The 57671-nt window shown below is 36.7% G+C and carries 45 protein-coding genes (2 of these 45 only partly in view); 5 read left to right on the plus strand and 40 right to left on the minus strand.

What is annotated here, in order from left to right; all coding sequences use genetic code 11:
- From BUE24_RS18160 to BUE24_RS18210, 11 genes are all read right to left on the minus strand, one after another.
- A protein-coding gene (locus tag BUE24_RS18160) for an ATP-dependent DNA ligase (RefSeq protein ID WP_073319111.1) crosses the window boundary here: on the minus strand, positions 1 to 1068 show its 5' portion. Its footprint begins 549 nt before the window's first position; only the first 1068 of its 1617 coding nucleotides appear in the window; the start codon lies at positions 1066 to 1068; its stop codon lies off the left edge, out of view.
- Complete coding sequence (locus BUE24_RS18165; protein WP_073319114.1) at positions 1065 to 2090, minus strand: ligase-associated DNA damage response exonuclease; 1026 nt, start codon at positions 2088 to 2090, stop codon at positions 1065 to 1067. Before BUE24_RS18165 ends, BUE24_RS18160 begins: the two co-directional genes overlap by 4 nt.
- Positions 2091 to 2129: 39 nt before the next feature.
- Complete coding sequence (locus tag BUE24_RS18170) at positions 2130 to 2543, minus strand: hypothetical protein (RefSeq protein ID WP_073319115.1); 414 nt, start codon at positions 2541 to 2543, stop codon at positions 2130 to 2132.
- 1 nt (position 2544) lies between these two features.
- The gene (locus BUE24_RS18175; protein WP_073319117.1) at positions 2545 to 3342 is read right to left on the minus strand and encodes an SGNH/GDSL hydrolase family protein; all 798 of its coding nucleotides are present in this window, start codon (positions 3340 to 3342) and stop codon (positions 2545 to 2547) included.
- Positions 3343 to 3355: 13 nt separating this feature from the next.
- On the minus strand, positions 3356 to 3535 hold the full coding sequence (locus BUE24_RS18180; protein ID WP_073319120.1) for a Lacal_2735 family protein: 180 nt from the start codon (positions 3533 to 3535) through the stop codon (positions 3356 to 3358).
- Positions 3536 to 3563: 28 nt separating this feature from the next.
- Positions 3564 to 4262, minus strand: coding sequence for a GTP cyclohydrolase I FolE (folE, locus tag BUE24_RS18185; protein ID WP_073319123.1), 699 nt, complete (start codon positions 4260 to 4262; stop codon positions 3564 to 3566).
- A 279-nt stretch (positions 4263 to 4541) separates the two neighbouring features.
- The gene (locus BUE24_RS18190; protein ID WP_073319151.1) at positions 4542 to 4982 is read right to left on the minus strand and encodes a response regulator; all 441 of its coding nucleotides are present in this window, start codon (positions 4980 to 4982) and stop codon (positions 4542 to 4544) included.
- A 29-nt stretch (positions 4983 to 5011) separates the two neighbouring features.
- Positions 5012 to 5434, minus strand: coding sequence for a response regulator (locus BUE24_RS18195; protein WP_073319154.1), 423 nt, complete (start codon positions 5432 to 5434; stop codon positions 5012 to 5014).
- Positions 5435 to 5761: 327 nt separating this feature from the next.
- On the minus strand, positions 5762 to 6925 hold the full coding sequence (locus BUE24_RS18200) for a PepSY-associated TM helix domain-containing protein (RefSeq protein ID WP_073319158.1): 1164 nt from the start codon (positions 6923 to 6925) through the stop codon (positions 5762 to 5764).
- 70 nt (positions 6926 to 6995) lie between these two features.
- A complete protein-coding gene (locus tag BUE24_RS18205) occupies positions 6996 to 8270 on the minus strand; it encodes a DUF4374 domain-containing protein (RefSeq protein WP_073319161.1) in 1275 nt (424 codons plus the stop codon).
- A gap of 32 nt (positions 8271 to 8302) precedes the next feature.
- Positions 8303 to 10675, minus strand: coding sequence for a TonB-dependent receptor (locus BUE24_RS18210; RefSeq protein WP_073319164.1), 2373 nt, complete (start codon positions 10673 to 10675; stop codon positions 8303 to 8305).
- A gap of 113 nt (positions 10676 to 10788) precedes the next feature.
- On the opposite strand from BUE24_RS18210, the gene BUE24_RS18215 reads away from it, so the two are divergent.
- Positions 10789 to 11799, plus strand: a complete 1011-nt coding sequence (locus BUE24_RS18215; RefSeq protein WP_139242045.1) for a helix-turn-helix transcriptional regulator — start codon at positions 10789 to 10791, stop codon at positions 11797 to 11799.
- Here the strand turns inward: BUE24_RS18215 and BUE24_RS18220 are convergent.
- The 10 genes from BUE24_RS18220 to BUE24_RS18265 form a co-directional block, all read right to left on the minus strand.
- A complete protein-coding gene (locus BUE24_RS18220) occupies positions 11796 to 12632 on the minus strand; it encodes a crotonase/enoyl-CoA hydratase family protein (RefSeq protein WP_073319170.1) in 837 nt (278 codons plus the stop codon). The genes BUE24_RS18215 and BUE24_RS18220 overlap by 4 nt on opposite strands.
- Positions 12629 to 13726 (minus strand): heparan-alpha-glucosaminide N-acetyltransferase domain-containing protein, encoded by a 1098-nt coding sequence (locus tag BUE24_RS18225; protein WP_244548176.1) that lies wholly within the window; start codon positions 13724 to 13726, stop codon positions 12629 to 12631. Before BUE24_RS18225 ends, BUE24_RS18220 begins: the two co-directional genes overlap by 4 nt.
- On the minus strand, positions 13719 to 16148 hold the full coding sequence (locus BUE24_RS18230; protein WP_244548177.1) for a GNAT family N-acetyltransferase: 2430 nt from the start codon (positions 16146 to 16148) through the stop codon (positions 13719 to 13721). Before BUE24_RS18230 ends, BUE24_RS18225 begins: the two co-directional genes overlap by 8 nt.
- A gap of 1 nt (position 16149) precedes the next feature.
- Positions 16150 to 17319 (minus strand): MFS transporter, encoded by a 1170-nt coding sequence (locus BUE24_RS18235; RefSeq protein WP_244548178.1) that lies wholly within the window; start codon positions 17317 to 17319, stop codon positions 16150 to 16152.
- Positions 17316 to 18656, minus strand: a complete 1341-nt coding sequence (locus tag BUE24_RS18240) for a lysine N(6)-hydroxylase/L-ornithine N(5)-oxygenase family protein (protein ID WP_073319176.1) — start codon at positions 18654 to 18656, stop codon at positions 17316 to 17318. The genes BUE24_RS18235 and BUE24_RS18240 overlap by 4 nt, the downstream gene beginning before the upstream one ends.
- 1 nt (position 18657) lies before the next feature.
- A complete protein-coding gene (locus BUE24_RS18245; RefSeq protein WP_073319179.1) occupies positions 18658 to 20151 on the minus strand; it encodes a pyridoxal phosphate-dependent decarboxylase family protein in 1494 nt (497 codons plus the stop codon).
- Positions 20152 to 20406: 255 nt separating this feature from the next.
- On the minus strand, positions 20407 to 21582 hold the full coding sequence (locus tag BUE24_RS18250; RefSeq protein WP_073319182.1) for a cytochrome-c peroxidase: 1176 nt from the start codon (positions 21580 to 21582) through the stop codon (positions 20407 to 20409).
- Between the two features lie 243 nt (positions 21583 to 21825).
- On the minus strand, positions 21826 to 22074 hold the full coding sequence (locus BUE24_RS18255) for a hypothetical protein (protein WP_073319185.1): 249 nt from the start codon (positions 22072 to 22074) through the stop codon (positions 21826 to 21828).
- 301 nt (positions 22075 to 22375) lie between these two features.
- Positions 22376 to 22984 carry an HmuY family protein gene (locus tag BUE24_RS18260; RefSeq protein WP_073319188.1) on the minus strand — a complete coding sequence of 203 codons (609 nt, stop codon included), beginning with the start codon at positions 22982 to 22984 and terminating at the stop codon, positions 22376 to 22378.
- Between the two features lie 19 nt (positions 22985 to 23003).
- Positions 23004 to 25067, minus strand: a complete 2064-nt coding sequence (locus tag BUE24_RS18265) for a TonB-dependent receptor plug domain-containing protein (protein ID WP_244548179.1) — start codon at positions 25065 to 25067, stop codon at positions 23004 to 23006.
- 127 nt (positions 25068 to 25194) lie between these two features.
- On the opposite strand from BUE24_RS18265, the gene BUE24_RS18270 reads away from it, so the two are divergent.
- Genes BUE24_RS18270 through BUE24_RS18285 form a run of 4 tightly spaced genes read left to right on the plus strand, consistent with a single transcriptional unit; the run spans position 25195 to position 30213 of the window.
- On the plus strand, positions 25195 to 26097 hold the full coding sequence (locus BUE24_RS18270; protein ID WP_073319194.1) for a DUF6607 family protein: 903 nt from the start codon (positions 25195 to 25197) through the stop codon (positions 26095 to 26097).
- A 23-nt stretch (positions 26098 to 26120) separates the two neighbouring features.
- On the plus strand, positions 26121 to 27512 hold the full coding sequence (locus BUE24_RS18275) for an ankyrin repeat domain-containing protein (protein ID WP_073319197.1): 1392 nt from the start codon (positions 26121 to 26123) through the stop codon (positions 27510 to 27512).
- A gap of 9 nt (positions 27513 to 27521) precedes the next feature.
- Positions 27522 to 28016 carry a DUF2271 domain-containing protein gene (locus tag BUE24_RS18280; RefSeq protein WP_073319200.1) on the plus strand — a complete coding sequence of 165 codons (495 nt, stop codon included), beginning with the start codon at positions 27522 to 27524 and terminating at the stop codon, positions 28014 to 28016.
- A gap of 13 nt (positions 28017 to 28029) precedes the next feature.
- Positions 28030 to 30213: a PepSY domain-containing protein gene (locus BUE24_RS18285; protein WP_084549606.1), complete on the plus strand. Its 2184-nt coding sequence runs from the start codon at positions 28030 to 28032 to the stop codon at positions 30211 to 30213.
- Between the two features lie 524 nt (positions 30214 to 30737).
- On the opposite strand, the gene BUE24_RS18290 is transcribed toward BUE24_RS18285, so the two are convergent.
- The 19 genes from BUE24_RS18290 to BUE24_RS18380 form a co-directional block, all read right to left on the minus strand.
- Positions 30738 to 32399: an alpha/beta fold hydrolase gene (locus tag BUE24_RS18290; RefSeq protein WP_073319203.1), complete on the minus strand. Its 1662-nt coding sequence runs from the start codon at positions 32397 to 32399 to the stop codon at positions 30738 to 30740.
- A 186-nt stretch (positions 32400 to 32585) separates the two neighbouring features.
- A complete protein-coding gene (locus BUE24_RS18295; RefSeq protein ID WP_073319206.1) occupies positions 32586 to 34340 on the minus strand; it encodes a tetratricopeptide repeat protein in 1755 nt (584 codons plus the stop codon).
- A 175-nt stretch (positions 34341 to 34515) separates the two neighbouring features.
- Entirely contained in the window at positions 34516 to 35124 is a 609-nt protein-coding gene (locus BUE24_RS18300) for a hypothetical protein (RefSeq protein WP_073319208.1), read from the minus strand.
- Between the two features lie 4 nt (positions 35125 to 35128).
- Complete coding sequence (locus BUE24_RS18305) at positions 35129 to 35803, minus strand: hypothetical protein (protein ID WP_073319211.1); 675 nt, start codon at positions 35801 to 35803, stop codon at positions 35129 to 35131.
- A gap of 239 nt (positions 35804 to 36042) precedes the next feature.
- Complete coding sequence (locus BUE24_RS18310) at positions 36043 to 37320, minus strand: zinc-dependent metalloprotease family protein (RefSeq protein ID WP_073319214.1); 1278 nt, start codon at positions 37318 to 37320, stop codon at positions 36043 to 36045.
- 200 nt (positions 37321 to 37520) lie between these two features.
- The gene (locus tag BUE24_RS18315) at positions 37521 to 38327 is read right to left on the minus strand and encodes an MOSC domain-containing protein (protein ID WP_073319217.1); all 807 of its coding nucleotides are present in this window, start codon (positions 38325 to 38327) and stop codon (positions 37521 to 37523) included.
- Between the two features lie 41 nt (positions 38328 to 38368).
- On the minus strand, positions 38369 to 39010 hold the full coding sequence (locus BUE24_RS18320) for an NAD(P)-dependent oxidoreductase (protein ID WP_073319220.1): 642 nt from the start codon (positions 39008 to 39010) through the stop codon (positions 38369 to 38371).
- Between the two features lie 25 nt (positions 39011 to 39035).
- Positions 39036 to 39887: an alpha/beta fold hydrolase gene (locus tag BUE24_RS18325; protein WP_073319223.1), complete on the minus strand. Its 852-nt coding sequence runs from the start codon at positions 39885 to 39887 to the stop codon at positions 39036 to 39038.
- Between the two features lie 41 nt (positions 39888 to 39928).
- Positions 39929 to 40339 (minus strand): Rrf2 family transcriptional regulator, encoded by a 411-nt coding sequence (locus BUE24_RS18330; RefSeq protein ID WP_073319226.1) that lies wholly within the window; start codon positions 40337 to 40339, stop codon positions 39929 to 39931.
- A 154-nt stretch (positions 40340 to 40493) separates the two neighbouring features.
- Positions 40494 to 41378, minus strand: a complete 885-nt coding sequence (locus BUE24_RS24275) for a glycoside hydrolase family 17 protein (protein ID WP_073319229.1) — start codon at positions 41376 to 41378, stop codon at positions 40494 to 40496.
- Positions 41379 to 41402: 24 nt separating this feature from the next.
- A complete protein-coding gene (locus tag BUE24_RS24280; protein WP_073319231.1) occupies positions 41403 to 42839 on the minus strand; it encodes an MFS transporter in 1437 nt (478 codons plus the stop codon).
- A gap of 4 nt (positions 42840 to 42843) precedes the next feature.
- Positions 42844 to 44283, minus strand: a complete 1440-nt coding sequence (locus BUE24_RS18345) for a glycoside hydrolase family 30 protein (protein WP_425290169.1) — start codon at positions 44281 to 44283, stop codon at positions 42844 to 42846.
- A 45-nt stretch (positions 44284 to 44328) separates the two neighbouring features.
- A complete protein-coding gene (locus BUE24_RS18350; RefSeq protein ID WP_073319237.1) occupies positions 44329 to 45615 on the minus strand; it encodes a glycosyl hydrolase family 17 protein in 1287 nt (428 codons plus the stop codon).
- A gap of 6 nt (positions 45616 to 45621) precedes the next feature.
- Positions 45622 to 49083, minus strand: a complete 3462-nt coding sequence (locus tag BUE24_RS18355; RefSeq protein ID WP_073319268.1) for a hypothetical protein — start codon at positions 49081 to 49083, stop codon at positions 45622 to 45624.
- A gap of 89 nt (positions 49084 to 49172) precedes the next feature.
- Entirely contained in the window at positions 49173 to 51452 is a 2280-nt protein-coding gene (locus tag BUE24_RS18360; protein ID WP_073319270.1) for a PKD domain-containing protein, read from the minus strand.
- Between the two features lie 98 nt (positions 51453 to 51550).
- Entirely contained in the window at positions 51551 to 52417 is an 867-nt protein-coding gene (locus BUE24_RS18365; protein WP_073319273.1) for a glycoside hydrolase family 16 protein, read from the minus strand.
- Between the two features lie 11 nt (positions 52418 to 52428).
- Positions 52429 to 53886: a hypothetical protein gene (locus BUE24_RS18370; protein WP_073319589.1), complete on the minus strand. Its 1458-nt coding sequence runs from the start codon at positions 53884 to 53886 to the stop codon at positions 52429 to 52431.
- A gap of 10 nt (positions 53887 to 53896) precedes the next feature.
- Positions 53897 to 57082 (minus strand): glycoside hydrolase family 2 TIM barrel-domain containing protein, encoded by a 3186-nt coding sequence (locus BUE24_RS18375; RefSeq protein WP_073319276.1) that lies wholly within the window; start codon positions 57080 to 57082, stop codon positions 53897 to 53899.
- 356 nt (positions 57083 to 57438) lie between these two features.
- Positions 57439 to 57671, minus strand: partial view of a triple tyrosine motif-containing protein gene (locus tag BUE24_RS18380; RefSeq protein ID WP_073319279.1) — the 3' end only. It continues 2578 nt past the right edge of the window; only the last 233 of its 2811 coding nucleotides appear in the window; its start codon lies beyond the right edge, outside the window; it ends in the stop codon at positions 57439 to 57441.

Raw genomic sequence — 57671 nt, forward strand, 5'->3', positions numbered from 1 at the left:
AAAGGTAAGATTGTCGGTATTGCTGTAATTGGTGGTATACTCCTTGTACAGCGTTTCTAATATTTCTCTACGTTGATCATAAGATTGTTGTCGGATATCCTTTCCATTCCATTCTAATAGATCATATGCTCTTAAGACCACCGGAGTTTTGGTCAACAGTGCTTTAGACACCGTTTTTCTTCCAATTCGGGTTTGTAAGTCATTAAAACTTCCTATCCGACCATTTGGGAATGGCAAAATTTCTCCATCAATCACAGTCCCATTAGGAATCTGATCTATAAATTGATGAAACTCGGGATATTTGTCGGTAACGAGTTCTTCACCTCTACTCCATACAAATAGATGCCCATCTCGAATGATAAGCTGTGCTCGAATCCCATCCCATTTGTGCTCTACACTCCAATCCTGTACATTCCCCAATTCTGAAACTTCATTTTCTACGGCATAGGCTAGGTAAAACGGATAGGGTTTTGACAAATAATCCTGAGCCCGTTCTGCTATCACCAAATCATGGAAAGAAATGGTATTAGGATCCCAATTCCCCATTAATTTGTATGCCAAAATATCTTCGTCGATCTGCGTGGCTTTGGACAAGGCTCTGGTCATCAATTTTTGACTTACTCCTATTCTAAAGCCACCTGTGATCAATTTGGTGAACACGAAACGTTCATAATAATTGAGTTCTCTAAGGTTATCTTGTAAATACTCTTTTTTCTCAGGCTCTTCTTTCTTTTTAAGTGCTAAAATTTCTTGTAAAAACTGGGTCAGACTTTTCTCTGTATGTTGTTCTGAAGATGGAACGACCAGTGCTATGGTTTCTGCCAAATCTCCCACGATATGATAAGATTCTTCAAACAACCAAAGTGGAATATTCGATAATTCTGAAGCCCAGGAACGCAATAGTGTGGTGTTTACAGGTCTCGGCGGGCGTCTATGGGAGAGAATAGCAATGGTCCACACCTTATCTGGATCTTCTGCTTCTTTGAAATAAGAGGCAAGCGCATCCACCTTTACATTCGTTTTATTGGTACTATCTAGCTTTTTGATCAATTCGGCAAAACGTTTCATCCGTCCACCTCACTTTCTTTTTTCGTTTCCAGTTCATTGAGTTCTCCTTCATATTGCGTTCTTTCGGTTCTGGCATCGTATCCCAGCTCTCTCAAATACCTTGAAAAAATATCGGTATACCCATGGGTACTTATTATTTTTTGTGCACCCGTGGCCTTTACAGCATCTAACAATCCCTGCCAATCGCAATGATCAGAAAGTACAAAGCCTTTATCAATAGCTCTTCTACGGCGTGCTCCCCTAAAGGTCATCCAACCACTTGCCGAAGCGGTTTCATAAGGTACCATTTTTCGGATCCAGGTGCTCCCATGGGCACTTGGCGGAGCAACTACAATATTGCCTTTCAATTCTTCTTTGGAAACAGCTGCTGTAATTAATGTGGTTTCTGGTAAATCGGCCATGGGTCGGATCACGTTGGTCATATTTTCGACGGCACCATGAGTGTATATTTTACCAATCGAAGTGTCCAGATGTTTGAGTAACCGTTGTGCCTTACCCAAGGTGTACCCAAACAATACCGAGGTTTTCCCTTCAGATTGATTGGATGCCCACCAGCTATTGATATCCGAGAAAACTTCCTTTTGCGGAACCCATCGAAATGCGGGCAAACCAAAGGTACATTCTGTAATGAAGGTATGACATTGTACAGGCTCAAAAGGAGTAGAAATACCATCGTCTTCAATTTTGTAATCCCCGGTAAACACCCAAACCTCACCCTGGTGTTCTACCCGTACCTGCGAACTCCCAATAATATGACCTGCCGGGTGGAGCGAGAATTTCACATTATTAATCATAAAAGATTCTCCATATGCGATCCCGCTAACCGAAATATTTCCTAATCGATGTTTGATAATAGGAACATTATCATGATGCGTAATGTACTGTTTATGTCCCCAACGGTTATGATCGGCATGACCATGAGTAATAATTGCTTTATCTACTTTTCTCCAGGGATCAATATACACGTCTGCTGCTTCGCAATAAATACCATTTTCATTAAATATAAGCAGCGGTGTTTTCATTTGTTTTAGCAAAGATTACTCTGACACGGTGGTTTCATTTCAAAATACGATTTTTGATAAATGCACAAAAAACACAATGGTTAAAAGTGTAGTGCGCCACCAGTTTTTCTGTATTATTCGTGCGATCGAATACTCATCCACTTCACCAAAAGAAATCCTGTTATGCATCGGAACAAATTGAAAGAACGTCTGCATCCAGACCACAATAATGAGTATTAAGAGAAATAGGTGTATGATATCAAAATGAGTAATTACTTTTACAATTGCTAAACTTAACTGGCCAATCATAAGCGGCATTACGATATATGCAATTCTATTTACATATTGTTTATGCCATCGCATTAAATCTGGTCTTTGATAAAATGTAAGACCCGGGTAAATTACCAGCTGAACAATCCAGATTAAGACCAGCATCCCGAAATCAAAAACTAATCCTGCAATTTCTGTATTCATATTATTCTTGCATTAAGGAATCAAGTCGTGCCCTTATCGGTTCATGACTTACGATGAAGTTCGAAAAATCTTTAGCCCATGTTTGATAGGTTAATTTTGAAGGATGAACTCCATCGCTAAAAAAATCTTTAACGTCCTCATTAATATTCATTTTTTGCTTCCAGCTGTCGATAGTGACGATCTGTTCCTGATAATACACATTATCGAACTCTGATACTAATGCTGCCAATTCTTTTCCTAAAATCTCTACAAGATTTCCTATCGTAAATTTTATTGCAGGGGTAAACGCTGGAAACTCTTTGATAGGTGGCATATTAGTAAAGACAATGATACTATCTTTATATCTAGTTTGTAAGATATGAATTAATTCCTGAATGTGACGTTTCCATTTATTCGGACGATTAAGGGTAAATGCATCATTTCCTCCTAATCCTATAATAATTACGTCTGCATGCTGTTCTTTGATTTTGGGGATAAGTCTTTGGGAAACCATTTTGGCTGTGTATCCGCTTTTGGCATATACCTTCCAGGCGATATTTGCGTTCAAATGGGAGGCTAATTCACGAGCCAAGGCTCCAGAAAAACCTTCCTCATGGGTTGCGACTCCAACCCCGGCCATTGTACTTTCTCCGATAATAAGAATATCTAAATGTTTACTTGTAGGTAAGATAACTTTACCATGATTCCCTTTTGCTTCAGGTAATGAAGGAACTTCTTTTCTTATACGTTTCCCTTGAAAATACATGATCGGTAAAAGGGGGATTGATAAGATAACTCCTAATAGATATTTAAAATTCATCTACTCAGTTTTCTTATGCCGATTGACTGTTTTTGAGCACCTCTATTTTTTTCAGAATTTCTTCTGCCTCCGCATATTTTTTATCACTTTCTGCTCTATTAATGCTGGAAAGCTCATGCCATTGACTCATCAATTTCTCATACTTCTTTTGAAGCACATCTATTTCTGACTTCTTCTTAAATAATCCAAACATGTCTTCTATCTTAGATGTTACAGCGTGATTAATCCTTCAAATAGTTTTGTAATTCAGCAATTTTAGCTGGTGTATTAAACACACCTCCATAGTATGAAGTAACTGTGGCTGAAGTATCGTCTTTGATTCCTCTGGAAGATACACATAGATGTTTAGCGTCGATAATGACAGCAATATCTTCAGTATTTAAAATTTCCTTCAAATCCAAAGCTATCTGGTTGGTTAACCTTTCCTGTACTTGTGGACGTTTGGCATAATACTGTACAATTCGGTTTAGTTTGGATAAACCGATCACCTTTCCAGAAGAAATATAAGCCACATGTGCTTTCCCTATAATAGGAACAAAATGATGCTCACAATTGGAATAAAAAGAAATATTCTTTTCTACAAGCATCTGTTTATATTGATACTTGTTATCAAAAAGTGCAATCTTGGGTTTATTTTTAGGATCTAAACCAGAAAAGATTTCATCAATATACATTTTGGCAACTCGTTTTGGAGTTCCTTTTAGTGAATCATCAGTAAGATCTAATCCCATGACATCCATTATTTCACCAAATAGGGATGCTATACGCTCTTTCTTTTCTTCATCCGTAATCTCAAAAGCATCTGGTTTCATTGGAGTTTTAATACCTGTGTATAAATGGTCGTCTCCTATCTCTTCATGAGTGAATCCATTTAGCACATAACCGTTGGTGGGATCTAGTGTGGTATCTTCAAATTTCATAACAATTTTTAATGTTTATGGTTAGAGGGGAGCCACAAAAAATACTTACATTTTTTTGTAGTCATTCTCTAAGTTAAGTCATTAATCAACAAATCATTGATTTGTGCACTACTCAAAATTACAAAATTGTTTAACTAATAAACTAAAACATTAAACAATAATTAACATAGTACTATAAGATTTATTGATGATGCCTTACATCTTTATGGATTGAGAAAAGTGATTTGTAGAAGAGATTAATACTCTTATAAGAAGGAAAGCAGTTTATTGAACTATATTTCAACAACCTGATGTTGTATTATCTAGCCCTGTCAAAGTACTATCGTTTAACCGAGCAATCACATTTTGGATAATATCCCTAGTTAACATTTTACCTGTACAACCTTTTACATTGGGAATTGTATGAATTAGCACTTTCTTTTCTAACGGTAGTTCTACTCCTAGCATGATCATTATAGAAACATTTTTGAATCTGGTATCTAGCTTTTGAAATTCTTTCAAAAACTCCCATCCATCCATAACTGGCATATTAATATCCAAAAAAATCAAATCTGGAATATAAGGTAGATTCAAGATATTCAATGCATCTAAACCATTTACTGCTATTTTTAAATCTTTGGGTGTCGCCACTTTTTCTATCATTACTTTATTGAAAAAGTTCGTTGCCTTACTATCATCTATAAGTAAGAATTTTAGATTGTTTCTAAGTTGTGGCGCCATATGTTACAGAATTTAAATAGTACTCATACTCATGTTGCTATTCGATACGAAAAATGTTTTTGTAACATTCTATTAATATCAAATTGTGTTAATGGCTTATTAATGAAATCATTTACATACTTGTTTTCTCCTGCTCTCTCTAAATCTCGAGGATCACTAGAAGTAGACAGCATTATGATTTTTATATTTTCTTTTATTTCATTTCCTAATCTTGCGAATTCTCTTAAAAAATCCCAACCACTCATAAACGGCATATTGATATCCAAAAAAATAAGATCTGGTTTTATATTTAGTTTTTGATCCAGATTTTTTAAATAATCCAAAGCTTCCATCCCTCCTTGTAAGGTTTTCACATTTTTAAAAGCCCCGTGTTTTAACAGTAAGTATCTATTAAAAAAAGTGGTCGCCCTATCGTCATCAATTAATAAAGATGCATTAATAATATTGTTCATTAGTGTAACAGGTTTTAATAAAAAATAAATGTTCTGGGTATGTGATGTAATGGGGGGTGACATTACATTGAATTTGAGAAAATGATGTTTTAATCATTTGCCTTATCAATTCGAGCACAAAATTAGAACACTGCTTGAACAAGCTGATGTTATCAAGAAGAAATTAGAGTGTTTTTATCGATGAAATTCAATAAAAATCGATGAAAAGCAATTTTTATAACTTTTTTATTACCAATAAGTTACTTAGTATTTTCAATTTTACACAAATACCATAACCTAACAGCATTTTTATCATAAAATACAGTCATAAAATGAGACTATTCCATTTTATGCTATTTCCAGGTTGTATTTTTTGACCTTTGCTTTTTTGTATTTTCTACCGTACCAGAGCAAAATCCCACTTACTGGAAGCGAAGCACAAATCAAACTGGCTAAAAAAGCAATGATTTTTCCGACAATACCACCAATAGCTCCTATATGAATATCATAATTCATTCGTATCACTTTATCCGCAAAGCTGGTATTTTTATACTTTCCATAAATACTTGGGGTTTCAATTTCGGCAAGCGTATTTTGATCAAAAAAGAGATAATCCATATTGTAATATAACCCCTTGGAGTTACTTACTTCTACCAGAACCGAAGTAGAATCATTTTCCGGATAATGTAACTCAAAACTCTTTGCTTCCTTATAAACATCGTACAACATTGGGATTAATTGATCGTACTTTGGACCTGCATCCTTTTCCACAACAAGTCTTGTTTCGCTTTCTGGAATTACAAATCTCGGATCATTACTACCTCCAGTTGCCTTGTATGCAATAAAGTAAAACCAATTAAAGGCCATCACACATCCGGTAAAAGCGAAGATCAACCCAAAAGTAGAAACATAAAAACCTACTACGGTGTGTAGGTCAAAATTCTTACGTTTCCAACGGGTTTTTGCATTCCAATCGAACTTTAGGCGTTGTTTCCAGTTTTTATTGTTCCTAGGCCACCAAAGAAACAATCCACTTATTAAAATGAATAAAAACAATAGTATTGAATAAGAAACAATTCTAGATCCAATAGCATCAGGTAACCATAAACGTAAGTGTCCTTTTAGTACAAAACCAAAAAAACCAGCATCATTATCGATCTGCTTTATAAATGCTCCATTATATGGATTTAAATATACGCTATGATAAAAAACTTCGGGCTCAGCTTCGTAGAAAACTACTTCTATAGCTTCGTTAGGTTGACCATAGATCACTCCATGAATAGTCCTATTAGGTACAACCTGCTCTGCCAAGTGTTTGATTGTTGAGGCCGGAAGAAATGCCTGTTCTTGAGGAGTTACGTACTTATAATCATCATAGAAACTTTCAATTTCTTCCTTAAAAACCCATAAACAACCGGTTATAGATACTACGAACACTACCAAACCTGTTACCAAACCCAATATTCTATGGATTTTAAGAATGGTCTTACGTGTATTTTTCTTTTTTGGCATGATAAGCAGATATAAAAAAGACACTCTCCTTTGCAAAATGGCATCAGAGAGTGTTGGGGATATAATTGAGTTAGTTAGTTACTTTGAAAATTCCTTTAAGCCCTAATCCTAAAACTTTTGCTCCTTGCGCAGCTGTAGCTGTTTCGGGATCTACAATATATACATAGGTTTCTGTATCTGTTGAACTACTGATATATGCTTTACCATCCTCTACAAACATAGGCGAGGTATATCGATGCCCGTGCACTGGGATTCCGCTTACATCTGTCACTGTTTTTGCTTCAAGATCAATTACTACTAATTTAAATACATCCTTTTTGAAGAAAGCACCCCACTCTAAGGCACCATTGGTATCATCAACGATGATTCTTCCTATCGCCTTACCATCACCCACATAATCCATCCAGAACAACTTACCGCCATTGGTTGCTTCTTCGATATTAAAGAAATAATCTGTATCGAATTCTGTGGCTCCATTTCTAATTCTTAAAATTCCTGAAGGCTTGGTAGCTGCTGTAAATCCTGCACTTAGTGCAGAAGTAGAGAATGAATAAATATCACCATTCTCTGTCTTTTCTATACCCGTGCTATGTCCATTTACTCCGATTGGACTAGTTCGAGTATCTTCAATAATTTTTTCTAGCTCCATTGTGGGATAATTAAAAACGGCCAAATAAGCACGATCCACATCTGGAGTTACAAAAGATCCATCGGCCAACCATTTGTGATAAGACACAAACAATTTACCATCTCTAAGCACCATCCCGGTTACCCAAGGAATGGATCCCGGATTTTCGGCAGTACCATTACCCATATCGATATCAATAGGATGCTCTACAATTCTTTCTAACAATCCGGTTTCGGCATTGATAAAGTGGAAACGTTTATCCGAAAGCCCTCCGTAGGTTAACTCTACCGCAATTAAAGTTTCATCATCTACTGCTGCATAATTATCTAATGTGGATTGAAAAGCGAAGTTGCCTACTTCATTTAGCGCTCCATTTTCATCCAATTGGTAGGCGATACATTTATCATCATCTGCATAACCCGCAGTAAACACTGTGTTTCCTGCTCCGTGAAAAAAGCGCCATCCACGAAGTGGTGTTCCCTGTCCTTCTACAGAGATTTCTCCTGTGGTTAGTGATGCTAATGATGGCAACTCTAAAATATAGTCTACAGGACTTGCGTCTCCTACAGGAAATGCTTCAAATCCAACTACGTATTTAGCAACAGCAGTTGGTTCGGGTTCTACCGGATTTCCGTCATCGTCGCTTCCACATGAAATAGCAAACAGTGCTATTGCAACGAATACCATTACATTTTTTATCCTTTGTATTGTTTTCATTCTTGATATGATTTTAAATATTAGTGTTTATGTTAATTTGATATAAAGTATCTCAGTTTGATATAAAAAGCTCGACCGGGTTGCTGTATCTCAAAATTGTCGTAGATCCTGGCATCGGTAATATTTCTTGCCAAAAGAGATAGGTTGTATTTTCCTTGATCAAAAGAATATCCCAGTTGTAGATTATGAGAAAACTGCTCTGGGATGATATCTCTATCTTCGGGATTCCCTTCTACAAAAGAGGTAAGCGGGTATTCATGCACATAATAGCTACCCCAGGAAATTGTAAATTGATCTTCTGGTGTAATTACTCCGCTAAATCTCCCTCCTATTCTTGCATTTCCAAACAGATAAGGGATATTAGCAATACGCTGGTTCTTTAAGAAGTCTACCCCAGCATTTTCTCCTGCGTTTTGATCGATGATATTTTGATAAGTAGCATTGATATCTAAAAAGTACCGATTGTAGAACAACGTTCTGATCTCACCTTCTACACCAGTACTTCTGGCATCTGCTGTGTTGTAATAGCGAGAAAAAATACCTTCGGATCGAATGGCAATAAAATTCTCGGACTCTCGTAAAAAAACATTGGTATCTATCTGAAGTTTAAAATTTGAAAAGTCTTTATTAAACAGTGCACCCAGATTGGCATTATAGCTCATTTCGGGTAACAGCTCTGGGTTTGATTTTAGAAGGAAACCATCTCCAAAAACCTCATATCCTTCGGGAATTCTGAATGTTCTCTCAAAAGATCCTTTGATCTGCAGATTTTCTAAAATTTTATAAGTAGTAGCAAACCCATAGCCCAATTCTTCAAAGGTATTTTCGAATCGAGTGAAACGATCTTCTTCAACACCTGTAAACAAATCTTCTAGAATCCCTTCAGAATTGAGCAGGTATCCTTTGGTAAATAAAGAGGTGTTCCATCGGGCATCGAATGCTTTAATATTATACGATAATCCAAATATGTTTTTATCTACGATATGAGGGTCTTCAAATGCAATTCTTCCTGTCCTTGCCGGGTCTTCTCCTTTTCTACGGATGTAATTTTTAGTATAGTTAACGTGCAATGCATGAGATTCATTGAAGCTATAGCTCGCTAGCGCATTGATCAAGTGTAGATTGTCCTTAAACTCGAATAGCGTTTTACTGGCTTCAAACTCTCCCAAAGTTTGATCCCCTCTTTCTATAAAATTACCAAACCAGTCGTATTTACGAGAAGAAGTATCTACTACCTTCTCATTATTCTGAGTGATCGATCCATAAATTTTCAGTTTTAATTTCTCCTTCAACAAGTCATTCTTTTCATAAGAAATAGACCCTGAAATCACGTCATTTTCGGTAAATACTTCTCCAAAAGGATTTTGTGGATCGATAGGATGCTGTATTTCATTTTCGTTGGCAGAAACTGTGAATCCTATCAATAATTGATCTGCAAATGTTTGCTCGATCAAGCCTGTTTTTATGGTAAACATCTGAGAGTTATACGCATCATGAAATCGTTCTACATCATCTCTACGAATACCTGTATCATTACCCAGCTCATCTCGTACTTCAATCCCATCTATGGTATAGTTGTTATCTGAGTAGTTATAGAAGGATGAGAGTTGAACCATCCATCCTTTTTTGCCATAATACTGCCCATTTACTGTGGCGCGATGGGTATTAAAAGAGCCCACATCGTAAGACACATCCAAAAAATCATTTTTACGTCTATTGGTAATGATATTTACCGCTCCTCCTAATGCATCTGCACCCAGGTTTATGGGTACTACTCCTTTATACACCTCTGCTCTTTCTACCAAGGTCGCCGGAAAGTTATTTAAGGATAGTGAACTTCCGAAATTCTCTAAGGGAATCCCATCGATAAAAAACTTTACTTGTTTCCCTGACAATCCATTAAGTGAAAAATCAAAAGAAGATCCCAAACCACCGCGTTGTCGTACATTAACCCCTGGAATGGTTGCCAATACCGAATTGATATCAACGCTTACATTTTTTAATCCTTTGGTTTGTACTACTTCAACTTCGAAAGCTTCTTCTCGTGTCTTTTGCGCCTGATTCTTACCTTTTACGAGGACATCGTTTAACTCTTCTACATCTTCCTTTAGAACTACTTGTAGCCGTTCTTGGGTCAAGGGTACGGTAATAGTAAGGTATTCGGTCTTAAAACCTATATAGCTTACGATCAACGTATAATTCCCATCTGGGACCAAAAAGCTAAATCGCCCATCAAAATCACTACTGGCTCCTGTATTTTGTAGTTCATTTATATGTATAGATGCTCCGGGTATCGGTTTTGAACTTTGATCCAAAACGACTCCTTGTACGACTTCTTGACCGCTACACAAAAGCGTAGCCAAAAGCAGGAAAAAAATGCTGTTTTTTCTTTTTAAAATCTTCACTGACGATAACTAATTTTTGTTTACTTTAGCGACCTGAGAAAAACTATTTATAATTGGTCTAAATAAACTTAGTTGCAAAATTAATAGCTCTCTAAGAAGAAAAATGACGCATTATGGATAAAAAAAGACGTAAAAAGACGTCGCCTACAACCAACAAAATACTTGAGAAACCAATTAACAGCCTCTATTCTATTACTACCTTAAACCAAGTATCAGAACAGTGTGGAATTACCTCCAAAAAACATACTTTTTTGGAAACCTACGGTTCTGGCACTTTTGAAATTCATCAATTTGATGGGTTATCTATTATGATGTTTGATGCAGTTTTTAAAAGAGATATAGTAATTGAAGGATATATTCCCGATCAATTTCTAGAACTTTCTTTTTTGATCGAAGGAGAACAAATCATCAAAATAGAAGGGTTACCACAAGATTTGATTTACGAAGGGCAAGAGTGTTATTTCTTATATCTATCTGCTATCAAAGGGACAATATCTTATCACAAACGAAAGTCTTTTAAAGAGGTAAAAATTAGAATGACCATGGATTTCATCAAAAGACATCGACTCGATGCCGCCTACAATATCCTTGAAAACTATTCATTGTTAAAAGTGAAAGATGATTTTTTGAGACCCTTATGCCCTAAAACTCAGGATATCCTTTCAGAAATTCTAACCGATCAACGAAAAGGGCTACTAAAACGACTATTTCTAGAATCTAAAACCCTAGAATTAATCGCTTTGAAGCTGGAAACTCCCGACACATCAAAAGCCAAAACAGCAACCCAATCGGATCATCTGATAAAAAAGCTATACCAAACTCAACACATCATCTCTTCTGACCTTTCGATTCAATATTCTATACAGCAATTATCTAAAAAGGTAGGGTTAAACGATTTTGCCCTTAAAAAAGAATTTAAACAGTTGTTTGGCAAAACTATTTTTGAGTATGCCACCGAACTTAGGATGAAAAAAGCAAAGCAATTACTTCAACATAGTACAAAACCTATCTACGAAATCTCAGAATTAGTAGGCTACAAGAACTCTACCCATTTTACTGCAGCTTTTAAGAAAATAGAAGAAATTACTCCTAAAGTGTATCGCAAAAGTAAAAAGATGGGCTAAGACATGATGTTGATTTTTTTCTGTCTTCTATTTTGAGCTTTTGATAAAATTTCCATTTTTCTCAAATCGAATGTCCCAATATGCATGGATGCTTCGACCCATATATCAGTAATCGCCAACAATTCCTCCTTCGATATTGGATTCAACATTTTTTTGCATTTCAGGTGATGATACTCAAAATTGAAGCGTTCATCGACGTTATCTGTGAATTGGTGTAATGCATTTACGGCTTGATTAACTTCAAACACCTTTTCAATTAGTCCTAAGGATTGTAAAAATCTAGGAGTATATGTTTTATTACTCCTCATCAATTCATCTGCATCAGCTGGATTAAGTTTTCGGGTAAGTAAACTATGAGCTCCCATACCAGGGAACATATTGAATTTATTTTCTGGTAATGCAAATTTTGCATTCTCTTGTGCTAGCATAAAATCATGAGCCAAGGCACATTCAAATCCTCCACCATAGGCATTTCCTTCTACAATCGCTACAGTAACAACTGGAAGGCCAAACCCATTATGTATATTGTAAATAGCATCAACACAAAGATGTGCATAGTTCTGTAACTCCTGCAATTTTCTGTTCTTAATACAATCTAAGAAAAATGCCAAATCTCCTCCCATATTATAAATTCCATCAAGCTCGGATCCCGAAACCACATATTGCAATGGTCTTTTTTGATTAGAAAAGAATGATCTTATCCAATGGCCAAATTCCACAAACTCTTCAAGTCCCGAAAGACAAAAATTTGGCATTCCCGTATCTTTTATTTTCCAGAACAAAAGTTGTCGTTCCGGGATGTAATCTACTGTAATACAATCGAATTTTTTCATGTCGTTACATTTTTTTGAACCGCTACCTGCCTTCTTGCTTTTCTGGCGATCAATCGATCCAATACAAACTTTTGAAATCCTAAGGTGAGTAGAACATAAAAAGGAATAAGCAGTAGTACACCAATCACTCCGAATTGTTGATATCCCAGAATGCCCATCCCCCAACAAATAAATACCCACTGAATAACATAAATAGTAGTAACACGCTTACTACAATAATAAAGGAATTTGAAAATTGTATTTTCTTTGATCTTAGTTACTAATACATGTGATATCCAAAGCATGATCATATTAAAACCTGCCAAATACAAAGTTCCACCAGGGCCTAAATGAAAATAATCTCCAAAGTGATATTCAAAATTGTAATAACACAATGCTCCTCCTACAGCCATTACAACAATTCCCCAACTTGCCATTCTGGCAAACAGATAATTGTTACTTCGGTTTTGCTCTTTATACCACATCCCAAAGAACATTCCAATCAGGATAAAAGAAAACCAAGGAAATACGGCAAAATACACATTCCACCCAGCTCCCCACAAAAGATCCAATAGATAACTCACACCCAGAACCTCTATCTGAAAACCATGTACCTCCCTGGTCAACACAACAATACATCCAGCAATCAACAACGGCACATATTTATTTTTTGAAAAGTGATTAATTATCCCCATAAATAACAATGAAACTCCTGCTAATTGCAAAATATCACCGGTTCCAAACATATAAATCATATTATCTACAGTGGCTGGTGGTGTCCAACCATAGGCCTCTATAAAATTATCTGGTACTGTTCCTATTAATACCGGAAGAACAAACTTTAAAAAGTTCATCAAATACCCTACCGCCAAAATATAGAAGGCCCTTTTTATAGAGAGCACTATACTTTGGTTTCGCGATAAGGTAAATGACACTCCCATTGCAATCAAAAACATTGGTGTTCCTTTACCAATAAAATGGATTATTGATCCCAACCAGGTTTCGGATTGAGTGACCGGACTACCATAAATCCATAATGTATGCACCAAAACAACCATGATTACCGCCAATCCACGTGCAAGGTCTATTGCTAAAATTCTATTTTGACTACTCATGATTGCTTTCAATTTTTAATTCATTAGTTACTTTGTATATGGCTATGGGATTAGTGATTGTTCCCTTAAACTGTAGACTCTCCACTGGATCTGCCAAATCCAACATGTGTTTGGTATTTTTTAGTTGTAATCGATTAAGACAACATCGTTTAAATTCGGGGACGAATAGATCTATTTGCTTGAATTTTTCCGAAAGTTGGGGGTTTGCTGCCTGATATTTCAAAACACACTCGGCGACCTTTTTCCAAAATATAGCCTCGTCACACCCTCCTTCTTGTACTAAAATGTTTGATAAGAATCTGAAGAAGCAGTCAAAAACATCTGTAAAAATGGCAAGTGCTTTTATTTCATCATCAGCTTCTACATGCAAGCGTTTTGCTTTTTCAGGCAAATCAATCGTATGATCAAAAATGGCGATCTCTTCGGTAATATCTTTCATAATTGCCTTTACAGGAATATTATCTTCTAAGACCAAAATTAAATTCTCCCCATGGGGCATAAACACCAACTCGTATTGATATAAACAATGTAAAAGTGGAGTAAGATATGCGTCAAGGTAGCGTTCTAACCAAATCGCTACAGATACCCCTGATTTCTTAATAGTTTCTACAATCAAAGATTGCCCTTTGTTGTCCAGATGCAATAGAGCAGCCATGGTGATCAGGCTTTGGTTATTGTTTATCTTTAGATATGGACTTTCTCTCCATAAAGCCGATAACATTTTGTTATGGGGTTTGGTTTTTCCTAAGGTCTCATAGTAGCGATTTCTGTATCCTACCGTGGCTATTTCTCCTAACATAGTAAAACCTGTTTCCTGCAAAAAGCTATCATTTTCCAACAGATCCGAAATCCATTCGGTAATTACCGGAGTGCTTCCCATATAATATGGAGATAACCCTCTCATAAAGCCCATATTGAGAATAGATAATGCTGTTTTGGTATACAGTTTTTCGGGATTGGTGGTATTAAACAAAGTTCGAATGGATTGTTGTGCAGCGAACTGGTCTGTGCCTTCTCCAAGTAAAACAATGTATTGTTGTGCGATGTCCTGGGCAAAAATGGTACTGATCTTATTTTCCCATTGCCATGGGTGCACCGGCATAAAAATGTAATCCTGGGTGTTTAATCCTTTTTTGGTCAACTTTTGATTAAAGGTCTGTAATAGGTCTGCACCTAGTTCCTTTTCTATTAAAGTTTCATATGGATATAATGCTGTGCCATGAAAATCTGCTTTGGCTTTGTGGGCTGCGATCCAAACTAACGAAAATGTGGTCGATACTTCTGGGGCGAAATGATGATATTGTGAGCTATTAAAACCTATACGACCATTATTGGCTACAAAACACGGGTGCCCCTCGGTCATCCCTTTTTCTACCTGCTGAAAATCGACTTCAGTTAAAGCTACCGAATCAAATTTTTGATGGGCATACTTATAAGCAGCTCCAAAAAGAGTACTGGTAATCTCTTCCATATAAGTAGGCAACATGGCATCCGGTATCTGCAAGGTATTTTTTAGTTCCAAAATAAAATCCAATGCATCTAATTCTACTTCTTTCTTATTACTTGTTTTGGTAATGGATAAGAGATCTATATGTAAGTGATCTAAAGCCCGCTTTTGGGCTTTAAAAAAATATGCTATCTCTGCATAATCTGTGGTTAATTTATAGATGGTCCACGGCTCTTCCTGTCCTATAATTTCAAGATCTAAAATTAGTTCATGCGCAAACTCGCTTATCGCTTTCCGAATTAAATTTCGGTTTACGATAGCCCAAACTTCTGGATTGAGGTGGTCGATTTGCTCTGTTAATACTGAAGTATTTGATGTTGTGTTCATTGTTTTGTTTTTTGTGATGGCATTTTTGTAATCCTGTCGTTTGCATACTGCCAATCCTGCTTTTTTATGAGGTAACTGAATAGTCTTGAGGTATTGAAATCCTGCTTTGGTATTCAAAACATGAATCTTATTATTTTCGATATCTGGTTCTACTACGATTCTTTTGGTATTTGATTTGGAAAACAAAAAATCCATAACGGTAGTAAATACATTCCAGGTAAAATTTGAGATTTTTTGCTCTACTGGTGCTACCAAAATGTGCATCCCTACATCTCCTTCTAGTACCGGATAATACGCTCCAACTACATCATTGCTTGGATCATAATATTCCATCAAAAAAATAGGAGTGCCATTCAGTATCCCCATACAAGCATGATGAGACGTATGCCCTACTATTTCTTCGTATTCCTTTGCTACCTGATCGATACCGTGCTCCTGCATCCCCCAGTATTTGGCATATGGGCGAGTCACCCAATCGTAAATCGTTTTTGTATCCTTTTTGAGATCAAAAGATCGGAGTTGAATTTCACCTAAACCTTCTACATTTTTGGTGAATAACATCTCCTCTTGTTTCTTTATCATATCCATATCAGGTAGTTTTCAGAATTATTTTTTTGATTGTTGTTTTGAAAAAGATTAGGAACAAACCTAAGGTGACCGCAAAACCAATCCAGGCAATGGTAAAGGGTATTTGCAATCCATAATGATCTACCAAAATTCCTACAGAAAAAGAAGCCATCAGGACACCCAGATTTTGAAAAAAATGGACTTTACTATAATCCAGCGCATAACTTTCTGGAGTACTGTGTTCAAAAAGTAATACATCAAAACGTACAATAGCCCGAAAGACAGCCCAGCCATATAGTATTCTACCTAGTATGACAATTCCTGACACAGGAACTCCCTGTATCCATAAACCAACAATCCCGATGCATAAAGGAATTATGATTCCGCTATTGGTTTTTTTCTTTTTGATTGCATCCCACCAGAGCACTAGAAGCGCTACTACAGCAGGTATAGCATAGATACTACCCGATACAAGCTTACTATCATAAATCGACACATACTCCCAATACGACGAAAAAAAAGGCCTTGTAATAAATCCACTGGCATAAAGTACCAATGTGGTAACGCCTATTTTGAGCACAAATCCTTTTGGAAAGAGTTTATCAGGGATGTTGTTTTTTGTTGGTTCCTCAATATTCTTGGAAGCCACATACTTCTTGGTTTTTAGCAAATAGGCGCTCATCCCCATTTGTACAAAATCACCAAGAGCCATAATGATAAAAATATAACTAGCATCAATAAAATCGACGGTTACTCCACCTATCACTGCACCCAAAACACCTCCCAAATGCACCACTACAGAAAGTAACGCAATGGTTTTGGGGTGTTCATTTTTTGTGCTAATTTTTAGGATACACGGATATACCAACAAATAACTCCCTTTAAACAAGATCATGATTAATGAAATGATCCAAAAATTGATATACGAAGTTGTACTATAGCAGCATAGAGCCAATATTCCTGCAATGCATTGCGTATATACCAAAATATGGAGTTCTGCCACCTTCTTGGCAATAAGCGCCCAAAAAGGAAAAGATAACATTACCATAAAACAAATAGCTGCAAAATAATATCCCACTTTATCGGGATCCGTGATTCCGAAGCGAACTTCAAAAAACTGAGGATAAAAAGGATGCAACAGATAATCGCTTACCACGGCTACCAAAGTCATTACGATTAGGAACCTCTTCATTCTACCCATTCTTTGTTTTGGACCTCTTCTTCCGCATTCACCCCAAACTGCTGAAAAGCAATTCGTCTTTCGATAGGGTAATAATCTGTTCCTGTAAGTTCCTTGATGATGTATGAATTACGATAGCACGCCATCCCCAGATCCGGAGTCACAAATCCATGGGTATGTAGTTCTGCATTTTGTACAAAAATATCCTTGCCCAAATGATCTATAGCATAATTACGATGTACTTGATATCTCCCTTTTTCATCCCATCGAATTCGATCCTTGATCCCCTCAACAAATTCTGGTTTTCTATAGCCATAACCTGTAGCCAGTATCAATACATCAGTTTGATGCTGATAGTGCTTGTCCTCTTCTATTTGATGAAATTCTATATAAAATCTATCTAAAGCGTCATCGTAGGTAGCTTGTTTAAGCTCAGAATTTGTACGGAGGTTGATCTTTACGGTATTAGACAGTTGTTTGGTGTAAATAAGATCAAAAATATCTCCAATCAGATCTTGATTAATCCCTTTGTATAAGTGCTTTTGATTTTTAATCAAGTGATCTCGCTTTGCCGAAGGAAGATTGTAAAAATAATCCACATATTCGGGAGAGGTCATTTCTAAAGTTAGTTTGGAATACTCTAAAGGAAAAAATCGGTTGGATCGTGTTATCCAATTCAATGCATAACCTTTGCTATCTACCTCTTGTAATAGGTCATAGAAGATCTCTGCAGCACTCTGTCCGCTTCCAACAACGGTGATTGATTTTTTGGATTGTAATTCTTCTTTTACTGAAAGATAAGTCGAAGAATGAGCTGCATGGTCCTGCAATCCTTTACAAGTATCAGGAATATAGGGACTGGTTCCTGTTCCTAAAACCAGTTTTTTGGTTTTATATACCTTATGTTCTGCAGTTTTGCCACAATAGGCAAAAACGGTATAATATTCTTTTTCTGAATCGTAGCTAACGTTAGTGACTTCAGTTTGAAAATGAATATTCGACAACTGTTGTACTACCCATTGGCAATATCTGTTATACTCTTCTCGTAATACCAAAAAGTTTTCCCTAATGTAAAAGGAGTAAATACGTCCTTTTTCCTTTAAATAGTTTAGAAAACTAAAAGGACTTGTTGGATCTGCAAGAGTGACCAAATCTGCCATAAAAGGAATCTGAAGGGTAGTTCCCTCTAGCATCATTCCCCGATGCCAATCAAAAGATGCTCTTTTATCCAAAAAGACGCCTTCTAGCTCGGCTATCGGTGCGGTTAAACAGGCTAATCCCAAATTCATAGGGCCTACGCCTATGGCTACAAAGTCATATATATTTTCTTGCTGTATTGTGGTATCCATTTTAATTGTAGTTTTTATAGGTTTTCGCGGTTTCTTTAATCATTTCGATGATACTTAACAAATCATCAATGGTACTTTTGGGATTGAGTAAGGTAAATTTCAGGTAGGTATTTCCATTAAATTTTGTACTTGCCACAGAGGCTTGACCCGACTTAAAAAGGGTATTTTTTATATACAGGTTTACTGCATCGATATTTTCTTGGCCAGCAACATAACGAAATACCAAGGTGCTGAGTTCTGGTTTATGCACCAATTCGAAACATGGGTCATCCTTAAGGCTATGGTATAGATCTAATGCCAGATAATGCACTTTCTCCAAGAAAGAACCAATGGTCTTTGCCCCCGTCATCTTTAAGGTGAACCATAATTTTAAGGCATCAAACCTGCGGGTTGTTTGTATGGATTTTTCAATAAGATTTGGGTAATCTTCATTTCTATGTTCCAACGGATTAAGATAATCCGCATAATAAGAGACATATTTGAAGTTTTTGGTGTCCTTTACCAAAAAAGCGCTAGAACAAACCGGTTGAAACATGGTTTTATGGAAATCTATGGTCACAGAATCTGCTTGTTCGATACCTTTAAGAAGATGTTGATGCGTTTCGGTTAGGACATAACTACCACCATAGGCTCCATCTACATGAAACCAGATACCGTACTCCTTGGCAATTTTGGATATGGTTTGTATAGGATCAAAACTCCCAAAATCTGTTGTCCCTGCGGTTGCTACTATCCCAATTGGAAGATTCCCTAATTGTTTCTCCTTTTCTATTGCCTGTACCAAAGCGTCGGGCTTCATTTTCATCGTATCATCTGTTGCCACTGGAATGACAGAATGATACCCCATCCCTAACAATGCTGCATTCTTCTGAATACTGAAATGTGCTTTTTCTGAACAAAAGAATCGAAATTTAGATACCTCTCCTGACCATCCGTTTTCTTTAAGGTTAAGTCCAAAGTGTTTGAATGCATAGTCGTCTCTGGCAAGCAGTAACGCCATAAAATTGGATTGTGTACCACCACTGGTAAACACTCCATCTGCGGTCTTGGGAAGTTTCATTGCATCACAAATCCATCGAATCATTTCTTGTTCAATAAAAGTAGCTGAAGTGCTCTGATCCCAGGTTTCTACAGCAGTGTTCACCGACGAGGCTATCAAATCTCCTACCAATGCTGGCAATAATACGGGGCAATTGAGATGAGCTACATAATTGGGGTGATGAAAAGCAATGGTATGATCTAGAAAAAGTGTTTTAATCTCCTGTAACGCCTCGTCTATAGATAAATTCGCGTTTTCGTCTATAGCTACTAGGTCAGATTTTGATTCAAAATCACTTTGAGAATCACCGCTATAAAATTGATCTCTATCCAAAAAGGATTTGATGTGTTGCGTAGCTTTATGAATGTATTCTTCGTAGGTATACTTGGATTTCGAATCAAATAATTGATCGATACCACCCTTGATTGTAACTGTTGTTTGTGTGTCGAGGAGCATTTTTTTAATTTTATTTAATCTAAATAAGCTTTACAAAACTACATGCACCTCATCAAAGATTGATGACGAATTTTGGATAAAAAAAGACGTGGATTATTCGAAACATCATCGAAATGAAAAAACACATCCCACATTAACTCATGATTATCAACATTTTAATATTTCTTGAATTCTACCTATATAAAAAAGCCACCTAAAGATTTAGGTAGCTTTTTTTTATACTATTATGTTGTTAACAAGAAATGGAAGGTGTCATTAATTCACAAAAGGATCACTCCATTTTGTATCTGTATATACATTGGTTCCGGATAAGGTTTTTATAAAAGCCTCTAACGCCAGAATATCGGCTTGGGTTAGATTCAGGTTTTGACCATTTGCTCCTGGCCCACCTCTTAATCGATTATCCAAATTTGTATTGCCTGTAGCATCTATTTCATTGTAGTGCTCTATAGCCGCTACCATCGTTACAGCACTGGCATCGTGCATTAAGGCTCCATTCAAGACTCCTTGATAGTTAAAGATATCTCTCAATGTTGGAGCTCTGGTAACTATAAGATCGGTGGCAGTAGGATCTCCAAATACCCCGATAACCCCATTATTTAAGCTCATAGGATCAATATCGAACTCAGGAGCTCCATGACAAGTAATACAACCTGCACCGTTTTGATTGGGTGGTGTAAAAAACAAGGTCTTCCCTAGGTTTTCTTGATCTGTAAAATTAGGAAAGGGTTGATTATCGTTTTGCACTTGTGCTCTCCCAATATCATATTTAGCATCAAACGATTGAATACTACGTATAAACTGGGCTAAACTTTCTTGCAGACGTTCTTCGGTAATTGTTGTATTTCCATAGGCAAACTCAAACAGTTCTTGATAATACTCCAAATCGGCTAACTTTACTAATAAATCAGACAAATCCGGTGCCCCATCTTGCCCACTAAATCCCATTTCGGCATGATCTTGTATAGGTTGTGTAGTTTGCTCTTCCAGTGTATTTGCTCTTTCATCCCAAAAGAAACGGGTTTCTCTTGCAAATCGAGAGTTGATTAAACGCATACTATGTCTTCCTGTAACTCCATTCACTCCTGTACTAACATTAGCATTATCCCCAAAAGCAAAAGCTTGTTGATGACAACTAGCACAAGCGATAGTATTATCTACAGATAAATTTTTATCATAGAATAAAACTCTACCTAATGTAGCTTTTGCATCTGTAATCACATTGGTATCTGTATTGTCCTTTGTAATATAAACAGGAATGTCTTGATTGGCATAATTATATAGATTGCTTAAATCGATATTATCTCCAAAGATTTGTTGAAGCACAGAAGATTCTGTTCCGTCATCCGGAACATCTACATTATTATCATCCCCAGAACAGGAGATTAGTATTAAAAATACAGTAATACCAAGTAGTTTGTTTATAGTCATATTTTGGGTTTTGTGGTTGTCCGTAGATGTAAGACTACTAAACCTAGAAAAGGTTTAATCTGTACCCAAAATATTTGATGAATGTGGAAAATCTAAGTTTTTGATTCAAGATTCATCCTGAATCAAATTAATTGTAATTAGGATCTAAATATACAAGAATTTATGAAATCAGTTTTGTTTGTAAATTCTCTGTAAAAGAACATACAAACAAAACCAACTACAAATTACCTTGATAGTTCAATTTTACGCCTGTGCGTTTTGCGGAGCCCAGTGCGAACAAAGCATTCCTGGAGCTGCTTTTTCCGGATTTGCGCAACCACTTTCTTCATAACGAACACATGTCACACAATTTCTATTATCCTTTAAAGCTTCCTGCATTTTAAAACTATCACAAGTATAAATTCTGCTTACCATAACTTTATGGATGGCACATACATTTTTGTCTAACAAATTTTCACAATTTGCGCAAGTATTTCCTAATCGAATAGCCATTTTTAAAGGGTTTTAAGTTTCCTATAAAATTAGGAATACTAGTATGTAGAAACAATATAAACAGATGTATTTCATTGATTTATAGTTAGATTGATTAAAAATAAAAGCCCCCTTTGATGGCGCAAAGGGGGCCTGCCACAAAAAGTGACAAAAACAATAACTTAACTAAAGTAAGCCGGTTACATATTTCTATTTTACTCTCAATCTATCTGCAGCAAAAATAATTTTACAATGGATCATAAAATAAAAAACACTTCTATTGAAGTCTTACGTTTTTGTCAAGCAGGATTAGTGGTTTTTACTACTCGAAAGAAGTATCTCCCGTATTTGGATTATAGATATAATTGAATGTATAATATCTTGAATCTTGAGTATTGTCCTGATCTTTGTAATAGCTTAAGATTTCAATCTTAGCATAGTTTCCATTTCTGGTCTTAAATACTAGTACCTTACCTGGGATTGGAGTTACCAAATTGGTCATAAAGTTATAATTATACCATCCGTTATCGCTTCCTGTTGGTATCGCAAAACCACCGTCTGTATCCTGACCAAAGGTAAGTCCCTCTGCCGTAGTAACACTTGCAAATGTTCCGTTTACGATAGTCGCACTTGCTTCGCCGTTACGCACAGGTTCATCAACAGTTCCGGTTACTACTCCGCCATTTACAGCTATCGTAGTTGCCCTGAAAGCGATGTCCCAATCTGTTTCGCTGGTGGTTACCTCTCCTGTTTCGAAATCAAATTTGGTAAACGGTCCCGCTTCTTGTCCGGGTTGCCCAGTAGAAGGGGCAAAAAGATTTACAAATTGTTTAGATTGTATAGGCTCTACAACCGACCCATTATCATCATCACTATCGCAGGCGACAAAGAAGAAACTAAAAATGGTGAGTGCTAAAATTACTTTTTTCATTTTGATCGTGTTTTAAATTTTAAAAATTATAGTTAAGTCGAGAGTACAATTGTATTCCCGGAAGTGTTGGAATAGCAGCATCGGTATAATCAAAGAGATTATTGGCTCCTATTTGCAAGTCGAAGTTTTTGAAAAAGGTTTTGGTAGCAGACACATTAGTTGTCACAAAACCGTCTACAAAACTTGTATCATAATCATCGATAAGTCCATTACCATTGGTATCAAAAAGTGCATATTTGCTTCGGTAAATAAGTCTAAGATTGATGTTGGTATCGATCGAAGGGATATCACAAAATACCTTGAAATTTACATTATGTCGAGATCGATTGACCAACCCAAAATATTCGGATCTTTCTACAAGTATGGTCTGGTTCGTTTCTGGGTCACGAGCAAAAACCTCTCCTCTATTTACCTGATCTTCTTTTGTTTTATCAAAGGCGTATAATAATTGGTACCCTGCATTAATCGTAAGAAAATCTCTGAAGGTATACCCCAAATTAGCTTCTACACCTGTGGTGTATATCTCATCAAAGTTTACGTAACTAAATACATTTTGACCATTGGTTTTTCTAGCTATGATTCTGGTATCAATTAAATTCTGAAAGTCGTTTCGAAACAGATTTACCTCGGCATTCCATTTAGGTGCTTTATAAGTAGCTCCTAGGTTATATCCTATCGAACTTTCGGCTTCCAAAGGATCTTGTAATTCGTCTACGGGTACAACTACCTCTATGATTTGCCCTTGGTCAACAAGTTCATTGAGCTTATCTACCGCCACATTATACCCCAATACTGTATATCCTACAGCAGAATTCGTAAAATCGAAATACAATTGTCTAAAGTCCGGCGCTTTAAATCCATAACCTACAGAAGCTTTTGCCGCGATGCGATCAGTAATCTTATATCGAAGCGCTAATTTGGGACTTAACTGGTTGCTATACTCAGAATGATTATCAAATCGAGCTCCTGCAATCAGGTTTACTTTTTCAAAAAGATCTGTATCGTATTGTACATACCCATATTGAGAAGTAAAGTCAACGGTTTCATCAAAAAATGTACGATCCAATTCGTCATACTGAAATCCAAAACCAGTGGTCAGTTTACTTTCATTTTTGAAGATATATGTTCCCCTTATTTCTGGTCTAAGAAGTCTTTGATCAAAATTACTATCCGTCAACACATCATCGGATATGGGGTCTACCAATCTCTCTGTAGCTGTATAATTGGTGTAATACAACTCATATTCCAAATCGAGTTTGGTATTGAAATCATGATCAAATCGCAGATGAGCATTCCATTCTTCTTCTTCGCTATCTCCTTCAAAACTGGTATCATCTAGTGTAAAACCAGCCTCCTGATTTTGATTATAATATCGTGCAGAAGCAAATAATGATAGTTTATCCGAAAAATCGTTGTAAATCCTGGCATTCAACGTATAGTTCTCAAAAGGATTTACGGTTTGCCCATCAACATCAGAATTAAGGTCATACCCATCGCTTGAAAATCTATTGGCAAAAATTCCATACCTGAAATTTTTAACCCTTTGTTTAATATCCAAATTGATATCCTGCTGCATGAAGCTTCCTATACGATACGAAGCACTCCCAGACAAAGTTTCGGTTTTAGGTTTTTCGGTAATAATATTGATCACTCCTCCTAATGCTTCGGACCCATAGAGGCTGCTAGACGGGCCTTTTACTACCTCTATTTGCTTTATATTTCCTACTGTAAGTCGACTAATATCAAAATTACCAGCACTTCTACCTACTAAAGGCACTCCATCTATTAGAATCAGTATGTAATCTGAAGCTATCCCTTGAATCTGAACTCCTTCAAAACCACTTTCGTCCGCAACGGTGATAATACCCGTTTGCTCATTTAGGATTTCATCTAAACGTATGGTTCCTGATTGAATAATGTTTTTTTTACCTATCAGAGTGACAGGAAGAGGTAAAGAAGAAAGTTGCCGTGCGGTTCGTGTCGCAGTAAGGACAACTTCATCCATTTCGGTAACTCTTGTGGTATCTGTTACAATTTCCTGTGAAAATGTTTTTGCAAAAACAAAAACAATTAACACGCTCATATACAATTCTTTACCCATTATTACTATTTATAATCATTCTTAATAATGCGCAAATATATTCGTTATTTTTATTTATTCTAAATAAATTTAAGTAATTTTGGAAAAAATTTTATCAAAACATCTAACAATGAAAACAATAACTTCTATTGCATTTGGAATCATAATTACCTTTTCGCTTAATGCACAAAACAAAAAGACAAAAGATCTTAACGCCATCAAGAGTATGTGTGGTTGTTTTGAAGTGACTTTTAACTTTGCAGAAACTTTTCAATACAGCAAAGACTCATTATATAAAGGATCCAAGTCCAAAACGGATAAAGGCTTAGAATGGGCACAGCTAGTGGTCGATGAAAAGGACAAAGTATCTATTCAACACATTTTGCAAGTAGGAAACCCATCAAAACCTCATATCGTAAAACACTGGAGACAAGATTGGCTATTCGAAAACACTAATTTTTATACATTCGACAGCAACAATAATTGGTTGTATGAAACCAAATCCAAGCCTAGTGTAAAGGGGCAATGGACCCAAAAAGTATATCAAGTAGATGATAGCCCCAGATACGAAGGTTCTGCCACTTGGGTACATGTAGATGGAAAAAGCTTCTGGGAAAATACTACCCCAGCACCACTGCCAAGACGTGAAAAAACAACTAGAAGTGATTATAATTTAATGATCAGAGGTAACCGACATGAGATTACTGACAATGGTTGGGTGCATGATCAGGATAATGAGAAAATCGTAAGAGAAAACGGAAAAAAAGACATGCTATTAGCCAAAGAAAAAGGATATAACACCTACGTAAAAGTGGATGATAGTAAATGCCAAGCTGCAGCCGATTGGTGGAAAGAACATCAAGGAAAATGGGCTTTGGTTCGAAATAAATGGGATGAAGTATTTGGCCGAAATGCAAACTTATCCTTAGAAGCAAAAGTAGATAACAAAGCGTTGTACAAGCACTTATTCTCTGAAGATTATACCCAAGAAAATGATATCGCCAAGGTGATCGAATCTTTTGTAAAAAAATAATAGTTATCAAATAAAACGAGCAGATGAAAAGAATGCTTTGTATAACCCTGTTCTTTGTAGCAGGAATAGCATTGGCACAAGATGCCAATGTTTTTTTGAATCGTGCTTACTGGAAAACCAACCCTAGTATTGCCGAAATTGAGCAAAAAATTAAAGAAGGAAATGATATTGCCGAATTAAACCAACACTATTTTGATGCGGTATCCTGGGCTTTGATTGAAAAAGTAGATAATTCCACGATAAAACACCTTCTTTCAAAACAAGGGAATGATGTTAATAAACTTACCCACGATGGGAGAACCTACATATTTTGGGCCGCTTACAAGAACAATCTGGAGATGATGCAGTTTTTGGTAGACAAAGGAGCAAAAACTGATATTATCGATAGTCATGGATATTCACTGGCCAATTTTGCAGCCGTTACCGGACAACTTAACACCAATCTTTACGATTTCTGTATTCAACATGGAGCTCGTATTGATCAGGAAAAGAATAATGACGGCGCTAGTGCTTTATTGTTAGTAGCTCCTTTCATTACTGATTATTCCCTCATCGACTATTTTACAGCTAAAGGAATCGATTTGCATAGCACCGATAATTCTGGGAATGGGATTTTTAACTACGCTTCCAAAAAAGGAAATACCAAATTATTAGACTATCTGATCAGAAAAGGAGTTACTTTCAAAGGACTAAATAAAGAAAACGGAAATGCGATGCTTTTTGCAAGTCAAGCTACTCGCGGACATGCAAATACCATAGAAGTCTATACCTATCTCGAGAATTTAGGAGTCTCACCAAATGTAACCGACAAAAATGGGGTAACCCCTTTGCATATTCTTGCAGCCAAAAGCAAGGACAAAGAGATCTTAAATTATTTTATAGATAAGGGGATAACTATCAATGCACAAGATGGTAAAGGAAAATCGGTATTGACCTATGCTATAGAACGAAATTCAAACGAAATTGTTCAGTTTTTGATGGATAAAGGAGCGAATGTATCGATTACGGACCAAAAAGGAAATACCCTTGCCTACTACTTGATCAATTCTTATAATCCCAAAAAACAAGATGACTTTGACCGTAAGATGGAAATATTAACCAAAAAAGGTTTGGTATTGACCAAAGGCCAAGGAAACGGAAATACGCTGTTTCATCTTGCACTAGACAAAAAGAACATCGACTTATTAAAAAAAGTCAATGCGTTAGACATTGATGTCAATGCTAAAAACAAGGATGGAATTACTGCTTTGCATAAAGCCGCAATGACCTCAAAAGATGATAAAATTCTTACCTACTTATTGTCTATCGGTGCAGACAAATCTATAAAAACTGATTTCGAGGAATCTGCCTTAGACTTGGCTCGCGAAAATGAGTTATTGCAAGAGAATACTTTAGTGTTGAATTTACTTAAATAATAGAATACAATGAGGAACAAACTTTTTTTCGGTCTTTGTTCATTTTTGATGATTATCATTTTTGCTTTTTCTAGTTTTAAAACCACTACAGAGAGCACTAAATACAAATGTCTCATCCAGATGGTTAACTATACAGGAGAAGGTGCCTATGTTGTTATTTCTTTGCTGGATGCAGATGGAAATTATAAAAAAACACTTCATGTACAGGGTGAGGATGAAGAATGGTACCACGACATCCCCGAGTGGTGGAGTTTTTATGGGAAAAGACGCCCAGACATCGATGCTATTACCGGTGCTACCATAAGCGGTGGTGAACGTGCTATCAGTGTTATTGAAATTGAGAATGATAAGATTGATACCGGATATAAAATTCGTTTTGAAACTGCTGTTGAAGATCAGGAGTATTACAAAGACGATATTCAATTTGAACTCACCTCCGAAACCATTAAGAGTAAAATTGAAGGAAAAGGATTTATACGATACGTGCGTATGCTTCCACAATAATTATTAGAGCCATATGACCATTTCAATCTGGAGATATAGCCACCTTGTGTTGGCTATATCTTCTTCGCTTTTTTTGGGTATTGCTTCTATTACCGGAATTATTTTGGCTTTCGAACCCATTTCAGATTCCATTCATTCGTATGCAATAGAAGAAAGTAAAACACTTACACTCTCTGAAACCATAACCACTCTAAAAGAAAACTACGAAGAGGTTATCAGTTTTGAAATTGATGCTAATGATGCTCTGCTAGCATCTGTAATTACTTATGAAGGGAAGAGCGAAACCATATACATCAACCCTTTAACCGGAAAAAAATTGGGTACTCCAACAGAAAAAGCTGCCATTTTTAAGTTTGCTACCAATCTACATCGTTCCTTATTCTTGAAAAGTATCGGACGTTTTTTTGTTGGGTTAATATCCTTTCTATTAATTATTATTGCGATAACAGGTATACTATTGATTCTTAAAAGGCAAGGAGGTATCCGAAAGTTTTTTGGCAAAATCGAAAAGGAATATTTTTCTCAGTATTATCATATCGTTTTTGGAAGGCTTTTTCTTATTCCAGTTCTTATTGTTGCTATTACCGGAGTGTACTTGTCTTTGGAACGGTTTTCAGTATTGCCAAAACCCAAAATTTCTCACCAAATAGAGGATGTTTCTTTTACAGCTTCTCCAAAATTGACTATTCAGGATTTTGAAATTTTCAAAACCACGCAATTGAAAAATGTAAGAGCTGTAGAATTCCCATTTTCTGAAGCCGAAGAAGATTATTTCTTGCTAAAACTATCGGACAAAGAAGTTATCGTGAATCAATTTACTGGAGCTATTATTAGTCAACAATCCTATCCTTTTGTTGCTTTTGTTTCTTCCTGGAGTTCTATTTTGCATACCGGACAAGGAAATGTACTTTGGTCTATCATTTTGTTGTTATCATCATGTTCTATCCTCTTCTTTATGTACTCTGGTTTTGCCATGACATTAAAAAGACGAAAAAATCTGATGAATTCGAATTTAAGATACTCCAAAGATGAATCAGAATACATCATATTAGTAGGCTCGGAGACGGGAAGCACTTTTAAATTCGCAAATCTTTTTGCAAATGCGTTATCAGCAAGCGGAAAGACCGTTTTTGTTTCAGAATTAAATAAGTATAGTCTTTATAAAAAGGCGAAACACCTCATTATTTTTACAGCAACCTATGGCGTGGGTGAGCCTCCAACTAATGCCAAAAAATTTACCCAATTATTCAATACGCTTACCCCGATTCACCCATTACAATATGCTGTAGTAGGTTTGGGTTCTCTTGCCTATCCAGATTTCTGTAAATATGCCACCGATATAGATCAACTGCTTCAAACAAATTCGAAGTTCGAGCCAATTTTAGATCCCTACAAAATCAATAATCAATCCTTTACCGCTTTTAAAAACTGGGTATCTGATTGGAGTCAACAAACCCAAATACCGCTTGAAGTTAAAACTCCTCCTGAAAACAAAAAGATACAACTCGATCAGTTCACGGTAATCAATAGAACCGAACTCAATAGTGATGATACCTTTTTGCTACGACTTCGTTTGCAAAGCAAGGTTCTTTTCGAATCTGGCGACCTGTTGGCGTTTTATCCCAAGGAAGACTCCATAGAACGTTTGTATTCTATTGCCAAAATAGATGGAGACATTCTCCTATCCGTAAAAAAACATGAATTTGGAGTTTGCTCAAATTATTTGAGTCAGTTACATCCTAATGAGCAGGTAGAAGCTATTATACAACCAAATCCAGATTTTCATTATCCTGAACGAAATAAAGATGTTATCATGATTTCGAATGGGACGGGTATTGCCCCGTTTTTAGGAATGCTTGATCACCACTCCAAAGCAAACCATCATTTGTTTTGGGGAGGACGCACCCAGGATTCTATAACTATGTATGCTGATTTTATTGCCAGAAGTCGGAAATCTAAGCATTATTTCGCCTATTCTCAAGAAGAAAAGGACAAAGAATATGTTCAGGATGTCCTACAAAAACAATCTCAATTGGTTTCGTCTGTGTTAAACAATAACGGTATTATTATGATTTGTGGTTCTGTTGCGATGCAAAAAGAAGTCATTGCCGTATTAGAAGAGATCTCAGAAACTCAACTCGGCGTATCGCTATCTCATTTTCAACAAAAAAATCAAGTATTAATGGATTGCTATTGATTGTTATTTCAATGAAATAACAATCAATAATCAAGATACATCAACAATTAACTATAACCCTTTTTGTGTTCACTAAAAAGCAATTTGTAATCAAGAATAGTAAAACGGCTGTTATCCCCCAATAACAGCCGTGACCAATTTAAATCATGTAGGTATTATCCCTTGGTAATACCTCTCTTTTTTTCGAATGTGTTATGTAAGATTATCCACATCATCCAAGATATATCTACATTCTTTTTTACACTTTCAAAAGACAACCTACTACATATTGCTCATAGTATGTGTTAGATTTTTTTATTGATTTGCATGAGATCAAATTTCGTAATTAACTCCTATCTAGACTAATACAAATCGGCCAAAAACTATCTTTTTTCCGACATCATCATATCAGGAATTTAATTATCCCGACACTATGCTATAAATCTGACCATCAATAACTAAAGCACACCAAAAAGAGCACTATAAGCCGTTGAATTCTGGAATACACCATACTTCTGAATCGCTGGTAAAAGGAGAAAAACGGATCACGGTCGAATAAGGTCTGAAGGTTTGATCGCGAATTCTTTTTTAAAACATTTTGAAAAATAGGAAGGGTTTGTAAAACCAGCCTGAAAAGCAATTTCGGCAATACTATGTTGTTGCTTAAGAAGCAGTTCCTTAGCCCGATTGAGACGTACAGAACTAATGAGTTTATTTGGTGATTTATTGGTAATGGATTTTAGTTTTCGCTGTAACTGTCGTTCACTAATCCCAATCTCCTGACAAAGCATTTCTACCCCAAACTTTTCATTACTCATATGATGATCAATGTTTTGAAGTACTTTACCCAAAAAAGAATCGTTTGCATGTATCTTATCCTGATCTACCTTATATTGTGAGGTGTTAGATTTTGGTTTTTCGGCAATTGTAAATAACAATAGTGATTGACCAGATTCGGTTTTGAAGACAGACTTATATGGAGTGAAACTCACATTGGTGCCGATCAACAGGTTTTTTACCGTTTGTGTTACTATGATCTGGTTAGGCATAGGATCTTTGAATATCGTCGCGGCAAAACCTTCGGTTTCTTCACAGATACAATGCCTTATATAGCATTCTTTGATATCAATACCTAACGACAGCTTTGCATTGTGTTCTTGCATTAGATGTACCAGATCGGTACTACAGTGCACTGCTTTGCTAGGGCCTTCAAAAGTAGCGGTAAATGTTTGTGATGTGTAGGAGGCTATTTGTCCCTGGTGTTGATTAACACATTTACAGATGAGTTGCTGATGTAACTTATTATCTTCAGAAACCTCCAGATGACCGATCATCACCGTATACAACTTTTTTTCATATACTGGTTCTGGTTCGATATTCAGGATAAAGCTCTTCATCTCTTCCAAAACAATATCTGTGTTTCCTACCCAAAACAAATGATCATTTCCTTCGAGTTCCACAAACTTCGCCCCTGGAATGTGTTCTGCAATAAATGCCCCTTCTTCAATTTTTACATCAATATCATCGGTTCTTTGTAGTAACAAGGTAGGTACTTTTATAGAACTTAAAATATCTACAATATCTACCTGAGTATTCATTTTGGTCAACACCATGGCTGCTCTAGGACTTGCTCCCGAACGAAAATAATTAGCCAACCACTCCATAAAAACGGGTTCATCAGCTTTTGAAGGTGCTAGGGACTCCAGATTCATTTCTCCGCTTCCCCAATTGCTCTCGATCATATCATAAACCTGTTGCCGTTCTTGATCCGTAGGTGCCCAGGGATAATCCTCAGCATATCTCCGTTTTGCGAAAATCCCGAAAGTGATCAACGAAATCACACGTTCTGGATAAGTTGCACTAAACAATGCCGAGACACTACCTCCTTCAGAATGACCAAAGAGTATCGCTTGTTCTGATCCTACAGCATCCATTACCACTGTGATATCCTCCATTCGTTCTTCGAGTGTTGCAAAATCTACCACTCTATCCGAAAGTCCAGTTCCTCTTTTATCAAACAAGATTACTCTTGCAAACTTGCCGAGTTCCTCAAAAAAATTTACCAATTCTGGGCAAGACCACATCAAATCGATATTGGATACCCATCCGGGAATATAAACCAGATCCACCGATCCGGAACCAAAAACCTGATAGGCTATATTGATATCTCCACTCTTGGCATATGCTGTTTTAGGTTTCATCATCATGTATCGTTAATTCATGCATTGTAAAACTAGAGAAAGAAAAGTCTAAAATCTTATTAGTGGTATGCACAATATGTATACGAAATCCTAAAAATTGTTAAAAAATGGGGTACATTATGTAGACATAAAAAAAACAAAGTACTGTAAATCAGAACTTTGAATTAAGACATGTGCCTCAAAAGTTTATGATTACACTACTTTTTCGTTTTCTAATTGAATCAAATACGATAGGATTTCTTGTTCTGGAGTGAGTTTCATTTTTTTCCGAAGACGATATCTTGCAGTTCGCGCACTATCTGGAGAGATGCCCAAAATACTAGCCATCTCCTTCACATTGAGATTCAATCGTATCAGCGAACAAATTTTTAAATCATTGGTACTTAAATCCGGATGCGTTGACTTTAACTGGGTGTAAAAACCCTGATGTGCATCTTCAAAAAATCGGCTAAAATCCTCCCAATCCTTATCGATACTCATATTTTTCTTAACGATTTTATTAAGATCAGCAATTAATTTATTTTTTTCTACCGAAGACGATTTTCTAATGTGCTGTATGGTTTGTTGAATTTGCTGTACAATTTCATTCTTTTTGATGAAGTTAAGCGTATACGAACTCAGTTCTTTGTTTTTGAAATCTAATTGTTGTTTGAGCTCTTGCTGTTTTAACTCTGCATTTTCCAGTTTTTTCTGGCTCAGTTCAAAAGCAGATTCCAGAAGTTCCTGATTTTTTGTGACCAGTTGTTTACTTTTTTGAGCGCGTTGTTTATAGATCACAAAAATAAAAGTCCCTCCTATTGCTAATATGAATGTCCCCATTAGCAATAAATATTGAATCAATCGATCTTTCTTTTCTTGCGCCTTTAAACTTTCCAGAGCCTTATCTCTTTTCTCCAGCTCATTTTCGAACTCCATGTAGGCTATTTGTTTTGATTTCTCCAAATTAAAGAGAGAATCCCTGAGAATGATATATTGTTCATAAAATTCATAGACTTCTTCGGGGTTACCATGTTGTTTTTTTAGTTCTTTTAATTCTTCGTAAGCCAATAGTTCATACTTTTTTAAACCATTTTCTTTGGCCAATTGTAGTCCTTTGTTTAATTCTGCAGCCGATTCTTCCAATCGACCTGATAATCTCAAAATTTTTCCATGAAGAATCAAGTTATTGGTCAAACCATCAGTATCACTCACTATACTTCCTAACTCCATTGATCTTTTGACATGATAGTACGCCTGCTCAATTTCATTTTTATGAAGATATAACATTCCCAATTTACCATGCGCCTCTGCAATACCATAGGTAAAATTAGAATCGGTATGCATTTGCAGCGCATCAGTAAGGTATCGTAAGGCCTCTGTATCTTGTCCTTGCTCTACGAGCATCGTTCCGATTTTTGTAAAAGTGGTTGCAATTCTACTCTTTAATCCCAATGCTGTAAACTCATTAATCGCCTGTTTATAGTAATACTTGGCTTTTTTATACTCCTTGAGATCTGCGTATACCATCCCTATATTGAGTCTTGTATTGGCAAGACCTGTCTTATCCTCAATTTCCTGATATATCTTGTGAGATGCATTCAAATATTGCAGCGCCATGTTGAGATCTCCTTGTGCCCAATAGGCAACTCCCACAACCCGATTCGCTCGGGCTTCACCATTTCTATAATTAAGCTGTTGGGATAATTGTAATGCTTTTGTACCAAAATTGATGGACTCGTTGGCATCCATAATCCAATATTCGTAGCCAATCGTATTTAATAGATCTACTTTTTGGATATCTTCTTTTTCATGTACATTTAATTGATGTAAAAGACTATCTATTTTTTGAAGTTTTGCAAAAGAGGATGTAGACCACAAACCAAAAAGGGCTGCAAGAACTAGGTAAATACTAGTTTTTTTTGCGGGTATCAGTTTTTCAAATAGACAAGAAACTCTAAAAAAATTCATCAAAAAATGACGGTTACAGGAGTTAGTGGTTTTAGGTTTATTAAATTCCCATAAAACTACTCATCATTTTTTTAATCCAATCTGTAATAAATGTTAAATCCGAGAGAAGTTGTATCATTTTAAACACCTTATAACAAAGGCTCGATTTATTTATTAAAAATTCAACAGAATGTTATCACCTTTCATAGGAAGCCAACTTTGAATCATTTTGCTCTTCTGTTTGGTATTTTTCTTTGTACAAAATGATCAAATTGCAAAAGGAAATGATAAAACCTGCAGAAAACAGATAACACAGAAATAAAAGAATAATAAGTTGTATTCTATTAGATGTGATACTTTCTTTGGTCCAGGCTTTTTCGGGATCCCCCAAAACAATCATCATTCTTTCGTTTCTGGCGGGTAAAAATCCATGAGCTACTTCAAATGCATCAAAAGGATTATTATTTATAAACTCATTCCCTATAACAATATCTTTCTCCAGATATGGCAATGTTTTGGTTTCTCTAGCATAATGATAGGTAGCGTATACCCCAACAAAGAGAATTATAAACTCTACAGAAAGGCGCATCCAGGTTCTTATCACCTTATTTCTTAAGGAATATAAAATCAAAAATCCTGCGAGCACTGTTGCAATGAACACTCCAAACTTCACAAAAAAAGAAGTATTCTCATCCGTCGCATACCAAGAGGGTAATGGTATGATAAAAGCACCAGTTATAGAAACTATCCAGGTGCTAAGCAGAGTGATTTCTTTCCAAACCTCTTTTAATTTTGAAACTAACATGAACTTATTCTTTTGGAGTTGCTAGAACCAATGTTTTCTCTTCTTCACCATTATTACTCATGATTAAATGTAATTCTGGTTCACTTATGCGGTTGTCTTTCTCTAACCAAAACAAATAATATCCCGGGACAAAATCCTGGGATGCATTCTGAGTGGGCTGATTAAAACGGAAACGCTTAATTTCCTGTTCTTTTTCGAAAGATAACTTTCCAAACACGAAAAAACCCTCTTCATTCCCTGAGCTAACCACTACCTTAATTTTGGTAGTTGCATCATTCTGGGCGGTATTCTTAATGGTTTGTAATTTGGCATCATAATCCTGAAAAATGGCATTCAGCATAAATCTTTTGTCAGTTACCTGATCAAAATTCTTATCCATATTCGCCAAAATCTTTTGTGTTGCTCGAAGTGTTGATAGGTATTCTGTAGTAAGCGCATATTTTTCATTGCATTTTTCTAATAATGGAAATAATTCCTGATGTTTTTGATTCAATCGATTATACGCATTGATCAATTCCTGGTCTGTTGAAGTTGATATCTTCTTCTCTAGTTGAGTAATCGCTTCATTTGTTTTTGCTAAAATTGCAGTTAGATCATTGGTTTTTGGAGTATAACTCGCGCAACCGGATATAAAAACTATAGCAAAAACCAAAATAATACTGTTATAAAGCTGCTTCATGTGTAATCCCTTTATGTTGTTGGTTTCAGTATGTTATACGTATCTATAAAATTAGAGGATCACTCACTATTCTACTATTACAAAACCGACAAAAGAATGAAAATTTCCGGCTAGAATATGATATTGGTATATGGCTAATTCTTCTCGTATTTAACATATGCTCCAAAACAGCAAATAAAGCTAACCTTTGGTTCTATGGTTAGCTTTATTTTTAAAATTTAGATTAGAATATCTAAGTGTTAATAACATGAATTATTTCTAATGTAATCTTTTGTTTTTTTTGTCCAATCCTTTGATGGAATTACCAGAGGGCTAGATCTCATAATATTTCTTCCCTTTTGATGACCAGATCCAAAAAGGTGTCCGATTTCATGAGAGAGCACTTCTCTGGTTTTATCCTTTGTCCATCTCTGAGAAATCCAAGCATATTTTGATGAAGAACTGCAAATACCATTTATATAAGCAACCCCAAAAGTTGTTCTACGGTTAAAAATATTACCCCTTTTAATATTGTTATGAGTAAACAAAAGACCAATATCGTGGTTTTCTTGAAAACCAGATCGGGCCCATAATCTAAATGAGTTTAACAGCTTACTAGGTTCCATTGATGTTGAAAAACTAAAAGGATCGCAGGATGAGCAGGTTGAAACTTGTTGTTCTACAACATTAAATTCTATTCCGAATTGATCGTAGTTCTTTTGAGATAAATTAAGAAGTTCTAGTATTTTAGAATTCGTCTTATTTACATTACTGTCTGAATTTTTATATCTATCAAATAATGCAAAAGTAGATATCTCCAAAACTCCATTGACAATAGAAGAATTCTTAGTATTAACCATATCATCCACATAATTCTCCATGTCTTCGGCAATGCTCTTTGCTCCTCCACAAACATCATCTTCAAACGCTTTAGTATTTAAATCAGCTTTTTGATACACTAAGAGCTTGTTTTGAGACATTTTACCTGTGAGATTAGACAAATTTTCGATAAAGAATTCTCCACTTTTAGTCTCGATAAATCCATTCAATTTATTTTGATCCAGATTTAATCGAACACTACCACCATCAGAAGTAAATCCTTTGTAATATACATTTTTGGCTTTTCCCCCTTCCATGATTCCGTTCTGAGTATGGATTATAGAACGGTATTTTGGAGAAATTAAGTTTGTAGGTTCCAAGGTGATTTCCCATTTGTTCGAATTGAGTTTTAATACAAAAACTGATTGTTGTTTTGAGTTGACATAATCTGATAATGCGGAGAAATCAAAAGCATAAACTTCATACGTATTGAACTTTTTGTTGATTCGCTGAATCGCTGTGGTATTTCCATCTTTCATCAGCTCATCGTTTGAAATTAATTTCCCTTCAAATTCTTGTTGTACACTAACTCCTTCTTCTGTTTGAAGAATACTATCTTCTTCCAATAGTTCATCCTGTTGACATCCCATAAAAATGGAAAAAATCACTCCTATTGTGAGTATTCTTAAGCTGGTAATAATTGTTTTTTTGTTTTTCATCGTGTAATAGTTATTTAAAACAACAAAACTATTCAGCACAACAAATGGCTACTAGAATAAAACCGGCAGAACCTCATATATATCCGACAATGAAATTCAAAAAACTCTTCTTCACATCTCTATTCATAAAAACCCGACATCTCTGCCGGGTTCTTGTTATGATGCTATGGGTTAGATAGCACTATAAATAAAAAACGAAATTAAGCTCTCAATTGCACCGATTCCAGGTTTTTAATCGGATCATTAAGATTTATTTTTTTTCCTTGTTCTGTTTTTGGAACAAACACGTTGATCGTTAAAAAGTAAGGGCTTTTGCCATATTGAAGCACATTATCAATAGAGTCCACATGCTTACTTCGGCTCTCCATCATGTTTTTGGCAAATCGGAAATCCATTTCTCCATCGACAGGAGATTGTGGGGGTACATTACATCTCGCTCTTGGACTGATCCCAATCATTTCTACATCTCCCATTTGGAATCTTACCCCAACTCCTGGTTGTACATACAGCTGTTCTTCCCAAAAAGCTTCGACTCCTGAGAGTTCGATATTAGAACGAAATCTAAGACGCATATTTTCCAGAGAATATCGATCCAAATCCTTTTGCAAATACTGTAACGAAGCTTCGCTTACTATTGTTACGCTACTCTCAAAAGGAATGTCCATTAACCTTCCTTGCTCGTCTTGTATCAATTGAAGCTTGATATCAAAGAAATCGCTTAGATAGTTGTTCAAATCGGTATTCTCTTCTCTTAGCTCGAATCCAATAGGATCTTTGGTTGTTTTTTCGGTAAAATACACCATTCCTTCTTCAAGATCGTAGGTAGTTTTTAGTTGATTTACAAGGCTGGTTCTTTTGCCGTTAATATATCGCCCATCTTCGTCAATCATGGCAAAAATCCTATCATTTTTTAACGAATGCATACCGATCTCGGCTTCTTCAACTTCTAGAAAACCCAAAGATTTGATAGGGTATATCCTTAATTTTGAAATAATTGGCTGATTCATACTATCTAGGTTATATTTATTTGAAAGACCTTAATAAGTTCTTAATATCCGACTGTGAATCTTTTCTTTAGAAATTTGGATGCATTCACCTCATCCAATATTGCCACGGCAAAATCCTCCATCGAAATGGCACTTTCCCCTTTTTCATTACTAATCAAAGTATCTTCTGCAATTCTAAAGTTCCCGGTGCGCTCTCCTTCAAAAATGTATGCAGATGGAGATACATTGGTCCAATTCAGCTCAGTTTCTGGTCGATAAACCTCTTGCAGAGTAGTAAGATGTGCCTGCGCTATCGATTTATATTCTGATGGAAAATTGGGAGCATCGATCAGCAATAGATCTTCAGCTACATTCAAGCTTCCCGCTCCTCCTACAACAATCAATCGTGTTCCTGCTTTCTTTGCAGCTTGAACCAGAGATTTTGAGGCCTCAATAAGTTGATCATTATTATCATGCGGAGGTGCGTAGGAACTAATCACAACATCACTACCACTAAAGGCTTGTGCCAAATCGTCTGTATTAAAAATATCTACACGACTTGTTTGTACGTTTTGGGTATTCTCTAGTTGAAAATCTGATACTTGTTTTGATGTGATCAAATTCAACTCGTGTGCTCTATTTGCTGCTTCTCTGGTGATTCTTTGGCCGATGTTCCCTCCGGCTCCAACGATTGTAATTTTCATTGTAAAATAATTTTAAGTTTATATATTATTTGATAAAATTCTTGATAAGCTTTGCTACTTCTTGTGGGTATTCTTCCAGCATAAAATGCCCTCCTTCGAAAAGATGGATCTGAGGATTTTCCAGATCTTTGGAATATGCTTCTGCACCTTCTTTACTAAAAAATTTGTCATGGATTCCCCAAACAATCAGTGTTTTGGGTTGATGTGTCTTGAAGTACGATTGCCAATCTGCATATTTTGGAAAGTTGGTTCCGTAATTGGTAAACAATGCTGTTTGTTTTTCATGAATCCCGCTACGTTGCATAAAAGCAATATCTGTAAGATAAGACGTTGGATCTATCTTATCCTCTTCGATATGTTCGTGAAGGTATTGTTCTTTTATACCATCTGGTGACATTAAATAATCTTTGAAGTTGGTAAGTCCCACTAAGTCATTTTCCTGTTGAAATTTCCCAATCTTCTGGGCCCATACTCCCAAACCTTCCAGATAGGCATTCGCGTTTTGAATAATCAATCCTTTGATCCAATCAGGTCTTTTTGAAGCGATCCGTAAGCCTATAGGCCCACCATAATCTTGCATCATTAGGTAAAAAGAAGATAGTTCAAGTGCTTCAATAAACCTCTCCATCGTACTAGTGATATTATCAAAAGTATACTCATAATCCTTTATGGATGGAGCTTCACTTAACCCAAACCCTGGATAGTCAGGAGCAATCAGATGATAATCTTCTGTTAGTAAATCTATAACTTCTCTATACATATGTGAAGAAGAAGGAAAACCATGCAATAACAGAATGGTTTCGTTATTTGGATTACCTGCTTCTCGGTAAAACAGTTCTATCCCGTCAATGATGATGGTGTTGTTTCTTGTTTTCATTATATTGTAACTTTTTTTATTACAGTTTAAAGTAAAATTTTTTAGAATTGATTCATAAACTCTTCCAAAGTTTGCTTCTCTAGTTCTTTACTAATTGCCGTATCGATATCTTCCAAGATCGTATCCATTTTAGAATTAATCTGTTTTCCTACTCTACAGTTTGGGTTCGGTTTATTTTTTAAAGGGGATAATACCGTATCGGTACCTTTAGCGATTTTGAAAATATCAGATAGTCGAATTTTATTGGCATCTATCAACAATTTAACTCCCCCGTTTTTTCCTTCTTTGCTCTCTACCAGTCCTCCCGCCTTTAAGGCTGCGATTTCTTTTCTTACCAATACAGGATTGATATTCAAACTTTCAGCAATCAATATGGAGTTCATCCAATCTTCCTTATACATGGCTAATAGGGTCATGATATGTATTGCTATGGAAAATTTGGTTTTAATCATTACTGTAATTTTTTTAATTACAGTATAAAAGTAGGTAAAAAAAAGTAAACCTTACAAGTTTTTTTAAAAAAAGTAAAATTATAGCACAAACAACTTAATGAATAAAATATACACTTGCTCCAGTGGAAATCTTGATGTATTACTCGGTTTAAGCTTAAAACTTCATCTTTTCATTTTTATCCCAAATCCCCCAGTACGCTCCTACATCGCCTTCTGCACCTACTTTCCAGGATTCGTCAAAAGAAGAAAAATAAAATAATTCGATTCCTTCTTCATTCGCCCATTTTTGGGTATTGATAAAATACTTAATTGCATTTTCGTGTGATGGGAAAGCTCCCTCCAGATTTGTTCCTTTACTTGGCCAACCTGTTTCAGAAATGATTACTTTTTTTCCATTTCCTGCTCGTAGCGCTCTTTGGTACATATCTTTCATATACAATAATGAATAATCCAGATCACAGCCTTCCCAAAATGGGTAACAATTGGCCAAAATAACATCACAAGCTTCACTAATTCTGGGATGATCTACAAACTCATAATAGGCATCCACATACCCAACCGGGATATCTTTTATTTTTGATTTGGCCTGATGAATAAAGTCCAATAACTGCTGTTCTGTTAAATCCCCTCGATATAATACTTCATTTCCCACTGCGGCAATATCAATACATCCTTCTTCATGCAATGCAATAAGATTCGCTACTTCTTTTTGGTTGATAGCATCATCGTCTCCTAACCATGCTCCCACCAGGGTTTTAATTCCGTATTCTTTCGCAATTTTTGGAATTAGCTCATTTCCTTCTGTAGTAGAAAAAGACCGTACCCATTTGGTATGTGGAGCAATGATTTCCATACGTCGTCTTATCTGTGTTTCAGATAATTGATCTCCTGGTTGTTGGCCTTCTACATAAGGACTAAAACACAATCCATACATGCCTTCTGCCAAAAACTCTCTGAACATCTCTTGCAGGTCTTCTACACTCTTCCCTACATAATCTATGGATGCTAATGCTAAAAATTTCTCAGTTCTAATTGACATGATTGTACATTTTCTATTTAAAAATTATAACTCTCCTCTACGTTCTACCAATTCTGCCTTAATTGCTCTTGCTCTATCTTCGGTCAAACTATATTTCCACATTACCCAAATCGCTAGTCCTGCAGTAATAGCTGGTAACGCGATATCTGTAATACGCATTCCTGTTAGCGCTTCCGCAGTTTGTGTTGATGCTGTTGGATCATATCCTAATAGACTAAGAATAATCCCTGAAAACACCAATGCTAATCCTTGTCCTACTTTTATCATCCACCAGTAGATAGCTCCAAAGGTTCCCTCTTTTCTAGGCATTCCATTTTCTAACTCATCCAAATCACATACATCGGCTGTCATGGACATCATTAACGTAAACAAGCACCCCATACCAAATGCCATCAATGGGATCGGTAAGAAAATCATATAAGGGTTTTCGGGATTGAAGCCCCACCATTTTAGGAGATATCCAATAATAGAAATGGCCGTAGCAATGATAAATGCTTTGCGCTTACCATATTTATTTGCCATCAAGTTAATGATGGGAATAGCGACAAAGGCTGTATATGCAGCAGTTACCGCCGGGAAAAGTGCTACCCACCATTTTGAAGCCCCCCAATCTCCGTCAAACATGTAGAAATTGATAATAAACACTCCAAACTCTGCTACAATTTGAAAACCATTAAATACCAAAAAGGTAGCCAAACACAATTTTACAAAAGGAGCATTTTTGAATACCAGTTTGATCCCTTTGAATATTTTACCCATACTACTCCAGATACTTTTTAGCGTGATTTCCTCTCTTCCTTTCATTTTGCTAGCATCGATACCTCTACAAAACAGCGCTGGTAAAATCCCTAGAGCTACGATAACAATTCCAGATATCAATGCTATTTTTCGTACCCCTTCTGGTTGCGAATCGAACAGGTTTTTATCGGGAATCAACACATATAAAAAAGGAACCAACATCCAGGCAATTTGACCAATAGTATTGGCAAAACTCATGAGTCGGGTTCGCTCATTGTAATCTGATGTCATTTCATATCCTAATGCTATTAATGGAGTAGAGAAAATAGTATTTCCAAAAATCAAAAGGATAGAGAAACATAGTAAATACCAAAAGTTGTACATTTCAGGATTTACATCATGTACTTGCCACAAAACCGCAAAAATTACACCTGTAAATATCGCCCCCAAGAAAATATAGGGCCTTCTTCTACCATATTTTGAGCTGGTATTATCCGAAATATACCCCATCACCGGATCGGTAATCGCATCAAACAAACGAGGAATTCCTACAATTAAACCCGCCAAAATCGTGTTCATTGCAAAACCCTCGGGGGATTTGAGAATAACGACAAAAACCCCAAGTATTCCCGGAATTAAATTATTGATGAGATGGCCCGCGCCAAAAGCGGCTTTTTGACCTACAGGGACTTTATCTTTTGCGGCAGTTTTAATATTTGACATCGTTCTAAGTTTTAATTACTATTGTTTGAATAGCCTGTGCGTTAATAGAAATATCTTTTGATTTTTCATCGAGAATCAATGAAAACTGTTTTGATTTTGCTGTAGGATTGAACACTATTACGGTAATAGATCCATTAAGATTTTTGGCAGCGGTTACCATGATTTCTGAGTCTGAGTGGTTCACTTCAATGATTTTGGCTTCAGGGCGAATGTATTTACTAAAATGCACCATCGTATAGTACAAAGGCGTAAAGTATACCTCATCGGTATCCGGGTCTACAATTACCGGAGCAACACACCAATTTTTGAACCAATTAGGACCTCCTTGTCGGTCCAGAACCATATTCCAATCTACCCATCCATCTACCCAATTGTTTAGACAACCTATAATATCTCTTGCATACCGATACACAGGTACATATTTGGGGTGCAGATGCTTCTTATCTTCGGGAGCCCAATCCCAACCCCAATCGGTAGCTTCTTTGGACCAGTACCATGCATCATCTCGCCAGTGGGGCACTTCGGCATCTACGCAAGCCTCGGTTTGGATCAAATATTTATTTGGTGCTTTTTTATGTGCATATTGCAGCGCTTCTGGGAAATAATCATAAGTGCTCTCATACCAATGAATCGCAGTACCGTGATAATATCTCGACGAGGCTTTGTTCTCATACATTACATCAACCCATTCTTTCAACCCTTCTCTATTTTGGTCATATCCCAGGATTTTGATTCCGCCTTTACCTTCTTTTTCTAATTTTGGTCCTAAGTGATTTTGTACAAAATCTGTCATCTCTTCTGGAGTAAAATGCATGCTTTCCCAATTGTCTCCATTACCATGAGGTTCATTTTCTACAGTAAGTCCCCAAATAGGAATTCCTTGTTCGTGATACGCATCTATATATTTTGAAAAAAACAATGCCCAGGTATCATAGTATTCTGGTAATAATTTTCCTCCTACCCAATGTTTGTTGTCTTTCATCCAGGGAGGTGCTGTCCAGGGTGAGGCAAAAATTTTGAAACCCTCTTCAGAAACGGTCATCGCCTCTTTTATCATAGGAATCAAATCATCCAAATCTTCATCGACCGAAAAATCTTTGAGTTCTTTATCTTCTGTTGGCGCATATGAGTATTGACTAAGTGAAAAATCACAAGAGTTGATATGTGTTCGCGTAAGCGAATAGTTTGCTCCTTCTTTCCCGAAATAAGCCTCCATAATTTTGGCTCTATTTTCTTTACTCAACTTATTGAGTAAATATGCCGAAGCTTCTGTAAAAGCACCTCCAAAACCTGTAATCGTCTGATAACTTTTTTCAGGATTCAATAGGATACGGTCTTTGGATACAGAAGATGGGAACTCCTCTATTTTCTTCAGTTGATTACCGCTTGCAGAAGTTTCGTACACTGCTACCTCAAGAATGTCTTTATCTGTACATGCGCTCATGATCAAAACAATTGCTAGTATACTATAAATCTCTTTTCTCATTTTTTAAAAACCAACAGTCATTATCTCTTTTACCGCAGGTAATTCTACATCTTTCATCATTTCATCAATATCTCCGTGATAGGTTTTAGTGATTGGGTTTCCACCTCTAGTTAACCCATCAAAAACGCCCTTGTCTACCTGTTCCCAAAGGGCGTATTTTGCTTTGCCATCTACAGTAATTAATCCGAAATGATTTTCCGAACCTTTATGATTTTGAGCATCTTTCCAGGGTTCATCAAAAGCTTCGAAGTAAAAACATGAGATTCCTGCTTTATTGGTCCATTCTCTCATATACCTATAGTACAGGGCTTCTTTAAACTCGTCGGTGGCTTTGGAACCATTGGGTCCGTAGTGACCGTTAGACACTGTTGCCCATCCGGTCTCTCCAATGTGAATAGGTTTTTCTACTCCTAGACTAGCCACATATTCTGAAACTGTCTTATATTGCTTTTGCGCAAATTTTAAGGCTCTTTGCATGCTAGCTTCTAATTTTTCTTCAGAAGAAAGGCCTTCTTCTTCTACATCAACTCCCCAAAAATCTGGGTTATAATGCGTATTGTGATAAGGATATGTGTGCATGGATATATAATCCACGGCTTTGATCAGATCTTCTAAATCCTTTACATGATAGCTGTCTTCACCTCCTCCCCAGGAGGCAAAATCATCTGAAGAGGTAATCCAAAGGTCTTTATGTAGTTTACCTTCCTTTTTCAAGTTTTGTAAATAGTTGACCCATTTTAAGATCACTTTTGGTGGCACATAGTAGCTGGTCGCCCATCTGATCATGGCTTCATTACCCACTGCAATGATTTTTACAATATCCGGATATTGATTAGCCAAGGCTACCGCTCTTTGTATTTCACCTTCGTTATGTATACTCTCTACGGTATGATCAGGTTTTTGATCTGTCCAGGCATTTTTGCAATCGATCCATGCTCCCAGCATCACATACATTTCAAAAGTTTTGTCTTCTTGCTTTAACTGCTGTATTGCTTTCAACAAATTTGAAGCCTGCGCCAATTGCACATTATAGGTTCTTAGTACTTTTATATTCATCGCATGTAGGATCCTCAAATCTTCTTTCAGCTGAGGTATGGTGGGTTGAAAAGCTCTCGATGATTTGCGATACCCTCCATAGGATATTGCCAGGTAGTCTGGGTTGCCTAAAATGTCTTTTGCGGTAATGCCTTTTGGGGAATGCATAGGTTGTTTTGTTTTTTGTTCTTGGTTACAAGACAACATCAGTAACAGCAATACCAGTGATTGTACTATGTAATGTCTTTGTATCATCTATTATTATTTTAAAATCGTTTTCTCAAGATTTACTTTTATACTTTCAATTTCCCCGGTTCTCTTAAACAATTTTTGTGTTGTTGTGGTGTCCAATTTTAGACCCGGAGTAGAAGAGATGGAACCATCGCGATAGGTGATATCCAAGCAGTTTTCTGCAGCTAAAGAATACACAATCGGTACCTGACAATAGGTGAATACCAGTTCATGTCGATACAATTGCAATGTTTTTTCCTTTTGGATTACATCGATATAATAAAATGATTTTGGGTGTTTTAGAAATTCTTCTGCTCGTAACAAACATGGGTTAAATCGTAGCCTCCCATTTTCAACAAACACACCTAGTTCTCCTAAACGACTTAAAATATCCTCTTTTACCTGGCCAGTCATTCCTGGTTGTTGTGCTCCTTTACCTGCTGGAGTATGCGAGTAAGGATCTGTTGGAAAAGCCCCATACAACTCTGGGGATTTATGAACACCAATACCCTCATTGATTTCGTAATAATGCTCTAGTAATCTGCCTATAATTTCATTAGACTCTTGATTACGTATCGTTTTTAAGCAACATTCCTGTACTGCTAATAACAGTTTCGAAACCATATGCCAATAAATTGATCCTAATCCTTCATATCCATAAAAAGTTCCTGATCGACCTGTAAACGCTTTGTGATTAAATACTTCTTCAAAAATCTCCAGAACTAATTCTCGATCGTTTTGAGCCAGCTCTTTATATGATATTGAAAGACTATTCAATTCATTTTTTAAACTATCTGCATTATTAAAATTTCCATTGAAGTGATAGTTCCCCAGCATATCTTGCTCAATAATTTGGGTATTACCGTCAGTAAGCAAACGTTGAAGTAAAGACGAGCTTTCTGCTTTCTCTTTTGGAATGATGTTTTTTTCGGTAAATGTTGGTAGTTCTTTATTAGGGTATAATAAATAACTGTACTGGTCTGATCTAAACAATTGACTATTCTTTAAACCATCCAACAGTTGAAGGGCTTCAACTGAAGATAAATATCCCGAACTTAATACTGCTACCTGCCCCTCTAGCATTTCGCTCAAATAAGAAATGGATATTTCTTCATCATTTTTAACGGTCATCAAATTGTAAGCATGATACATATTATCGTCTCTCTTATTTGCCACGATAGAATGCTCTATATACAAAAGACTTATATTGACAAACCCCTCTAAATCATCTCGTAAAATATTCTCTTTTCGACCTGAAAATGATTGCTCATAAATGCACAATCTGTAATCACTTGCAGCTACACCAAGACCATCTAAAATAAGTTTTCGGTCTTTGTCACTTATTTTTCCTGAAAGCACATGTTGGTGATCTTCTAATGTTCGAGTAACCTGAACAAAGAAAATCATCAGTTCTTCAGAAACGGCCGTCCCCTCAATTTTTGAATTGGATAATAACTTTTTGAAAAAGACCAAGAAACGTCGTAAATAACACAGAGTAACCATCGAAACTCCATTTCCCACCAAAGCATTATTAGCATCATTCCATTCTGGTCGTTGTGTGTTTAACCAGATACCTGCCTCCGGAATAAAATTAGATAGCTTAGCCAAAGTAGTAGCCAATAGCTTTTCTATAAAATTCACCTGATAAATTGTGCCATTTTGATCTTTTAACAACGCTCCATCGGCTCCTAGCAGGTCTCTTTCCTCGCGTATTTTTTTATCAAGATCATAGTCAAAAACAATAGTATCTTTTGGATGTGCTAAGAGGTCATCGTACGGTTTAATTTTATAAGGTACATTGGCATACACAAATCTATCCTTGTTGAGAAACGGTTGTAATCGTTCTGGATAATGGTCCTGAAAAAACTCTAAAAACTTCAGCAAATAGATGATTTGATGATCTCCCCAATATCCGATATACGACCACGGATCATGCTCTTCGATCACCTCCCAATCGATCCCTCCTTTGGTAATCCTATAAGGATTATAACCATCAAACGTACTGGCATTTAGAAATTTGTGAATCATACTTTCTACAAATTCTGGATAGGCGTGTGCCAAGGCTTCCCAGTTTTGGAAAATATCTCTCCAATTCCCTTCGTAATCCAAAATTTTAGATCCATCTATCTCGCTTTGGGTATTTATTGAAAACTTGTTCCAAGGCCTGCTTGGATCTCCATGTCGCCTACTAAACTTAAGTGGCATATACTCTAAAGCAAGCCTTCTGAAATTTTTATCTTCATTCTGATAAGCAGCTTCCCTGAGATCGAAAAGTGTAAACGTATCCGGGAAATTTTTCAACAAGTCCTCATTGTTTTGATAAGCCTTTCGGTTAGCTTGAGTGAGATAATTGGTAAAATCCCATTTTTCGATGACATAATTCGCATCAAAAATGCCACCTCTCATAATATTAAATAAGGTATTAGCATAGTGCCTGGCATTGCCTTTCTTATCTGCAGTTAATTGAAACCCATCTGATGCCGAGGTAAGTTGTATTAATCGCGATGTGCCCAATGCTATATCATTATTTACTTTTTGGATGATCTCACTATCGGCGGCAACAGTTTCCGAAATTTCGACGACCTGTGATGGCCCTTGATTTACATTAGCAACTACCATCCAATCTTTGCTACCTCTGGACGCTATGGTAATTTCAGCGTTTACAAAATAAGCTCCTTTTTCAGCTTTAATATCGACCTCCTGATCTATGTTTAATCCATTTCTATAGCGATTGAGCTGAAGTGATGAAAGTAGATATTTGCAATTCTCAAGACCTTTTGACCAGACGGTATTTGCTTTTAAAGCTTCGCTAGGTTCAGCACGATCTACAATGATTGCACTAAGCGTATAAATTCCTAATCCACTTTGGTGTAAGAGTTGGTGCCTTTTATAAGCATCTACCAAATTACTTCGTATTGCCTGTATATCAGTATTCACGCCATGTGGCATAATATTTTGCAAGCCATCTAATATTTCTATTTGAATTTCAGAATCCGAATTGTTTATTAAGCTGCTTTTTCTAACAAATCCATAGGCATTACTAGAATTCCACATATACCTATAAGTCAGTTTTAAATCGTGATTTATTTCTTCGAATAGAATCTTATTCCCATAGGTATTTTTATAGATATTTCTAGAATATTGATAGGTCCCTGAATAGCGCTCAGAAAATGGTTCCCATATTGATAATTTCCCTTCTTTTTTAATTCTAAAAATGCTTTTACTACCTGTCATATCATACGACTCGGTAATCTTATCATCAGTATAGTATGGAAAAATAGCATGGTCTGAATTTTTTCTCCCCGCAGATAATCCCCCATTGCTGGATATAAACATCCAGTGATTGGCATCACTAACGATACTCATAAAAAAGGGGCGCATAAGATCACTATTCGAAATTCTATAAAATTGTTCGTTTTGTATAGTGACCGATTCGAGCTTTATCTCTTTATCTTGCCTTGTTCCCGGTGTTAATACGGAATCTTTTACCATTTTTAATTAAAGTTAGAAGGTTGTTATTTTGGTTCAAACAGGGCCAAGTAACCTAATCCTCGACCCCGTAGATTTGATTGGTTAGAATATTAGTTTGGTGTGATATTGAAATCGTCTAAATAAAAAGTGACATCTGCCGGTGTGGTACCGGGATCAACGTTTCCTGGTTTTACCACCAACATCGTATATACCGTTTCGTCTGATGAATTAGGAAAGGGATTCGCAGACAAATCAAAAGACATTTCTACCCAATCATTTGCCGTTGCTAGTGTCTGAGTATAAGGTGCAGGATTACCGATACCCCCTGGATTAGGAATAGCCACAATCTCTAAACGTACTTCTTGATTAGGTTGTGTTGAATAAATTTTGAAGGTAATCGTCGAATTGTTTGTAAAACTCCCAGTGTTGAAAATATTTTGAAAACCTCCAAACCCATCTGCACCTGTTAATTTAATAAACTGATACACCTTATCAGAAGTATTGATCCCTCCTGAAACTGGATTATCTACAATTTCTCTGGATTGATTAGCCCCAAAAGAAACATTAAACCCTTCACAGTTTTCAAAGTCAACAGGGAAAGAAGTCACATCCATTGTTGGTCCTCCTGTGCATCCAACTCCTGTTCCGCCAGCGCTAAAGAGTCTGAAATCATCTATAAAATAGGTTTCCTCGGTGTTGGTATTCAACTCAAAGAACAATATGATTTTATCGTATTTACCGCTTTCTCCACTATCAAAATTAAAGGTTAACTCCTCCCAGGCACTAGCTACACTCGTGGCAGCTGCTACCTCTACATTTATTACAGCATTGGTTTTATCCTCTAATTTGACCAGTACATTGGTTCCTACATTAGGAGACCATACTTTCATCTTAAATCCTCCATTCGCATTAAAATCAAACTTGGCATCAAAATCAATTTGATTGTTGGCAAATAGTGCTGCTCCCGATCTATCGATTTGCCCTACTTTACAAGAAGTATTCACTGCATTGTCAAAATCTGGATTATCGACAAAGGACAGACCTGCATCAAAAGAAGCTATGCTAGCTGTTGGATCTGTTTGGAAGGTTAGGTTAAAATCCGCAGCATCCAAAGATTGAGTGGTCTCTGGAGTACATGGATCTGGAACCATTACCGAAACCTGCTCGATATCGTCTACAAAGAATGTTCCTGTTGCTGTACCCGGACCATCTACAAAAATCACCATGTCATTATACGATCCCGAAGAATTAAGGGTGAAAGTCAATTCTTCCCATCCAGAACCACTGTGGTTTTGCACATTTTCAACCGGTGCCTCGGTACCATCTTCAAATTTCAATAAAATAGGTAAGGCCTGATCTGAGTATAATTTCAGTCTTACTCCTTTATCCATAGCAAAGTCGATAGCTGTATCCAAATTAAAGAAAGCATTCTCCCAGTTTACTCCTGCATTTGTAATTTGCCCTACCATAGTAGGATCGCTGTTTATTCCTGATAACTGTGGATTGTCTACTACTGTAAATGATACATTTCCTATGATCTTGGTTGCATAATCAATCCCTTCACAATCAAAATCTATTGGTATTTCTAATAAAGTGTCTGTACAAGGGATATCTGCAGTATTAATTTGTGAGATATCATCTATATAAAATGTGCCTGCTGTGGTACCTGGACCATCCACAAATAAGGTGAATCTTGAAAAAGCATCTGGAGAATCGAAAGTAAAGTAGATTACTTCCCAACCTGTTCCTCCATGACTAGCAGCAACCTCTACATCGGCTCCGGTACCTTCCTCTAGTTTTAGTAAAACATCTACTGGAGTATCTGACCAAAAAAGCACTCGTACTGATTTTTGTTCTGCTAAATCTAATGGATCACCCAAATTAAAGAAGAAACCTTCAAAAGCAGCTCCGCTATTTGTGATTTGCCCCACATTTGAAGTACTGGCGTTAGCTCCCGTAGGATCTGGGTTTTCTACAATCGCAAATGTAGCTCCATTAAATACACTTACTTCATAATTTACATTAGCATCATCAAAATTAACCGGAAACGTAATTGGAAGAGGAATGTTAATACGAATTTCATCTTCAAAAGTACCTTCTGCTCCTGCTCCATTTTTTGCAGTTAATATTACGGTGTAATTACCCGTAGGATATGTTTTTACAGGATTGATCTCTGTAGAAGTCGTACCATCTCCAAAATCCCAGGTATAACTATCTGCATTTTCTGAGAGGTTGATAAAAGATACTCTTCCTGTATCTCCATTTATAGTTTGCGCAAAGCTTGCTACAACTTGTGGTAAATTGCTATCATCATCATCTTCACATCCTAAAAAGGCAACTGTTATTACCAAAAGATAAATTATCCCGGTTCTTGTTATTAATTGTTTCATGAGTGATATTATTGTTTTAGAGGTTATATGAAACTTGCCGTATACTCATTTCTTTGTGAGTCAACACGATACGCTATGGCTCGTTTCATCATTTCTTCTTAATTGGTTGAATTAGTTTCTATATTTTCATATACGCGAACATAGTCGACGACCATGGTTTGAGGGAATACAGTTTCTGCATTGGGTGGCCCTGGCAAGTTGCCCCCAACAGCCAGGTTTAAAATGATGTAAAACGGCCTATCGTTGAATACCCATTCTCCCTCTCCATTAGTCTCTTCTGCCAAAACTTTGGGAGTCATTTGGTAATACAACACATCATCTACATAATAGTTGATATAGTCTGGTCCCCATTCTATCCCATAAATATGAAAGTCGGTATCCACTCGGCTATCCTGAAAGGTATACGTCTTAGATATAGAATTTGCGCCAGAGTACCCGGGTCCGTGAACAGTACCGAATATTTCTGTCGGGGCATCCCCCGTATTTTCCATGATATCTATCTCGCCTATCTGAGGCCAGATGTTGCCATCACTATCATCCCCTAACAACCAAAAAGCTGGCCACATGCCTTTACCAAAAGGCAGACGTATCCGTGCCTCAAAACGACCATACTGCTGTTGAATTTTTCCTTGGGTCTGTAATCTTGCAGAAGTGTATTGCGCTCCATTAAAATCTTCCTGGCGAGCAGTGATTAATAAAAAACCATTCTCTACCGTGACATTTTCAGTTCTATCTGTATAGAATTGTAACTCATTATTTCCCCATCCGGGAATTCCTTGTTCTGAGCCATCGCCAATATCAAAATTCCAAAAAGAGGTATCGATTTGCCCATCTACATCAAAATTATCTTCTGCTACCAAACTAGTGAATGTAGCAACTGTTTGAGTATCATCGGCCCCACAGCCTGTAATACAAAGACTGGAAACAAATAGAAATCCAATTATTTTATTTAAACTCTTATTCATTTTTCAATTTTTTATTCTCTGTAGAAGTATATATTATCGATTATAAAAGAGCTCCCATTTGATATAAAAGCAACTCTTGCGATGTTATTCAAATTAGGAGAGCCTGAAAACCCACCACCTGTTGCTTGGGTAAAAGCATTAATAGGTATGTCTATTCCTACCCATGTTCCTTCTGTTAGGTCTGAACTGGGTACAACAAATCCTCCTCCCGTATCGTCTCCTCCACCATCTGCGTTATCTGCTCCAAAGTCGATTAATTCAACTGTAAGTGCAGGATTGGTAGAACTAGTCAGCTGTACATCTACATGCAGGTGAGTCATCCCTGATACGTCATTTGTACCATCCCAACCTAATCCTACAAAACCTAAATTATCATAAGTAACAATCTGATCCCCATTAAAGCTTTGGGTTTGGACCTGTACATTTGGATCATTGAATATTGCGAAGTTCAAATTAGTAACACTAGTATAGGCATCACTAAATATGGATATTACATCTCCCGGATCTCTAACCGGAGGTGTTTCTGCACCTACAAAACTGCCAAGTACTTCTAAGTTCAAAGATCCTTGGGCCAAAACCCCGTCAAGTTGCCCTGTGATGGTTGTGGTACCTTCACCAACAATTTCAATCAACCCGAGTTCGTTAACAAAAGCTACGTTTGTGTCGGATGACGAAAAATCAAAGTAACGAGGTGCTGGTAAAACGGTAATATTTTCACCACTAGGTGCATTAAATGTGGCTTCTAAACCAACCACTGGTAGGATGGTTCCCGTAAACCCCTGCTCTGTCAAATCTTCTCCAGAAAATATAGCAGGCCTTAATTGAGCTATTGTACTTAAGTTTTCAAACCGTAATTCATCCATCCAAAAGGTAAAACCAATCTCGTTTCCGTTAGGTTCTGAATCGATGATATCTAAGCCTCCTGCAGAAAAAACAAACATTCCTTTCTCTTGTACCAGTTTTGAAGGATCTGGAATTGGTACAATGTATTTTCGCCAATCTGTTGATAGTGGAATGTTTCGTCGCTCGACTGCAAATTTGTTTTCTTCAAAATCTGTCCCAAAACCCACTAAACCTATACTGGCAGTGATAGAGGCCCGGGCCCAAAAGGTTAAAGCCGTGTATTCTGTTAAATTCCTTCCTTCTCCTCTATCCAGAAATATACCGCCCACAAAATTTCCATTAGGATCATTTGGAGCTGGCACATCAATTCTTATCGAAGAATTCCCTTCAAAAGCCACATTATCATCTGTACCAAAGGCTTCAGGATTAGCACCAAGTGCGGGGTCAAATGATCTAAAAAATTCGTCTGTTAAACCTACCGGACTATCTGTGTAAATTTCGGCAGTATTTGGAAAAGTTGCAAAGACTGCTTCGTCTGAGAGTTCTCTCTCGCAGCTCGATAGTAGTATTAAAACCAATGTCAAAGAGAATATGGTTTTCACGTTTATATGTTTTCTATTCTTCATTTTCATTGTATTATTTTCCTATGTTAATGTGTAAATACGTTCTTATCTCCCATTCATTACCATCATCAAATCCGACCGGACTTAATACGGGTACTGGTGGAAAAGTGCCTGGTGGAACCGCTGTTGGTGAATACCTAGGAGAAAATTCATCTAATGAACGCCATGTACCTCGAACCCCTATTCTGGTGTTCGGTAAAATAAACCAGTCCGGCTTCCCTATAGATGTAGATATATCCAACATTAATTGCACTGGATAGGTTAGATTGAAATCCTTATGATAATCATAAGGTCCCCAATCGTTTATTTGAAACGTATGTTGAAACTTCCATTTTTTGTAGATCACTCGAATATCTCCCCCAATTCTATCAATGGCTCTGGGGTCACTCCCGTTAGATTGCCCCTTACCAGCAAACAAGTTGGCTACTAACGCCAAGTCTGGATTCATTTTGGATACGATACGGGAATTTACTTCCCATAAATCTTTAGCGGGCACAGAATTAGGAAACGCAAATATGGTACGATCTGCTAAAAAACCGATATGTGCATCCATTGTTGTTGGCAGATGCCAGTACACAAATCCTAAATTAAATGCAAGTTTGGCATCTTCGGACCTATCACTATCCCATTGATAAAACCATGAACCAGGGGTTGGATCATAGGTAAATAATATTTCTCCCGCTGTCGTTTTTCTGTTGGCTCTAACTACGAAAGGATCGACAAGTATATTTCTTAATCTTCCTGCTCCGCCAACATCATTGGGGATGGCATCTACTAATGGTTCTTGCCATAAAAAGTTAGGCGCTATTTGCCAGTCTCCTATGGTATAGGTAAACCCTGTTAAAAAACTATTTTGATTTCCGCTCCCATTATCTTTCAGTTTCCATCCGGCAAATGATTGTGTTTGATCGACTCCCCCATTAGCGACCAATCCTGTGACACCCCCTAGCGCGTACCAATTAAATTTTCCTTTTGAATAAGTAACCCTTGCTTTAGCCCCCCAATTGTCGTCACTATTTACTTTATCCTGATATACTACATAATTCCCTGGTTCGCCTCTTACATCTTGATATGTAATATCATTTAGTGGGCTACCTGCCCATATTCCTCCCAGTGTCACTCCAAATGCACCAAAGTCTTTCTCTACCACTAGTGTAGCTCGCTCTGTAGGCCAAGGCGGAATTACACCACTTCGTACCTGATTAGCATCCAGGATACGGCGACCATTTTCATCCAATTCTACATCGGTTTCAAAATCTCTGTGGTAAATACCTGTAATATCGAAGTCTTTGATCTTGGTAGTATACTTAAGCAATGCTGTTGGATTAGCTCCCCACCATATTTGAGGTCCAAATGCGGCTTTTAACCCGTTTAGATCTCCTTTACCATCGATCTCCATTCCCAAAATTTCACCATTATAGATATCTAGATTAGGACCGTAGTTCGCCTCGGGATATAAGCCAAAAAAATCACCTTCATATCCCCAATGATAATGCCCTGTTCTGTAGAATCCCTTTATATCTGCAATTTTTGTGTTCCATTCGTATTCAGCATTATACACTCGAAGCCTATTAAAATCTTCTATCTCAACATCCAGGTCATTCCCTCCTTCTACACCTTGCACCACAACTGGTCTACCTACACTTTCATAAAACAATTCATTAATAGGGTTCTCGGCGACATTCCCCAGGATATTAAAATTAATATTGGCTCGCATACTAGGAGAAGGTCTTCCTTCTACACCTATGTAATAGGATTCCATATGATCAAAACCCAATTGATTTGGAAATACATTTGCATTTGGATCTTCATTTTCTGGAGTTGTGATTAATTCCCCCCCAGTATTAAATGTTGTGAATTCGGCTCGAAGCTGGCTCAACCTTATTTTTCCGCCTCTTTTGGATTCGAGGGCGGCTTTATCGCCACGAGCTCTAAGCACCGCATCAGTGATTTGAATATTATTGAAATAATTAATTACAAAATCCAAGGTCATTCCATCGTCGTATGGATTCAATCGATGCGCCTCTTTTAGTGCGTAATATGCTGCACGGGGATATAATTCGTAGAGTCCTCTTTCGTTGGTTGGCCCTTTGGCACAGATCCCAAACCATTCTTCATTCATATTATTATCGTCGCTTTTTTCCTGATCTCTGCTATATCCCCCATTGGACCATGAAGCGGCATTGTCATGCACATCCAAATTTTCGGTTTGCTTATATTTCCACCATCCATCACTAAATTGAAAGGTAAACCCTCCTATGGAGTTTTCTGCTCTTCCGAGCCCGGCGGCGTTTTCATAAATTTCTTTCCAATTCCCTAGATTGTAATATGCCTGAGAGTATTGATCTTCTTGGTTATCCCTAGCATTGAAAGCATCTCCTCCAAACTCTGCAAAAAGAATAGGTAATCCAAGTTCGTCTTTTACACGTTGAAAAGCATCTCCAAAAGATATCCCACGGTACATATTCGTACCATAAATATCAATATCGGTGCATTCTTCTCTTACAATATCCGCATATAATAGATCTCCATTACAAATTGCGATGGGATGTGATTGGTCTATTGATTTTACTTCTTTTGCCGCATCATTAAATGCTTTGTACAATGCCCGGGCGGCCAATTTGATTCCTGCACTAGTATCATTGATAGGTATGTCTTCGGTTTCTGCACCAGTCCAAGACAGGTGATAATTATTTTCGTTCCCTATCATATAGAGTAACAACCCTGGCGTGTTTTTGTAGGTGTTAGCCATAGTTCTGGCCTCTTCCATTAACACCTTCCTTGTATCCGGGTCCGCATAGTCTGTTTGTGGTACCCAAGCACCGTTTATGGTAAGTCCATACGCTCCAAAAGTGATATTGAGCATAGTATAAATCCCATAATTTTCATAGATATACTTGATCCATTTGGGCTTAAGATTATACGTACGTATGGCATTAACCCCCATATTCTTCAAAAGGGTCATTTCGCCATCGATCGCAGCTTTAATAATGTCGTCGGATTTTGCCCATATTCCCGGGTCAGTAATGGTGGTACCAATGGGAACATAATCCCAGTTTACCCCATTGACCATGAAATCTTTTCCGTTGACTACCAACTTGATCCCACTATTATCGGTAACCACTGATACCTGATCAGCTTGTGCGCTTACAATTACGGTACCCAAAAACAGTATGAATTGTAGAAAATTAGTTCTCATAGAGTTTATTGACTTTAAGAATGACTGTAAAAAAATGTGAAGAAATTTTGTTTAGTGATGGTAACTCAAATCATGCTTCAAGTGATGTTCAGCATATCAATTTTGATATTGTTTGTTTTTTTGTTAAAAATTTCCCCGATGAGATAAACTTATTTCAAAAAGATAGGAGATCCATAAAATACACCTCAACAAAAAACATACATCGCAACAAATACACTATTTTATTGCGTTATTCTCATTCTCAAAGCTATTATTCAAAGGATCTCACAACAGTGATTAAACAAGCGTTAAAAATTGTCCACTAACTCTTGTTGTATAGGTAATGTATAGGTGATTATTTGATCTGTATAGGTAGTCTACAACTCTAGGATGTAGTTAACCAGGTTTTCTTCATGCTGAAGATTTAGTTTTTTCCGAAGCCTGTAACGTTTAATTTCTACACTTCGCGCAGAGATATTAAATAAAGGTGCGATTTCTTTTGAAGAAAGATTAAGACGTAAATACGCACAAAGTTTGAGATCGTTTGGGGTTAGGTCTGGATGAGTTTTTTTGAGTTTTTTCAAAAACTTTCGATCTACATTGTTAAATG

Source organism: Aquimarina spongiae, assembly GCF_900141785.1.
Taxonomy (GTDB): Bacteria; Bacteroidota; Bacteroidia; order Flavobacteriales; family Flavobacteriaceae; genus Aquimarina; species Aquimarina spongiae.

Coding starts and splice junctions, on each gene's coding strand:
- BUE24_RS18170 (WP_073319115.1), bottom strand. CDS start 2,543: ATGAATACAGAAATTGCAGGATTAGTTTTTGATTTCGGGATGCTGGTC.
- BUE24_RS18275 (WP_073319197.1), top strand. CDS start 26,121: ATGAAAAGAATGCTTTGTATAACCCTGTTCTTTGTAGCAGGAATAGCA.
- BUE24_RS18325 (WP_073319223.1), bottom strand. CDS start 39,887: ATGAAAACAAGAAACAACACCATCATCATTGACGGGATAGAACTGTTT.
- BUE24_RS18165 (WP_073319114.1), bottom strand. CDS start 2,090: ATGAAAACACCGCTGCTTATATTTAATGAAAATGGTATTTATTGCGAA.
- BUE24_RS18285 (WP_084549606.1), top strand. CDS start 28,030: ATGACCATTTCAATCTGGAGATATAGCCACCTTGTGTTGGCTATATCT.
- BUE24_RS18290 (WP_073319203.1), bottom strand. CDS start 32,399: ATGATGATGAAACCTAAAACAGCATATGCCAAGAGTGGAGATATCAAT.
- BUE24_RS18215 (WP_139242045.1), top strand. CDS start 10,789: ATGGATAAAAAAAGACGTAAAAAGACGTCGCCTACAACCAACAAAATA.
- BUE24_RS18375 (WP_073319276.1), bottom strand. CDS start 57,082: ATGAGAACTAATTTTCTACAATTCATACTGTTTTTGGGTACCGTAATT.
- BUE24_RS18225 (WP_244548176.1), bottom strand. CDS start 13,726: ATGAGTAGTCAAAATAGAATTTTAGCAATAGACCTTGCACGTGGATTG.
- BUE24_RS18330 (WP_073319226.1), bottom strand. CDS start 40,339: ATGATTAAAACCAAATTTTCCATAGCAATACATATCATGACCCTATTA.
- BUE24_RS18300 (WP_073319208.1), bottom strand. CDS start 35,124: ATGTTAGTTTCAAAATTAAAAGAGGTTTGGAAAGAAATCACTCTGCTT.
- BUE24_RS18240 (WP_073319176.1), bottom strand. CDS start 18,656: ATGGATACCACAATACAGCAAGAAAATATATATGACTTTGTAGCCATA.
- BUE24_RS18315 (WP_073319217.1), bottom strand. CDS start 38,327: ATGAATCAGCCAATTATTTCAAAATTAAGGATATACCCTATCAAATCT.
- BUE24_RS18245 (WP_073319179.1), bottom strand. CDS start 20,151: ATGCTCCTCGACACACAAACAACAGTTACAATCAAGGGTGGTATCGAT.
- BUE24_RS18295 (WP_073319206.1), bottom strand. CDS start 34,340: ATGAATTTTTTTAGAGTTTCTTGTCTATTTGAAAAACTGATACCCGCA.
- BUE24_RS18180 (WP_073319120.1), bottom strand. CDS start 3,535: ATGTTTGGATTATTTAAGAAGAAGTCAGAAATAGATGTGCTTCAAAAG.
- BUE24_RS18345 (WP_425290169.1), bottom strand. CDS start 44,283: ATGAGCGCATGTACAGATAAAGACATTCTTGAGGTAGCAGTGTACGAA.
- BUE24_RS18250 (WP_073319182.1), bottom strand. CDS start 21,582: ATGACTATAAACAAACTACTTGGTATTACTGTATTTTTAATACTAATC.
- BUE24_RS18370 (WP_073319589.1), bottom strand. CDS start 53,886: ATGAAGAATAGAAAACATATAAACGTGAAAACCATATTCTCTTTGACA.
- BUE24_RS18355 (WP_073319268.1), bottom strand. CDS start 49,083: ATGGTAAAAGATTCCGTATTAACACCGGGAACAAGGCAAGATAAAGAG.
- BUE24_RS18350 (WP_073319237.1), bottom strand. CDS start 45,615: ATGATACAAAGACATTACATAGTACAATCACTGGTATTGCTGTTACTG.
- BUE24_RS18175 (WP_073319117.1), bottom strand. CDS start 3,342: ATGAATTTTAAATATCTATTAGGAGTTATCTTATCAATCCCCCTTTTA.
- BUE24_RS18255 (WP_073319185.1), bottom strand. CDS start 22,074: ATGGCTATTCGATTAGGAAATACTTGCGCAAATTGTGAAAATTTGTTA.
- BUE24_RS18360 (WP_073319270.1), bottom strand. CDS start 51,452: ATGAAACAATTAATAACAAGAACCGGGATAATTTATCTTTTGGTAATA.
- BUE24_RS18205 (WP_073319161.1), bottom strand. CDS start 8,270: ATGAAAACAATACAAAGGATAAAAAATGTAATGGTATTCGTTGCAATA.
- BUE24_RS18365 (WP_073319273.1), bottom strand. CDS start 52,417: ATGAATAAGAGTTTAAATAAAATAATTGGATTTCTATTTGTTTCCAGT.
- BUE24_RS18260 (WP_073319188.1), bottom strand. CDS start 22,984: ATGAAAAAAGTAATTTTAGCACTCACCATTTTTAGTTTCTTCTTTGTC.
- BUE24_RS24275 (WP_073319229.1), bottom strand. CDS start 41,378: ATGTCAATTAGAACTGAGAAATTTTTAGCATTAGCATCCATAGATTAT.
- BUE24_RS18265 (WP_244548179.1), bottom strand. CDS start 25,067: ATGAGCGTGTTAATTGTTTTTGTTTTTGCAAAAACATTTTCACAGGAA.
- BUE24_RS18235 (WP_244548178.1), bottom strand. CDS start 17,319: ATGAAGAGGTTCCTAATCGTAATGACTTTGGTAGCCGTGGTAAGCGAT.
- BUE24_RS18280 (WP_073319200.1), top strand. CDS start 27,522: ATGAGGAACAAACTTTTTTTCGGTCTTTGTTCATTTTTGATGATTATC.
- BUE24_RS18195 (WP_073319154.1), bottom strand. CDS start 5,434: ATGAACAATATTATTAATGCATCTTTATTAATTGATGACGATAGGGCG.
- BUE24_RS18270 (WP_073319194.1), top strand. CDS start 25,195: ATGAAAACAATAACTTCTATTGCATTTGGAATCATAATTACCTTTTCG.
- BUE24_RS18310 (WP_073319214.1), bottom strand. CDS start 37,320: ATGAAAAACAAAAAAACAATTATTACCAGCTTAAGAATACTCACAATA.
- folE (WP_073319123.1), bottom strand. CDS start 4,262: ATGAAATTTGAAGATACCACACTAGATCCCACCAACGGTTATGTGCTA.
- BUE24_RS18220 (WP_073319170.1), bottom strand. CDS start 12,632: ATGAAAAAATTCGATTGTATTACAGTAGATTACATCCCGGAACGACAA.
- BUE24_RS18320 (WP_073319220.1), bottom strand. CDS start 39,010: ATGAAAATTACAATCGTTGGAGCCGGAGGGAACATCGGCCAAAGAATC.
- BUE24_RS18200 (WP_073319158.1), bottom strand. CDS start 6,925: ATGCCAAAAAAGAAAAATACACGTAAGACCATTCTTAAAATCCATAGA.
- BUE24_RS18305 (WP_073319211.1), bottom strand. CDS start 35,803: ATGAAGCAGCTTTATAACAGTATTATTTTGGTTTTTGCTATAGTTTTT.
- BUE24_RS18230 (WP_244548177.1), bottom strand. CDS start 16,148: ATGGATATGATAAAGAAACAAGAGGAGATGTTATTCACCAAAAATGTA.
- BUE24_RS18190 (WP_073319151.1), bottom strand. CDS start 4,982: ATGGCGCCACAACTTAGAAACAATCTAAAATTCTTACTTATAGATGAT.
- BUE24_RS24280 (WP_073319231.1), bottom strand. CDS start 42,839: ATGTCAAATATTAAAACTGCCGCAAAAGATAAAGTCCCTGTAGGTCAA.